Annotated in this window: 34 protein-coding genes and 2 pseudogenes; 19 read left to right on the top strand and 17 right to left on the bottom strand. The window is 45.5% G+C overall.

From position 1 onward, the window contains the following. The 4 genes and pseudogenes from CIK96_RS08530 to CIK96_RS08515 all read right to left on the bottom strand — a co-directional run. Positions 1–257: pseudogene (locus CIK96_RS08530) on the bottom strand (IS1380 family transposase); the annotation flags it as partial. 115 nt (positions 258–372) lie between these two features. Further along, positions 373–891 carry a hypothetical protein gene (locus CIK96_RS08525; protein WP_094440337.1) on the bottom strand — a complete coding sequence of 173 codons (519 nt, stop codon included), beginning with the start codon at positions 889–891 and terminating at the stop codon, positions 373–375. A 2-nt stretch (positions 892–893) separates the two neighbouring features. Continuing rightward, positions 894–1832 carry a DUF6175 family protein gene (locus CIK96_RS08520; RefSeq protein ID WP_216820944.1) on the bottom strand — a complete coding sequence of 313 codons (939 nt, stop codon included), beginning with the start codon at positions 1830–1832 and terminating at the stop codon, positions 894–896. A gap of 21 nt (positions 1833–1853) precedes the next feature. Continuing rightward, positions 1854–2411, bottom strand: a complete 558-nt coding sequence (locus CIK96_RS08515; RefSeq protein ID WP_094440336.1) for a hypothetical protein — start codon at positions 2409–2411, stop codon at positions 1854–1856. A gap of 706 nt (positions 2412–3117) precedes the next feature. On the opposite strand from CIK96_RS08515, the pseudogene CIK96_RS13510 reads away from it, so the two are divergent. The 8 genes and pseudogenes from CIK96_RS13510 to CIK96_RS08480 all read left to right on the top strand — a co-directional run. Next, positions 3118–3340, top strand: a pseudogene (locus CIK96_RS13510) (hypothetical protein); the annotation flags it as partial. 222 nt (positions 3341–3562) lie between these two features. Further along, complete coding sequence (locus CIK96_RS08510) at positions 3563–3916, top strand: septum formation initiator family protein (protein ID WP_254046345.1); 354 nt, start codon at positions 3563–3565, stop codon at positions 3914–3916. Then, positions 3900–4301, top strand: a complete 402-nt coding sequence (locus CIK96_RS08505) for a hypothetical protein (protein WP_094436385.1) — start codon at positions 3900–3902, stop codon at positions 4299–4301. Before CIK96_RS08510 ends, CIK96_RS08505 begins: the two co-directional genes overlap by 17 nt. Before the next feature lie 88 nt (positions 4302–4389). Continuing rightward, positions 4390–5160: a DUF4369 domain-containing protein gene (locus tag CIK96_RS08500; RefSeq protein ID WP_094440335.1), complete on the top strand. Its 771-nt coding sequence runs from the start codon at positions 4390–4392 to the stop codon at positions 5158–5160. Positions 5161–5164: 4 nt separating this feature from the next. After that, positions 5165–6487: a dihydroorotase gene (locus CIK96_RS08495; RefSeq protein WP_094440334.1), complete on the top strand. Its 1323-nt coding sequence runs from the start codon at positions 5165–5167 to the stop codon at positions 6485–6487. Next, positions 6484–7266 (top strand): vitamin B12 dependent-methionine synthase activation domain-containing protein, encoded by a 783-nt coding sequence (locus CIK96_RS08490; protein WP_094440333.1) that lies wholly within the window; start codon positions 6484–6486, stop codon positions 7264–7266. The genes CIK96_RS08495 and CIK96_RS08490 overlap by 4 nt, the downstream gene beginning before the upstream one ends. Further along, positions 7263–8225, top strand: coding sequence for a metallophosphoesterase (locus tag CIK96_RS08485; RefSeq protein WP_094440332.1), 963 nt, complete (start codon positions 7263–7265; stop codon positions 8223–8225). Before CIK96_RS08490 ends, CIK96_RS08485 begins: the two co-directional genes overlap by 4 nt. A 3-nt stretch (positions 8226–8228) precedes the next feature. Beyond that, the gene (locus CIK96_RS08480; RefSeq protein WP_094440338.1) at positions 8229–8990 is read left to right on the top strand and encodes a 1-acyl-sn-glycerol-3-phosphate acyltransferase; all 762 of its coding nucleotides are present in this window, start codon (positions 8229–8231) and stop codon (positions 8988–8990) included. Positions 8991–9611: 621 nt separating this feature from the next. Here the strand turns inward: CIK96_RS08480 and CIK96_RS08475 are convergent. The 4 genes from CIK96_RS08475 to hemW form a co-directional block, all read right to left on the bottom strand. Then, positions 9612–11651 carry an amylo-alpha-1,6-glucosidase gene (locus tag CIK96_RS08475; protein ID WP_094440331.1) on the bottom strand — a complete coding sequence of 680 codons (2040 nt, stop codon included), beginning with the start codon at positions 11649–11651 and terminating at the stop codon, positions 9612–9614. Further along, positions 11635–12996, bottom strand: a complete 1362-nt coding sequence (locus CIK96_RS08470) for an MFS transporter (RefSeq protein WP_094389635.1) — start codon at positions 12994–12996, stop codon at positions 11635–11637. The genes CIK96_RS08475 and CIK96_RS08470 overlap by 17 nt, the downstream gene beginning before the upstream one ends. Positions 12997–13036: 40 nt before the next feature. Beyond that, positions 13037–16786: a beta-L-arabinofuranosidase domain-containing protein gene (locus CIK96_RS13715; protein ID WP_371592558.1), complete on the bottom strand. Its 3750-nt coding sequence runs from the start codon at positions 16784–16786 to the stop codon at positions 13037–13039. A 67-nt stretch (positions 16787–16853) separates the two neighbouring features. Next, positions 16854–17957, bottom strand: a complete 1104-nt coding sequence (gene hemW, locus CIK96_RS08460; RefSeq protein ID WP_094440330.1) for a radical SAM family heme chaperone HemW — start codon at positions 17955–17957, stop codon at positions 16854–16856. Positions 17958–18080: 123 nt separating this feature from the next. Between hemW and CIK96_RS08455 the strand changes: the two genes are divergently transcribed. Further along, on the top strand, positions 18081–20240 hold the full coding sequence (locus tag CIK96_RS08455; protein ID WP_094440329.1) for a translation factor GTPase family protein: 2160 nt from the start codon (positions 18081–18083) through the stop codon (positions 20238–20240). Positions 20241–20470: 230 nt separating this feature from the next. Here the strand turns inward: CIK96_RS08455 and pgk are convergent, their stop codons facing one another. Both pgk and CIK96_RS08445 read right to left on the bottom strand, forming a co-directional pair. Beyond that, positions 20471–21742 carry a phosphoglycerate kinase gene (gene pgk, locus CIK96_RS08450; RefSeq protein ID WP_094389632.1) on the bottom strand — a complete coding sequence of 424 codons (1272 nt, stop codon included), beginning with the start codon at positions 21740–21742 and terminating at the stop codon, positions 20471–20473. A 201-nt stretch (positions 21743–21943) separates the two neighbouring features. Then, complete coding sequence (locus CIK96_RS08445) at positions 21944–24016, bottom strand: TonB-dependent siderophore receptor (RefSeq protein ID WP_094440328.1); 2073 nt, start codon at positions 24014–24016, stop codon at positions 21944–21946. A gap of 82 nt (positions 24017–24098) precedes the next feature. Between CIK96_RS08445 and queC the strand changes: the two genes are divergently transcribed. Next, positions 24099–24752, top strand: a complete 654-nt coding sequence (gene queC, locus CIK96_RS08440; RefSeq protein ID WP_094440327.1) for a 7-cyano-7-deazaguanine synthase QueC — start codon at positions 24099–24101, stop codon at positions 24750–24752. A 205-nt stretch (positions 24753–24957) separates the two neighbouring features. Here the strand turns inward: queC and radA are convergent, their stop codons facing one another. Further along, complete coding sequence (radA, locus tag CIK96_RS08435; protein WP_094389629.1) at positions 24958–26337, bottom strand: DNA repair protein RadA; 1380 nt, start codon at positions 26335–26337, stop codon at positions 24958–24960. Between the two features lie 73 nt (positions 26338–26410). Between radA and CIK96_RS08430 the strand changes: the two genes are divergently transcribed. Together CIK96_RS08430 and CIK96_RS08425 are read left to right on the top strand one after the other, a co-directional pair. Further along, positions 26411–27331 (top strand): ABC transporter substrate-binding protein, encoded by a 921-nt coding sequence (locus CIK96_RS08430; protein WP_254047107.1) that lies wholly within the window; start codon positions 26411–26413, stop codon positions 27329–27331. 14 nt (positions 27332–27345) lie between these two features. Beyond that, positions 27346–29493 carry a M48 family metallopeptidase gene (locus CIK96_RS08425; RefSeq protein ID WP_094440325.1) on the top strand — a complete coding sequence of 716 codons (2148 nt, stop codon included), beginning with the start codon at positions 27346–27348 and terminating at the stop codon, positions 29491–29493. A 113-nt stretch (positions 29494–29606) separates the two neighbouring features. Here the strand turns inward: CIK96_RS08425 and CIK96_RS08420 are convergent, their stop codons facing one another. The 5 genes from CIK96_RS08420 to kdsA are packed head-to-tail and all read right to left on the bottom strand — an operon-like array spanning position 29607 to position 37601. Continuing rightward, positions 29607–30797, bottom strand: a complete 1191-nt coding sequence (locus CIK96_RS08420; RefSeq protein ID WP_094389626.1) for an acyltransferase family protein — start codon at positions 30795–30797, stop codon at positions 29607–29609. A 10-nt stretch (positions 30798–30807) separates the two neighbouring features. Beyond that, on the bottom strand, positions 30808–32067 hold the full coding sequence (locus tag CIK96_RS08415) for a phosphatidylserine/phosphatidylglycerophosphate/cardiolipin synthase family protein (RefSeq protein ID WP_094440324.1): 1260 nt from the start codon (positions 32065–32067) through the stop codon (positions 30808–30810). Positions 32068–32106: 39 nt separating this feature from the next. Then, positions 32107–35859, bottom strand: coding sequence for a two-component regulator propeller domain-containing protein (locus CIK96_RS08410; protein WP_094440323.1), 3753 nt, complete (start codon positions 35857–35859; stop codon positions 32107–32109). A gap of 15 nt (positions 35860–35874) precedes the next feature. Beyond that, a complete protein-coding gene (locus CIK96_RS08405; RefSeq protein WP_094436358.1) occupies positions 35875–36822 on the bottom strand; it encodes an SIS domain-containing protein in 948 nt (315 codons plus the stop codon). Between the two features lie 17 nt (positions 36823–36839). Beyond that, positions 36840–37601: a 3-deoxy-8-phosphooctulonate synthase gene (gene kdsA / locus CIK96_RS08400; RefSeq protein WP_094389622.1), complete on the bottom strand. Its 762-nt coding sequence runs from the start codon at positions 37599–37601 to the stop codon at positions 36840–36842. A gap of 239 nt (positions 37602–37840) precedes the next feature. Here kdsA and CIK96_RS08395 point away from each other — a divergent pair, with 239 nt between their 5' ends. Continuing rightward, the gene (locus CIK96_RS08395; RefSeq protein ID WP_094389621.1) at positions 37841–38407 is read left to right on the top strand and encodes an outer membrane beta-barrel protein; all 567 of its coding nucleotides are present in this window, start codon (positions 37841–37843) and stop codon (positions 38405–38407) included. A gap of 86 nt (positions 38408–38493) precedes the next feature. Here CIK96_RS08395 and CIK96_RS08390 read toward each other — a convergent pair whose 3' ends face one another. After that, on the bottom strand, positions 38494–40821 hold the full coding sequence (locus tag CIK96_RS08390; RefSeq protein ID WP_094440322.1) for a mechanosensitive ion channel family protein: 2328 nt from the start codon (positions 40819–40821) through the stop codon (positions 38494–38496). 230 nt (positions 40822–41051) lie between these two features. Between CIK96_RS08390 and CIK96_RS08385 the strand changes: the two genes are divergently transcribed. The 6 genes from CIK96_RS08385 to CIK96_RS08360 all read left to right on the top strand — a co-directional run bounded on the left by CIK96_RS08385 (position 41052) and on the right by CIK96_RS08360 (position 49160). Further along, positions 41052–41924, top strand: a complete 873-nt coding sequence (locus CIK96_RS08385; RefSeq protein ID WP_254047106.1) for an ATPase — start codon at positions 41052–41054, stop codon at positions 41922–41924. 996 nt (positions 41925–42920) lie between these two features. Continuing rightward, positions 42921–44402 carry a cellulase family glycosylhydrolase gene (locus CIK96_RS08380; protein WP_094440320.1) on the top strand — a complete coding sequence of 494 codons (1482 nt, stop codon included), beginning with the start codon at positions 42921–42923 and terminating at the stop codon, positions 44400–44402. 294 nt (positions 44403–44696) lie between these two features. Next, the gene (locus CIK96_RS08375; RefSeq protein WP_254047108.1) at positions 44697–45968 is read left to right on the top strand and encodes a cellulase family glycosylhydrolase; all 1272 of its coding nucleotides are present in this window, start codon (positions 44697–44699) and stop codon (positions 45966–45968) included. Positions 45969–46109: 141 nt separating this feature from the next. After that, positions 46110–47672 carry a cellulase family glycosylhydrolase gene (locus CIK96_RS08370; protein ID WP_254047105.1) on the top strand — a complete coding sequence of 521 codons (1563 nt, stop codon included), beginning with the start codon at positions 46110–46112 and terminating at the stop codon, positions 47670–47672. 27 nt (positions 47673–47699) lie between these two features. Then, positions 47700–48947 carry a glycoside hydrolase family 5 protein gene (locus CIK96_RS08365; RefSeq protein ID WP_094440317.1) on the top strand — a complete coding sequence of 416 codons (1248 nt, stop codon included), beginning with the start codon at positions 47700–47702 and terminating at the stop codon, positions 48945–48947. A gap of 27 nt (positions 48948–48974) precedes the next feature. Then, on the top strand, positions 48975–49160 hold the full coding sequence (locus CIK96_RS08360) for a hypothetical protein (RefSeq protein ID WP_094436347.1): 186 nt from the start codon (positions 48975–48977) through the stop codon (positions 49158–49160). Positions 49161–49363: the final 203 nt, after the last annotated feature.

Genomic DNA, 49363 nt, shown 5'->3' with positions numbered 1-49363 from the left:
CATGTACGAAGGGTAGGATGATACGAGAGATGGCGCATCAGTTGTGACGTTACATCTTCCACGCATGAGCCGCCACAGAAATAAACGCTCATCAGCGAACGGACTATCTCGCTGAACTGATATCCGAAGATACTGCTGCATCTCTGACCCAGTGTTGAGTCGATAACGGGTGAAAGCATGGAGTCAAATTTCTCCATGATTGAAAAAATTCCTCCAAAAGGTGTGAGTTTCTCAGATTTAATTTGTATTTTTGCCATGTCATATTAGAGTTTTGCTTGTTTTCTTTTTGCAACACTAAGATAAGTGAAAATTCTGACATGGCAAAATCCTGGGCAACTTTTTGTTGCTCAGGAACTTATAAATAAAGTTAAATTATAGTGTTGCGGAATTAAGGATAATCTGTTCACATCGAGTAGCATAGTACTGGATAATCTTTTCTTTGGCTTTTTCAACGAAAGATGTAAATTGAGGACTATTAGTCTTCATCTTAGTAATCGCATTGATATACGATTTGTTTTCGTTGATACCAATACCTATTGCAGAGAAAGTATAACTCTCGAAGACTTTGTTCTCAATGATATCACCAATCATAAATGTAAAATCAATCTTTTGTGATACGCGTTGAGGTGCTCCTCCAATAATGTCTTTAGTGACAATAAAACTTTTTGCCGTGATTACAAATCTACCATTGGGGTCAGTATCTGCAATTCCATTAGCCGTTATCAACTGGTGCATTCTATTCTCCAATTGGCTGGCTGCTTCTTGAGGAATATCATTACGTTCTGGCTGTACAACAGAAATATAGATATCCCCAACCGAGGACTCTGCCATCGCTTCCATAGAAAAGCAACAGCCAAATAACATCATCAATATCAGGTGTCTTATTCTCATAATTATTTCTCTCCTAATACTAATATTGCTTCTCCTAAACCTCTTTGCATCACCTTTGCGGTAATATTATAAGGTGACTTTGCTAAGTACTTACGCAACAAGGTGGCGAAAGCACGAGCATCCATAGCATTACCACGCTCGTCTGTCAAAGGAATGCGGACCTGCTCAAACTGTGCAAAAGACTCTGTGCCGTCACTGAGATTGAATACGCCACCCACACAATTCTGCTTGAGCCAGTTTTGAATACAATCAGTCAGTTCTTCTCCGTCATATTCCGTTTCAAGGTCATTTTCCCAACTGTCCCAACAACGAACAGTAAGATTGATTTCACGGCCATTCTTCTTTTGGTCATCAAACCATTTGTCCATCTGTTTATCGAATGGTTTGACATTTTGCTGAACAGCCGCTGCCAATAAATCTGGTACTGAGCCTTGCCCTTGTGTCGATCCTGTTGATGTAGCAATACGTTTATTAGTATATGAATCAAAAGCTTCCAGCGTGAATGTTGTGGCATGGCCACCGCCAGAGCGAGACAAATCCCAAGATATCTGAATTAGGACATCACACTTGATACGCCTTTTCAACATATCTAAAGGACTTTCAACCAATGACGCACCACTTGACTTACTCAACGTAACATTATCTTCGGCAGTCATCGTGTTAATGCTCTTGATTTCTTGTTCAGCATCCTTAAGACTATATCCCATACCCGTCAGTATTTGGCCAATTTTACTTATTACAGGCCCTATTTCTGTATCTTCCATAAAAGCCTGCTGATAATTGGGGGTCTTTACTTTTGTTCCCTGATTATCGTAGGTTGTCATGAAATACCGCATCTCACACCAATGATCACTGGGGAGAATCATAATAGTTGGTTTCTTTTGTGCCATAGCTATAGATGACATGACAAAAAACAATAGTGTAATAGCAATTCTTCTCATACCTTCTTTATTTTTAGTTGTTTAGATCTCCTTTTTTAATACCCTATAAAACAATTGGTTTTGGCCACTATTATCATTGTCGCCAATTTGATTTTTATACATTAATCTGATTATTTCTTCTTTCTTGGAATAATCCTCGCCATTTCGAGTGTCAATCAACACAATAACATATAAAGAAGATTCGCTTTTCAAATCGTCCCATTTGCAGAAGTCGCATTTAACTTTTGAAACACTATCGGTTTCGTGTAAATATTTCAATTCAAAAGCAATGGATTCGCCAGAATACTTAAATCTCTTATGATTAATATACGGTGCCAGTTCGCTTTCTTTTAACAATAGGATATCAACTCGTCTGTCAACATCGGTTTTACCTTCCTCGTCAAAATAATGTGAGACTTGAGTGTGTACAGAGAAATCATGAGGATTACGACTGTCATCATTTATGGCCTTGGCTATGCAAGTTGAAAGCAGCCTTTCAAAATCAGATTCTGATAAAACAGCATTTCTGTTTGCTGAAATGATGGATTGACAGTCATCTAATGCATCATTAATTAGTTCTTTTAGTTCAAGTAGTTCCATAATCAACCATCATATAGTTATCGATAGCCACAACAAAAGAAGTGTGAGTCTGTCAGCTAATCTGAGTGATAGGCTCTCGACTGCCAGAAAGAACAGATTAAAAAAACAGCTCACACCCTTGTATGACGTAATTGGATAAATCAACTACTATCATAACCAAGGGAAGAACGTTTTTACCTTTCCATCTTTTTCTGAGAGTTGTCGAAGTTCCCAATATGGAAAAAGCTAAACGCTTCCTAAGTCACGACTGCAGCGGTCCTTCCGCCACGATGCAAAGATAAGAATTATTTAGCAAATAACGTTCATGTGAGCAGCATTTTTATTAAATTACACATTTTTATCCTGAATTCTTGCATTTTAACCATACTTTTTGGTAGATTTAACGAAATAGTGCACATAATGATTCCTCATACGAATACAGCAGAAGGGTGTAGCCTAATACGCACTTTGTGGCGGAGTGCCACACAAAGATGCTTATCTGCTTTCTGATGAGCAAGCTCAGCAGACATTGGGTTTTTGTTTCCCTGAATTGTTATTTCACAATAAGAAATTTTTAGAATGGGCCTCTCTGGAGATCAAGATGTACCTTTGCCCGCAAATTTCAAAACTAAACAGACATGGAAGTAATTTCAATTGGGCACAAGGCATTGACGTGTCACGGGGACTGGTCCATGGCATCACCCCCAACATGTCAAGAGGTCATTGACGTAACTTCTACAAGACCATTATCCAAAGACTTTGACGTAAAGAGGTTCGGACTCAATACAACAAGTCGCATAAAAGCGTTTGTCTTCAGGTTTGTCTCTATACCAGCCAAGCGGATCAGGACATCCAATGCCAACGCAATAATACATAGTAGTTTCTTCATATATTCAATCACTTTTGGGCAAAGACAGCGAAAATATATGAACCAGCCAAATATAGCTTAGTAAATTCAAATAAGTTTCAAGTTGCAAGTGGCAAATGGTGTAAGCCATGCCTATGCCTTTCCATTCCCCTCTACTCCTTCTCCATAATCTCCACAGGGGGGACGCCAACACTTATATCGAGCAGCGCAGCGGAATAGTTTTGTGGTATATTTCAGGAGGAAATACGTTAATCTTCTAAAATCTGTAATCAGTTACAACTTTTTTTCGTAACTTTGCCTCCCGATGAAGCATCTGAAAGAGATAATGATCAGTTTGTACCACCGTAAGTGGTTGAAATACGGCATCGTAACGATAGTCGCAATACTATTGCTGGGCGTCGTCGGCGAGAATAGTTTGTGGAATGTTCACCGCAATAAACGCCGTATCGTTGAACTGAAAGACGAAATCAAAGAATATACTGACCGATATAATAATGACCAGATGCAGATACGCCTGTTGGACAGTGACCCTAATGCAATGAGAAAGATAGCCCGTGAACGCTATTTTATGAAGGCTGACGATGAGGATATCTTTGTGTTGAGTGACGATCCGCGGACGCAATCACCATTTAATAGTAATAATGAGACAACTGAATAAGATAGAGAGCTACCTCCTTTTAGCAGGTGGTATGCTGATGGTGGTTGGCGCTGGCGCCAGCCTTTTTTTGCAGCCGTGGGCGGCTTATGCCTTTGCCCCCGGTGCACTTTTGTATGCTGCGATGCAGATGCAGCAGCGTTATGACGGAACCAATATCACTGTGCGCCGCCTTCGCCGCATCATGCTCATCAGCGATGTGCTGTTTTTGTTGGCAGGCTTGATGATGTTGGCCAATAATTCCAATTTCCTCGGTCTCGATTTCCTGGTCTATTTGCAATATGTGCACAACAACTGGATTGTTTTGGTGCTTTTGGGTGCCATACTGCAACTCTATACAACCCATAGAATAGCTCACGAACTGGAAAAAGAGGCAAAAAAACTCTAAATATTTGCACAAATATATTAAATTGCGCAAAAATATTCCGTGTTTTCATACCATCGTAGTACTTTTGTAGCAACAAACGAAATTGTCTATGAAGAAAATTCTATATACTCTTGCTCTTGCGGCCGCACTTACTTCGTGTGTCGGATCGTATAATGTGGAAGGTTCATCGTCGATTACCGCCCTTGATGGCAGTAAACTTTATCTGAAAGCTATCAAGAACAATCAACTGAAAAATCTCGACTCGTGTGAGGTGGTACATGGTGAATTTCACTTCTCGGGTACACTCGACAGTGTTCGCATGGCCAGTCTGTATATGGACGATGAGAGTGTGATGCCCATCGTACTGGAGAAGGGCGACATCGTAGTGAAGATTGAGGCTGGTCGCCAGATCGTAAGCGGCACTCCGCTCAACGATTCACTTTATGTGTTTATAGAAGAACACAACCGCTTGTCAAACCAGATGAACGAGCTCTCGCACAAGCAGAGTCAGATGTTGCTTGACGGTATAGACGAGGCAGCGATCAATGAGCAACTATCGTTAGAAGCCGCCAAGATAGCCAGCGACGAAGACCGTCTTGTCACCAAATTCATAGAGGCTAACTTTGATAATGTGCTGGGTCCTGGTGTGTTTATGATGATTACCAGCCAGTATCGTTATCCTATCCTTACCCCGCAGATTGAAGACTTGATGTCGAAAGCCACAAAGGTTTTCAAGGAAGATCCTTATGTCAAGAACTACTATAAGACCGCACAGGAAAACGAGCAACGCATGAATGGACTGGAAGAAGCGCCAACTCCTCCAGCCCCTCCTGCATCGCAGCAACCGTCAGCACGGCTGACTACTGTGCCACAAAAGTAACAGTATGAAAACAATCATATCAGGAGGAACCATTGTTAATGAAGGACGCGTATTTGATGCTGATATCATCATCAGCGACGGGCGCATCCTTGAAGTGACAGACCATCATCCCGAAGCATCGTATGACGAGTGTATCGATGCTTCGGGATGCTACGTATTACCAGGTGTCATTGACGACCATGTGCATTTTCGTGAACCCGGACTGACCGACAAGGCAGATATCGACAGCGAGAGCCGTGCCGCTGCAGCCGGAGGTGTTACTTCGTTTTTCGACATGCCTAACACCGTTCCGCAGACCACCACACCAGAGGCTCTTGCCGATAAGTTTGCACGCGCCAGTAAAGAAAGCCATGTCAATTACAGCTTCTTCTATGGTGCTACCAACGACAATGTAGATACTTTCAGTTCGCTCGATATCCACCGCATACCGGGTATCAAACTCTTCATGGGTTCTTCTACCGGTAATATGTTGGTAGATAAGCGAGCGGCCTTGGAGCGCATTTTTGCAGAGTCACCGTTGCCATTGATGGCACATTGTGAAGATACGCAAATCATTGACCGTAACATGGCGGAGGCTCAGCGCCTTTATGGGCCTGACCCCAAAGTGACACACCATCCAGAGATACGCAGTGAAGAAGCGTGCTACGAGAGTACCCGTCTCGCTGTAGAACTGGCTCGCAAGTATGATACTCATTTCCATGTGGCACACCTTACCACAGCCAAGGAACTGACTCTTATCGATCCTGTGGCTTATCCACATATCACCGCAGAGGCTACTGTGGCACATCTTTACTTCTGTGACCGCGACTACAATGCCCTTGGTACCCGTATTAAGTGCAACCCAGCCATCAAAACCGTTGGCGATCGCCATGCCTTACAACAGGCATTGACCGATGGTCGCATCAGTGTTATAGGTACAGACCATGCGCCCCATCTGTTGAGTCAGAAAGAAGGCGGATGCAAACGGGCTGCCAGTGGAATGCCGATGATACAGTTCTCATTGGTCACCATGCTCGAACTTGTCAATCAAGGCATACTCACCATCGACAGACTGGTGGAGTTGATGTGTCATCAGCCTGCGCGCCTTTTCAGCGTTCGTCAACGTGGATTCCTGCGTCCGGGCTATCATGCCGATATGGTATTGGTACGTCCCGATCATGCCTGGACGGTGACTCGCAACTGCATACAGAGCAAGTGTGGATGGAGTCCCATGGAAGGACACACCTATCTCTGGCAGGTGGAACGCACCCTGTGCAATGGTCATACGGTGTATGCCAACGGTAAGGTTGATACAGATTATATAGGAGAAGAGATTGCATTCCGATGAAGCTGACCTACGAGATAAGTGAGTTGGTGCCATACATCAATTGGATTTATTTCTATTATGCATGGCAGTTGCGCGATGCTGAGGCTCAACAGCGGCAACGCAAGGATGCCGAAGCCGTGTTGGCAGAACTCAACGGAAAGTATCAGGTCTATGCGCTCTTTGAACTGTTGGAAGCCAATGCCGATGGCGATGACATCATGGCAGGAGGTCATCGTATCCCATTATTGCGACAGCAGTCGGGCGATTGCCTGTGTCTTTCCGATTTTATCCGTCCGTCTTCGTCTGGGGTGAAAGACCGTATTGGTGTCTTTGCCACCAGTGTTGACCATGGTTTAGAGCGTGATTTCGATACCGATCCTTATATGAAAATGATGGTGCAGTTGTTGGCAGACCGATTGGCTGAGGCTGCTGCCGAGAAGATGCACGAGACGGTAAGACGCACCTATTGGGGCTATGCTCCCGACGAACAATTGTCGATAGACGAACTTCATGCCGAGCGTTTTGTAGGTATTCGTCCGGCTATCGGCTATCCGTCATTGCCCGACACGAGTGTCAATTTCGTGTTGGACGAAATGATAGACCTCAAGCAGATAGGCATCCGACTGACCGAGAGTGGGGCGATGAAGCCCCATGCCAGTGTAAGCGGACTGATGATTTCCCTGCCCCAAGCACATTATTTCTCTATAGGCCGTATAGGCCATGACCAGTTGGCTGACTATGCCAAAAGACGTGGACTTCCTGTCGAGGTAGTAAGAAAATTCTTGAGTTCTAATCTATGATGGCTCAATACGTTAATGGGATATTCCTGCTGATAGGTTTCGTCATTGCACCTTTGCTGTGTTATGGCGTCTGCCGCTGGCTGTTGCCACGACGCTGGCGATGCAAGATAGGCGTCGCTGGTGCGGCAGTGATCATCCTCTTGACTGCTTATGGCTGGACATTTGGTTCGCAACAATTGACAGTACGTCCTGTGACGATAGTCTGTTCCGACCTTCCCCAGGCCTTTGACGGCTATCGCATCGTGCAGTTTTCCGATGCCCATGTCGGAACGATGACGGGTTGGCGCAAAGCCATGCTTCAACGGGCGGTGGACAGTATCATGAATCAACGAGCCGACATGATAGTGTTTACGGGTGATTTGCAAAATATCGAATCACACGAACTCCCCGAACATCTTGCCCAGCTCTCGCGACTGAAGGCTCCCGATGGTGTCTATTCGGTTTTGGGCAATCACGACTATGCTGTTTATCAAAAGGCAGATTCGGCAACAAAAGCCGCCAACTGCCGGTTGACCTGCGAATACGAGCGCCGTGCCGGATGGCAACTGTTGCTGAACGAACACCGCACGATACGTCGTGGCAGCGATTCGCTTATCGTTGCAGGAATGGAAAATTGGGGTGTATCCAAGCGTATGCCCCATCGTGGCGATGTAGGCAAGACACTCGCCGGACTGCAGCGCAGTGCATTTGTTGTTATGCTCGAGCACGACCCGTCGGCTTGGCGCGCGCGCATACTGCCCGAATCATGGGCACAACTGACCCTTAGCGGACACACCCATGGCGGTCAACTTCGATTGTTCGGGTGGTCACCTGTATCCTTCACATACGATGAGTGGGGAGGTCTTTACCATGAAGGCCGTCGCCACTTGTTTGTATCCACAGGACTTGGCGGACTCATTCCTTTCCGCCTTGGCATATCAGGCGAAATAGTAGTAATCACATTAAAGAAAACACTATAAATGATGAAATACCTTTATCGTATATACCAAATCCTGGTAGCACTTCCCGTTACTGTGCTGATGACTATATGGACAGCATTTCTTGTTGGCGCAGGTTGCACATTAGGCAATGGTCACTATTGGGGCTATTACCCCGGTCGCTGGTGGGCAAAAGTCATTGCCCGCATATTCCTGTTGCCCGTCACTATAGAGGGACGTGAGCACTTGGAACCCAACCAGTCGTATGTTTTTGTTGCCAACCATCAGGGTGCTTTCGACATTTTCCTCATCTATGGCTTCCTTGGCCGTAATTTCAAATGGATGATGAAATATCAGTTGGGCCGCATTCCTTTTGTGGGCTATGCCTGCAGAAAGTCTCACCAAATCTTTGTAGATAAGCGCGGTCCGAGTCATGTGAAAGCCACCTACGACAAAGCACGCGAAACCTTGCAGCATGGCAATTGTAGTGTTGTGGTATTCCCTGAAGGTGCGCGTAGCTTCACCGGACACATGGGTAAGTTTAAGAAAGGTGCATTTGCATTGGCTGATGAACTCCAGTTGCCAGTAGTTCCGCTGACTATCAATGGTTCTTTCAATGTCATGCCTCGCATGAAAGATTGTCATTTTGCTACATGGCATCCGCTCAAACTCACTATCCATCAGCCCATTTATCCTATTGGACAGGGTTGTCAGAATATTCAAGCCACGATGCACCAGGCCTATGATTCGGTGATGTCGTCATTGACTCCAGAATATCAGGGCTATGTGGAAAATCCCGACCAATAGTCTTGAAGCGACTGTTTGACATCAAATCAGTAACGCGCAGGCGGAGACCCATAAAATTTGATTTTTAAAAAGATATTCGATCACTCGACTACCAAATGGTAAGCGTATCCGCGATGCTCATATATAGCCATCAAGAATTAAGAATATTGCTCAGAAATAAACTGAGCAATTTTCTTTTGATAACGTTTGACAAGGGTATTGCCCAACATTTGACAAAAGTATGATCCAACGTCTGACACAAGTATAAGTGATATTTGCCAATAGGTTGCAGAACGTGTGTAACAAGCAGAGACAAAGGCTGTTGGTGCGCTTTAGATGGTGTGTGGGTGAGCAAATCAAATTGATTTGCTGAGGAAAACAAATTGATTTGCTGAGGAAAACAAATTGATTTGCTCAGCAAAATAAATTGATTTGCTGCCCCAAACAATATTGATAGGGTAGTTATGGGGTATGTATAGATTTGCTTTCGCTATCGTTTTTTGCTAATTTTGCAGTCATAATTAACTCATATCATTTAAACACACGAAGATTATGTGAAAACTTAATTTTTGGTAGTCTATAAGTATAAGTCAATCCCACCTTTCGGTATGATGACCGATGGGTGGGATTGCTTTGCTGTTATCAAACAGATGTGATGGGAATGTGGTAATCCGTATTGGGTTCGATGTCGAAGCATCGGTTGCCAAGGTATAGTCGCCCGCGTCCTTTATCACTTCTGATGCAGACATAATGGAGTTCCATCCGGATATGAATAATGCCATTTGGCGTGGGCACGCGACCCTCCATCCATTCCAAATCAGCCAAGTTGGGGCGTGCTTCCCATGTTGCATAACCCGGTTGGGTGGGCTGTATGCCGAGAAAATAACGCCCTAACAGATAGACTGGCGACGCTCCCCAAGCATGACACAGACTCTTACCGTAAGGGCGACCATACATCGCCAGATGTTCTGTGCCTTGTTCAGAAGGAATGTATTTTTCCCAAAACGAAGTGGCACCTTCTCGAAGCATACCACCCCAGTAGTTGCGTATCTCTTGTAAAACCTGTGTTTGCCTGCCCATCATGCACAGTGCCTCCAGTTCGTAAAAGCGCATATAGGGTGTGGTGATAGGATCTATTTTATTGTTTTCCATCACGCTGTCCACGATATTGCGCTTCGTAGCATCATCTACAATATCGTAGAGAACGGCAAACATATTGGGAAACTTCGTAATCTGATGGTTTATCTCGCCTTCTTCAATGGCATGTTCCCAAGCCTGCCGATCATCGTTCCATAAGAGTTTTCGGGTCTTGCAGATCACATTTTCAGCCAGTTGCTGATAGGGGTCTGTCTGATGGAGTAGGGTAGCACAGGTGTGCATGGTCATCAGAGCCTTGTAGAACAATATCTGTTCGAAAGCCAACACCCCTCGTTTGTGCATGGGGAAATCCACCCAATCTACAAAAATCCAGTCGTCTGCCTTGCCTTCCACCAGTCCATCGCTATTGGTACGCTCTAAAACATAGTCCATGAGTGTGCACATCTTCGGATACATCTCGCTGATGAAAGTGAGGTCGCCCGTATATTGGTAATAGTCAAGAATGGACTTAAACCAATAGAAGGTGTAGTCCATAATGGTATTGATGTGTGCAGTGACAGGGTCTTTGCCCCGTAACTGACGGATGGTGCGCTTCACACATTCGGTGTCGAAACGCAGATAATAGTTCATCAGATAAGACTGTATGGCATCGCCCGACCATGTCCATCGGTCGCGTTTGATACCATCCAAGAAAAATTCGCGTGTGGTGAGATCCATCGTGTAAGCGCCCACTTCCCATATCTTGTTGAGCAGTTTGTCGGAACAAGCGAATGTACCGCTGTGGCTTTCGTCATACGGTGCATATTCATAGTCCATCGATAAACTGTCGTAATGGCTATTGTCTGCAGTTTCCACATAGACATAGCGGAAAGCCTTGCTACCCAGTTCTTGATGGGTCGATACGACGTCGAGCGTTTCGCAGTGGTCTTTGTCGAGTGCTTCCTCACGACTCTCACCATAGTATAGATGTGCCACACCGACCAGTCCAGACAGACGGACGTAGCCGAAAGTTTCCCGTCCGAAGTCGTAGAGCATGCCTTCGCCAATACTTTCTTGTGCTACAGGTTCTTGTCGTAGTGTAGGCAGACGGTAGGCAGACGGTGGAGTGTCCATGCGGTCAAAGTTCCATTGCGCAGCCGGAACATAGATTCCAGAACCGTGAGCTACTCCGTTTTCATCAATCCATATCTTATCTTCATAGGTAGCCAACCATGATGAATTGCTGTGTATGGTCATACCTTTGATGAAGAGTGCGGGTGGGGTAGATTGATTCCACACCTTGAAATTCAGTCGGTGGGCTCCTGCCGGAATCAGAAATTCATCAGGCATGCCAAACTGCAATTTGCCATCGAGCATGAAGTTGAACAGTCCTTCAGCCTTGATGTGGATGGTTTCTGACTCTGCCAACTCTACGTTAGTTGAAAACTCTACCGTGGGCCAATGGGAATCCTGCTTCCAGAACGGAGGAAACATAGCACCCCGTTCTGTTCGCCGGTTATTGAATTGATTGCCGAGCCACACTTCAAAATCACCAGGATACCATATCCATGTGGCGTGCGGCATAGGGTTAGATGTCATCGCCATAGCGTTCGTGTGTGATTTGTTCAAGTGATTTTCCTCTTGTCTCAGGTGCACCGATAGTACCTATGAGCAGTGAGATGACAAGTAGGGCAACCATGCAGTAGGCAGCTACGGTAAAGCCTTCGCCATGTTCACCATAGATATATACGAAGCACAGGCCCCATACTGCCGACAGGCTACGAACGATGAAGAACATCACTCCTTGTGCTGCGGCACGGTATTTGGCAGGGAACAATTCTGATGCCCACAACGCATAGAAAGCCTGTGCAGAGAAACCAGCCTGTATGCCCCACAATACGGTATAGATAATCAATCCCCAGATGCTTGTCACCCCTACGGTAATAACCATTCCCCATGCAGCAATAGCAAATATGCCGCCCATGAAGAACAGCCAGCGCTGATTGACACGATCTACAAGCATGGAGAAGATGAAAGTGGTGATGATAATCAACGTCCATTGGCCTACGGTCAATAGGTTGGCATCGGCATTAGACAAGCCACCGGCTGTCTCGAAAATATGGGGTTGGAAGAATCCCATCACCGATGCCACAAGATTCCAAGTGAGATACATGCCAGCAAGGAATGCGATGGTCACTATGTTGACACGGTTGGTCAACAAACTGGCAAATGAGAATGCCGAACCCACTGAAGGTTTCTCTTGTTCGCGTTCCTGTGCGGCTTTCCATTCTGCCGACTCGTCGAGCTGGCGCTGCAAAAGCCATGCTACCAGTGCAACGAGAAACAATGAGGCGAATACGATACGTGAGCTATACACGTTGAGCTCGGCTCCGCTACCCGTTACACCAAACATGGCAGCCAGTTCTTCTACCATATAAAAGCAGATTCCTTCTGTTCCTGCACCTGCTGTGGGTGGCGCCAAAAGGGTTCCAAACAGCAGGATAAAAGTAGGACCTACACCCCATGCCATCTGTGAAATGCCGATGTTGCGACCTCTGTTGCCTATCTCGCTACTCTCTGAGATATAGGTCCATGAGGCAGGCACTCCCACACCTACGCTGACACCGGTGATGAGAAATCCTGTCAGCAGCATGGGAAAATTGGTGGACAGGAGAATGAGCAACACACCGGTCATATATACCAGCATATTGTAGGTGTATATCACTTTTCTGCCATATTTATCGGCAAGTACACCGCCGATAATGGCACCAATGGCTGCTCCCAGACAGTTGGCACTGATGGCATTGAGCCATCCGAGATGACCTTCGGTCAGTTGCAAATAGTCTTTCCAGAGTGTCAGTCCTGCGGCTCCAGCCACAATGGCTCCCGCATCGAGATAGTTGGTCAGTGATACAGCGATAGTACTCTTTAAACTGTTTTTCTTGTTCATTGTTTCGAAGTGTTATAAGTGTTTGTTATTGGATTTACTATTAGTTTTTGGCACATCCAGCAGACAGTTTGATGGATTCGCTTACTGATGGACCGTTGTTCTCCCATGTGTTGCCCGGTCCACAGGCATTCTTCAGATATTTCTCTTCTGGTGTCCAGTTGTTGCGCAGGGTGATATGGCTTGATCCTTCATCGGTATAGAGATAGAACCAGTGGGCAGGGTCGTGTACGTAGGAAGGGCGTGCAATGTCGCGCACTACATTCTCTTCAATGATAGTGCCTGGTTGGTTGCCCAGGGTATAGATGCCTGCACAGTCGTACATGTGTTGGGCATAATTATAAATGAGATTGCCTTTCACTCGGTTGTTGCCCATGCAGGTGCGGTTGCGATTCCATCCCCATCCCAGCGAGATACCGGTGTATGAGATGTCGTGGATGGTGTTGTGTTCGATATTCATTCCGTTGACATATCCGGCGGCAATAGCCACACAGCCCCAGTCTTCATTGGTCACATCATAGAATTCGGACTGCGCTACCGTTTGCATGCTACATACTTCTCGTTGGTCCATTGGCTTGTAGGGCCGGTGGGTCTCCAGTCCTTCAGGTGAGAACGAACCGCAGACCAAACCGTTCATGGCAATATCGGTAAATACACATTGACTGACACGACCGCCCTGACAGCCGATTTGATAGTCGAGACCAGAACCTCCCAGATGCTCAAAGCGGCAGTCGCTAAAACTAATATCATCGCCGTGATAGATTTCTACAGCAGCGGCTGCACGTCCCAACCATCCTTGGTTGTCGAGCTTGTGGTTGTTGGGACGGTCAATCTGTGGTCGCAGTTTGTAGGCTTCAGTCAGATACATTCCTGCCTGCAAGGGCACATGACCTTGTGTTGACGGACGCAACCATGTGGTATGTGAGAAGTTGATACCCTGGATTGTGATGTTTTCCACTGGATGTTCGGCAGTGCCAACCACGCGAAACAATGTTTCCAAAAGGGGAATGGTGGCTTTCAATGACGAGGCAGTCTCGCCCTGTCGGGGCATGTAGTAGAGTTTGTGGGTCTGTATGTCGTGATACCATTCACCGGGCTGGTCAATGAGTTCTTTGGCATTGGTCAGATAGAAAGGTGATGGATGTTTGGTGTCGGGTGTCATGGGCGAAGGCCAGGGGTGCTCAAACTGCAAGCGTGCTTCGGGTTGGTGAAAGGTGACAGCTGCAGAATCGCCCTCATAGCGTATGGATTTGATGCGGAGATTTGAGGTGCACCACATTTCATGAAGCACCATTTCTGCATGTGACGCCTTGGCTATGCGTTGTGCTGCCTGTCGCGGAATCCACAACTCTTGACGTTTCTTGTCGTAGGTCATGATGCGGTTCATCTGCTCAAAGTCTGCCACATCGCGTGCACGAACAGCTTTCTTGCCGTTGGTCCACAACTGTCGGAAATCGATGGGGCGACCGTTCACTTCGGGAACATCTGCCACAAGTAGTTTCCCTTCCCGTTTCCATACGGACAGGTTGAGACCTCCACTGATGGTAGTTCCTTTTCCAGTGATGGTCAGATGGCTGTCTTCTGGTCGCAGGGTGATGGGTTGGTCAATATAGTAGGTGGTACTATCAGCCAACTGCAGTGTGACATTGAAGGCTTGTCCCAACCGATGCATCTCTCTGGCTTGTCTGATGGCATCTGTCAACGACTCGTTTTTGCCTACTGCGATATGGGCTGTTTGTTGGCGGTTGACAGGTGCTGTACGGTCCAGCGGCAACCAGATACTCATATCTGTTTTGCCTCTGTTGTCCCATGCATAATATGGAATCAGACGGATCTTGGCAGTCTTTGTGGCTGGTTGTGTGATTTCTCGGTAAAGGGTATTGTTGTTCCATGCTTCGCCTTGGCGCAACAAAGCCTCTCCTTCCAAGGCTGTCACTTCATGACCGTCGATGGTCATCTTGACGGGAGTCAGTAGGATGTCAGCGGGAATGATGATGTCGTTGATGTGATGTCCACCCTCAATATCGTTGCTTTCCAAACAATATACCAATGGACCATACATGATGGCTACTTGGTTTTTATTTTCTTCAACCAACGGATTGCTTTCCATCAAGCGTGGGCGCAATGGAATATTGATGCTGACAGTCTGTGATTTCTTTTGGTCTATAGCTACTGCCGTGTAGCTGTTGGCTGTAGCCTGTTGACCGTTTATCGTGGCAGACTTTGCCCATGACGGCATGCGTACCATCAACGTGTGGATGCCTTTAGCCTGATGGATATGGAGGTCTATCTGTCCGTCGTAGGGATAAGCTGTATGCTGTTCGATGTCGATACGGTCGGTTTTCAGACGATTTTCACCAAAGAGATTGACATAAAGTGTATCGCCTTTTACAGCATAAGCATATTCCTGAGCTTCGCATAGTGTGCGCAGGGTGTTGGGCGGACAACAGAAACACGATATGTATTCCTGTCGCTCTTTGGGCCAGCGCATGGTGTAGGGGAATGAGGCGGTGCGACGCAGTGCCTCGGTATAGAAGAAACGCTTGCCGTCGAGCGATATGCCACTGAGAATACCATTGTAGAGTTCGTTCTCCACATTATCTATATATTTGGCATCGGCAGTGTTTTCAAACATACGCCAAGAGAAAAGCAGTTGTCCAATCTGGGCACATATTTCGTTGTGGGCAGCCTCATTGGGCAGCTGAAACTGACGACCATAAGCCTGGTGTATCTGTTGGATGCTGGGCTGATCGTAGGTTGTGCCATCGGGCGATACTCCATCGTAGAGCGCTCCGCATCCTCCCATGATATAGATTTTATGCTGGATAATGTCATCCCAGATCGCTGTCAGGTTCTTCATCAACTGTGCCTCTCCGGTCTCGGCATAGAGGTCTGCCACACCTGCATAGAGATAATTGGCACGTACGGCATGTCCCATGGCTTCATATTGTTGACGGAAAGGTATTCGATCTTGGTTGTGGTCTTCTCCGTTTTTTACCGAATCGCGTATGGCAATAAGCCCTTTGGCGAGTTGCAGATACTTTGGATTGCCAGTGGCACGATACATTTCTGCGGCACCCATATAGTGTGACGGACAGATGGCGTTGCGCGATAGTTCGGCGGCATCGTTGGTAAGAAAGTCGTAAAGGAAGTCGGCTGCTTTCTGTGCGCAGTTGAAAAGTGTCTTCTTTCCCGTTGCTCTCCAGTGTATGATACCTGCTGTCATCAGATGTCCCAGGTTGTAGGTTTCGAAATTCAGCCTTGAGGCAAAGGCCTTTTTATGGTCGTTGCCTATTTCAATGCCGATATTGGTATGGTCGCCAGCATGTGAGTCGATGCCGGCATTACGTTCTGAGATAACTACTGGTGTGTGGATGTAGCCATCGTTGCGCTGTGCCAAAGCTACCTGTTGGATAAACTGATCCATCAGTTCGTCGAGCTTTTTATCCTTGGTCACAGCATAGACAGCAGCGCAAGCTTCCAGCCATTTATACATGTCGCCATCGTGGAATGGCGGTCCATGGTGTACTCCTTTGACGGTTCCTGCTGCCACTTCAAAATTTCGAAAGCCGTGAGAAAGATCGGGGTTGTTCCAAGTGTTCCACATGTTCCAAATACCGGTTGATGCAAAAACATTGAAACGGTCTCCCCAAAAACCTCCTGTCCATCGGGTAGCACCAATAGGCAAATTATGGGCATGGGTTTGCTGGCTGTTGCGTGTGTCGGTCAGTCCTTGTGCCTGTATGGCCATGGTGCATCCTGTCAAGAGGAATGCACAAAGCGTTTTCTTCATATACTTGTTTTTTTGTCAGTCTTAATATCTATTTTATATTTAAGACGGACAAAGGCTTGTTTTGTCGTCAGACAAACATCAAAGAACTCATCACTAAGTCGCTTACGAACAGTCCGCGACGGGTAAGATGCAGGTGATGGTCGGTAAGCTCCAGCAGGCCATCGCTTAAAAACGGTTGTGCTTCTTGGAGACAATATTGACGATGTTGCGGTGTGAGGATGTTAAGATCGAGTCCTTCGCAGGTGCGAAGGGCCACGGTGATGCGGTCGTTGTAACGGGTATCTCCGTCGATGGACTCACTCTCAACAGGCAAATACCCATTCTCTATACTATCGATGTATTGTCGGATATCTGCCACATTCCATAGACGTTCATAAAGATTGAAGGAGTGGGCGGCGGCTCCTAATCCAATATATGGCTTTTCTTGCCAGTAACTGCTGTTGTGGCGCGACCGACGTGTGGGTTTTGCGAAATTGCTAATCTCGTAGTGCTCAAAACCTGTTGCGGTCAGACGGTCTATAAGACGCTCGTACATCTGTCTCGACAGTTCCTCATCAATTTCTTCCACTTCACCGCGTTGCATCATGCGATAGAGTGGGGTACCTTCCTCATAGGTCAGGGCATAGGCCGATAAGTGTTCCACATTGAGTGCAATGGCTTGGTTGATGTCATCGTCCCATTCTGGTAAAGTCTGCTTGGGGAAACCGTATATCAAGTCGATACTGATATTGTCAATACCCGCTTGCCGTAGTAGTTTGACCGCTGTACTTACTTGACTGGCTTTATGGTGACGGTGAAGAAACTGCAATCTATGGTCGTCGAAGGTCTGTACACCCATACTCACCCGATTGACAGGAAGTGACTTCAGTGCTTCTGCCAATTGTGCTGTCACATCATCAGGATTACATTCGATGGTCACTTCCTCTAACTGGAGGCGATACACCTTTTTTATATATGAGAACAACTGACGTAGTTGTTGGATGCTGAGTTGGCTCGGTGTGCCTCCACCCAAATAGATGGTAGTGATGGTTTCTTCGGTAGGACGAAGTGACATCTCTTTGCATAGCGCATCAACATAGCGCTGCTGCAGGTCAAGACCAACAGTAGAATAGAAACCGCAATAGATACAACGGCTCGCACAAAACGGAATATGCAGATATAAACCAGCCATAATGGGTGCAAAAGTACTAATAAAGTTTAATATTTAAAAGCAAACGCTTGTTTTTCGCAGATAATTTCATAACTTTAGCCTCCGATAACTTAAAACGTAAAAACCTAATAAAACTATAGTCCTATGAAAGTTTATCAGACTAACGAAATTAAGAACATTGCACTGCTCGGCAGTGCGGGTAGCGGCAAGACCACCCTTGCCGAGAGTATGCTTTTCGAAGCCGGTATTATCAAACGCCGCGGAACGGTAGAACAAAAGAATACCGTTAGCGACTATTTCCCTGTTGAACAGGAGTATGGTTACTCGGTGTTTCCAACCGTCTTCCATGTGGAGTGGAATAACAAAAAGCTGAACATTATCGATTGTCCAGGTTCTGACGACTTCGTCGGAGGTGCTATTACCGCCCTCAACGTTACCGATCAGGCTGTGATTCTCATCAACGGACAGTATGGTCCAGAGGTTGGCACACAGAATGCCTTCCGTTATACAGACAAATTAAACAAGCCTGTTATCTTCCTCATTAACCAGTTGGACCGCGAACATTGCGACTTCGATTCGCTGTTGGCCAATATGAAGGAGATTTATGGCGACAAGTGTGTGCCTGTGCAATATCCTATTGCCACTGGTCCTGGCTTCAATGCAGTAATTGACGTGCTGCTGATGAAGAAATACTCATGGAATCCCGAAGGTGGTGCACCAACCATTGAAGACATCCCCGCAGAGGAGATGGATAAAGCAAAGGAAATGCATGCTGCCTTGGTAGAGGCTGCCGCTGCCAACGATGATACACTGATGGAGAAATTCTTCGAGAGTGAATCACTGACAGAAGATGAAATGCGTGAAGGTATCCGCAAGGGACTTGTTACTCGCAGCATCTTCCCTGTGTTCTGCGTTTGTGCAGGCAAGGATATGGGTGTACGCCGCTTGATGGAATTCTTGGGCAATGTAGTACCTTTTGTTAGCGAAATGCCTAAACTGCACAATACACGTGGTGAGGAAATTTCTCCAGATACCGCAGGTCCTACTTCTATCTATTTCTTCAAGACTGGTATGGAACCGCATATTGGTGAGGTGTCTTATTTCAAGGTAATGAGCGGAACACTTAAGGCTGGTGCAGATTTGCAGAATGCTGATCGTGGCTCGAAGGAGCGCATTGCTCAGATATATGCTTGTGCAGGAGCAAACCGTATTGCTGTTGATGAAATGCACGCTGGTGATATTGGTTGTACCGTCAAACTGAAGGACGTGAAGACTGGTAACACACTCAACGACAAGGATACCGACAATCGTTTTGATTTTATCAAATATCCAAATCCTAAATATTCACGTGCAGTTAAAGCCATTAACGAGGCAGAAACCGAAAAGATGATGGCAGCCCTGACTAAGATGCGTCAAGAAGATCCTACATGGGTGGTTGAGCAGTCAAAGGAATTGCGTCAGATTATCGTTCGTGGACAGGGTGAATTCCACCTACGTACACTGAAATGGCGTATGGAAAACAACGAGAAGATCAAGATTGAGTATATTGAACCGAAGATTCCGTATCGTGAAACTATTACTAAGGCTGCACGTGCCGACTATCGTCATAAGAAACAGTCGGGTGGTGCCGGACAGTTTGGTGAGGTTCACATGATCGTAGAGCCTTATGCCGACGGTATGCCTGCTCCTACAGTATTCAAATTTGGCGGTCAGGAATATCGTATCAACGTCAAAAACCAGGAAGTTGTTGACTTGGAGTGGGGCGGTAAGCTCGTATTCATCAACTCTGTAGTAGGTGGTGCTATCGATGCTCGTTTCATGCCTGCAATTCTCAAAGGAGTAATGGAGCGTATGGAGCGTGGACCGCTGACAGGATCTTATGCTCGTGATGTACGTGTTATTGTCTATGACGGAAAGATGCACCCAGTAGATTCTAACGAACTCTCATTTATGCTTGCAGCTCGCAATGCTTTCTCGGCTGCGTTCCGTGAGGCAGGACCAAAAGTTCTTGAGCCTATCTATGACCTTGAGGTATATGTACCAGCTGACTATATGGGTGATGTCATGAGTGACCTGCAAGGCCGTCGTGCACTTATTATGGGTATGGACAGCGAAGCTGGTTATCAGAAGCTTTCTGCTAAGATTCCTTTGAAGGAGCTGAGTAACTACTCTATAGCTCTCAGTTCTATCACTGGCGGTCGTGCTTCGTTCACCACTAAGTTTGCGTCATATGAGCTTGTTCCGAATGAAATTCAGCAGCAGCTTATCCAACAGCATGAGGCTGAAACTAAGGAAGAAGAATAATATTCTAACGGATATAATAAGTTTTTATAAGAACAATTAATCAGCGGATACTGCTCTTGAATGGGAGTAAGTCCGCTGTTTTTCTTTGTTAGATAACGTAAACAAGTATTTACTTCGTTATTATCCGATAATGGTAAAAATACTTATTGTATAGATTGAATCTGATGAATACACAAAAGAAAATGGCTGAACCAAAGTCCAGCCATTTTGATATGATGTTGTTCGACGGATTACTCGCCCTGAATAGCTGCAACACCAGGAAGAACCTTACCCTCGATGGCTTCGAGCAATGCACCACCACCAGTAGAAATGTAAGATACCTTGTCGGTGAGACCGAACTTGGTGCAGCATGCAACAGAGTCACCTCCACCAATGAGAGAGAATGCACCTTCTGCTGTAGCGGCAGCAATGGCATCACCAATAGCTTTTGAACCAGCGGTGAACTCATCGCACTCGAATACACCAGCAGGACCATTCCACAGGATGGTCTTAGCACCCTTTATAGCCTCTGCAAACTTCTTCTGTGCCTCTGGACCTGCATCGAGACCTTCCATACCAGCAGGGATAGCATTTGAAGGATATACCTCAATTTTAGAATTGGGCTTAATGGTCATGGTAGCAAAGTCGAGGTTGTCGCAGCAAACAGCATCTGGAGCCATTACCAACTCTACACCCTTCTCAGCAGCAAGCTTCTCTACGTTGAGCGCTACATCGAGCTTATCCATCTCAACGATAGACTGACCGATCTCGCCACCATGTGCCTTAGCGAAGGTATAGGTCATACCACCACAGAGGATGAGCTTATCGGCTTTGCCGAGCAGATTCTCGATGATACCGATTTTTGAAGATACTTTTGAACCACCCATGATGGCTACGAATGGGCGCTTGATGTTGCCGAGAACGGCATCTACAGCAGCTACTTCCTTCTCCATGAGCAGACCGAGCATCTTGTTGTCGGCATCGAAATAGTCAGCGATAACAGCGGTAGAGGCATGCTTGCGGTGTGCAGTACCGAAAGCGTCCATAACATAGCAGTCAGCGTATGATGCCAAAGTCTTGGCAAATTCTTTCTGGCTGGCCTTCATAGCTTTCTTAGCCTCTTCGTATGCGGGATCCTCCTTGTCGATGCCTACGGGTTTGCCTTCCTCTTCAGGATAGTAGCGCAGGTTTTCGAGCAGGAGCACTTCGCCGGGCTTCAGTGCGGCAGCAGCCTCCTGAGCCTTTGCACAGTCGGGAGCAAACTTTACTTCGGGTACACCGAGTGCTGCAGCAACGGCGTCTTTAATCTGACCCAGTGAAAGTTCGGGCTTTACTTTTCCTTTGGGTTTGCCCATGTGTGACATGATGATGAGTGCACCACCTTCGTCGAGGATGAGCTTCAGTGTAGGAACAGCACCGCGAATACGAGTGTCGTCTGTGATCTTACCCTCTTTGAGGGGTACATTGAAATCTACACGGACAATAGCCTTTTTACCGGCAAAGTTGTAATCTTTGATTTTCATAATGCTTTATAATATTGTTAGTTGAATTTAATGTTTCCATTTAATCGCACGCAAAGTTACGAAAAAGATTAAACATTGCGGTTGTTTCGATAGATAATTTTAAGTTTTTTAGACGATTTACTGATATAATGTAAGGCGGAGTTGACAAAATGTAGTCAACTCCGCCTTTTTGCTATATTTTATAAGGAAGTTTGTTGTTTCTTATAGATTGATGTGCAGACGTGCTCCTACCACAATCCATGCACTGGGTTGCTCTACATTGCCGTAATCGACATAGTTGCGCGAAAAGATGTTGTTGGCTTGGGCATAGATGCTGTAAGTGGGTTGACTCCAAGTCAGTCTTGCATCAACGAGGTCGTAGGTATGGTAGGGCTTGGTGACGCCATCTACCGTGAGATATGTGCCTGTACGTTTCTGCATTCTGTAGTTGACAAGGAAACTCCAATGGTCGATAGGAGTCAGTTGAAGTGTTCCTACCAGTTTGTGGCGCAGATATTCCAGTTTTGACTGGCTCTCCAACTGATGTTCGTCGGCCTTGTCTTGGTCGTTGTAGCTATAGGCTACCGACAGATAGGACTGTGGCAGACGGAATAGATGTTCCAAATCGAGTCGAGCAGAAATTTCCGTTCCGATGTTGTTGACCTTGGTGAAGTTGACACTCTGCCATATTGGTTCTTCGGCTGTGGGGTCAAGCACCCAGTCGATGAGGTTACGGCTGTGGTGGTGATATATGCTGGCTTGAACCAAAAGTGCTGCAGAATAGAACTTGACGCCGCCTTCTAAGGCACGCAGTTCTTCGGGTTTGAGATACTTGTCTGCCTTGTGACCACCTACACTATAATAGAGTTCGGTGAACGAAGGCATACGTAGCGATGAGTTGTAGCTGGCATAGATTTTCCAGTGATCACCCAAGCGCACGCTGGCATCGACACCGGGATACAGTGTGAACGGCATTTCGTTCCAAGTGTTTTTGAATGCAATGAATCCTGCTGACAACGTGAATTGTCGCAGCAAGATATTATGCTCTAAGTGGAAACTGAGGTTTGAACGATTGAGTCCATATTTGTAGTCACGCTCTGTACCGTGGATGTGTACGGGTGTATTGAGTGGTTCGCCAAGATTACCACTGATGATGTCTTCATTACGGAATTCTGCACCGAAAGCAGTACGACCAAGTGGTGAATCAAACCAGCTGTTGAGACTTAGTCCGAACACATCGGTTCTGTGATAGTTGTAGGGCACAGCTTCTTCCGAACCGCGAATCAGTTCGAAGCGGTCTTGGCTACGGTTCCAATATACCGAAGGACGGAAATTGAGAGCGCCACAACGTGTTTCTCCTTGCAGTGCAGTGAAGAATTTGGTGGTACGCTCATACTGGTTATCGAACTTGGCGCTGTAGAATGTGTTGCTGCCAAAACCTTTGGAACTCAACCCTGCGTGCCAGTTGAGGTTCAATAGATTGCTGTCGTACCGTCCTTGATAGAACACTTTTCCTCCTTGATAGTCGCTATTCAGACTTCCAGCTTTAGAGCGACTATAGCCATCTGAACGTGTCATGCTGGCCGACAGACTCGAAGTGAGTGGCGAATTATCGGGGCGTAACACCAAACGACCACCGGCGGTGAGATAACCAAACGAACCACCTTCGGCATGTACATCGGCACACGATTGTTTCTCGCGCTTTGTCACGATGTTGATGGCACCTGCCAGAGATGACGTGCCATAGACACGGCCGGCAGGACCCTCAAGCACTTCAATGCGCTCAATCTCGCTGATATCTACAGGAAAATCGAATGCGTTGTGGCCAGTCTGTGGGTCACAGATGTTAATACCATTGAGCAGGATAGCAATTTGCTCCTGCGTTCCGCCACGAATACCAATGTCGGTCTGCGCACCAATAGGTCCGCGTTGACGCACATCGACACCGACGGCATACTTCAACAAGTCGTTAATACTTTGTACTGGCGCCGCTTGAATTTCGTCGCGACTCAGTACAGTAACCATTCTCGCAGCTTGCCCGTTGGCAAGTGGAGCGCGTGAGCCAGTCACCTCAACATCGTCGAGCTGAGCCTCTTTGGTGGTTGGGATAGAGTCGGTGGTTGCAGTATCGGATTCTTTTGCTGAAACTTCAGCAGCACTTGCAGATTGCAAGGTCGCTACGCTCAGCATTCCGATGGTAACCACACGTCCAACACAGGCAAAGAGAGCGTATCCCTTCCGTGAAAAATGACGGAAGCGGATGGCCTTGCGCTGATTGTAATTTGGTTTGTACATTGTGTGAAAAAAAATAAAACGGCGCAAAGGTACTATTTTTTTTTGTATTTTTGCACCCAAATTGTGTAAAACAGATAAAGGAATGAAAGATTCAGTATTGATTTTGAGTGGCGGTATGGATAGCGTCACCTTATTATATGATGAGCACGAACGCATAGCGCTTGCCATCTCGTTTGACTATGGTAGTAACCACAACGCCAAGGAAATTCCGTTTGCCCAACTGCATTGTAAACGCTTGGGCATACCCCATGTAATCATTCCCCTCGACTTTATGGGGAAGTATTTCAAGAGTTCTTTGTTGGAAGGTGCCGATGCTATTCCTGAAGGTCATTATGATGATGACAATATGAAATCGACAGTAGTGCCGTTTCGCAACGGTATCATGCTTTCCATTGCCGTTGGTGTGGCAGAAAGTCACTCGTTGGCTTATGTCATGATGGCTAATCATGGCGGTGACCATACTATCTATCCCGATTGTCGTCCAGAATTTGTTGAGGCTTTCGATGCAGCTGCTAAAGCAGGAACATTTGTTGGCGTAAGGCTGCGTTCGCCTTATACCAACATGACCAAAGCGGATATTGCCCGACGTGGAAAAGAACTCGGCATAGATTATTCAGAAACGTGGAGTTGCTATAAGGGTACTGAGCACCATTGTGGAAAATGTGGTACTTGTGTGGAGCGTCGCGAAGCATTAGCAGAGGCTGGTATTGAGGATACTACCGTTTATGATGACTGATATGATGTGGAAATGTCCATGCGATAGTGATATAGAGATATTCAACTGTTGAATCTATTGTGATTCTATTAGGCGAAGATACAAATAATTCGATTTTTTAAAATATTCGACCACTCGATCACAAATGTAAGTGTTTGCTATATAGGTGAATATGCTTTTTGTATGGCCGTGTGGTCGAAATTTTTCTAAAACTCAAATTTCTGTATTATCCAAACAAGGCTCTTAATGCCTCTTCTACTTTGCGCACCGGGACAAGGTCTATGTGGAATTTCTTTTGATTCAGTCCACTGAGGTTGTAGCGGGGGATGATGATATGTTGGAATCCCAACTTTTCAGCCTCGGAAATGCGTTGTTCGATGCGAGCCACTGGGCGCACTTCGCCACTAAGACCTACCTCGCCTGCCATACACCAACCTTCTTCTATTGGTGTATCGACATTGCTACTCAGTACAGCGGCAATGACTGATAGGTCCATAGCCATGTCGGTGACGCGAAGACCACCGGCGATATTCAGGAAAACGTCTTTTTGCATTAGTTTAAAGCCTACGCGTTTCTCTAAAACAGCCAATAGCATGTTCAGACGACGCTGGTCGAAACCAGTGGCAGAGCGCTGTGGCGTGCCGTATGCAGCCGATGAAACCAGAGCCTGTGTTTCAACCAAAAATGGGCGAACACCCTCGATGGCGGATGAAATGGCAACACCCGAAAGACCGTCGTGGTCTTCGGTGAGCAACAGTTCGGAAGGGTTTGCCACCTGGCGCAAACCAGATTGTTGCATCTCGTAGATACCCAGTTCGCTGGTGCTGCCAAAGCGATTTTTTATGCTGCGAAGAATGCGATACATATAATGTTGGTCACCCTCAAACTGCACCACTGTATCTACAATGTGTTCGAGAATCTTCGGTCCAGCCAGTGTGCCCTCTTTAGTGATATGGCCAATAAGAATGACAGGCACACCGCTGGTCTTTGCAAAACGAAGTAGCGATGAGGCACATTCACGAACTTGCGATATGCTACCAGCAGAACTCTCCACATCTTCGGTGGAAATAGTCTGTATGGAGTCTATAATGACCACTTCGGGTTGTACATCACGAATATGTTCAAAGATAGCCTCCAATGAGTTCTCGCATAGTATCAGGAAATTGTCGCTTTCTTCATGTGGAATACGTTCAGCGCGCATTTTCAACTGGTGAGCACTTTCTTCACCACTGACATAGAGCACACGGCGATCGGTCAGGTGGAGCATGGTCTGCAAGGATAAGGTAGATTTGCCAATACCCGGTTCGCCACCCAGTAATACAATGCTACCTGGTACAAGACCGCCACCCAGTACACGGTTCAGTTCGTTATCGTGCAGATCGATGCGAGGATCGTCCTTTGCACTGATGTCGCGCAGGGTCAGTGTTTTGCTTTTACGCAACTGATGTCCTACAGACGCAGCAGCCGACGCTGCCTGTTGGCGCGTGTCAGTCACACGGATTTCCTTGAATGTGTTCCACTGTCCACATGATGGGCATTTGCCAATCCACTTTGCCGATTCTTGTCCGCAGTTAGAGCAGACGTATGCTATCTTATCCTTTGCCATAATAGGCACAAAGTTAGTGATTTTTTTTCGGTGTTACAAAATTTATTCGTACTTTTGCATGCAAATGATTAACATGAGAACAATTATACCCGCTTTGGTTCTTGTGCTGCTTGTAGCAGCATGTGGACAATCGTATGAGGAAACGAAGAAACTGACACGCAAACAGCGTGTTGAAGCAATGCGCAAAGATTCGGCAGCGCTGAAGATTGCAGTTATGCCCACCATGGACTGTCTGCCTATCTTTGTAGCCCAACACCACCAATTATATGATACGCTGAACGGCGGTGTCAGATTGAAATACTTTATGGCGCAGATGGATTGTGATACAGCCATTGAGCGTGGAAGAGTGGAAGGTGTAATGACCGATTTGATAAGAGCAACCCGTATGACTCGTCAAGGTACGGCATTGAGATATATGGCGGCTACTAATGCCTATTGGCAACTTGTAGCCAATCGTCATGCACGTCTCAAACATCTCAAACAGCTGGATGATAAAATGGTGGCAATGACGCGCTATTCTGTTACTGACTGGCTTTGCGACTATGTGGTTGATTCAACTAAAATCAAGTCGGAAAAGCTCTTCCGAGTGCAAATCAACGATGTGGATGTGCGTTTGCAAATGCTTCGCAACAATGAACTCGATGCTTTTTTCATGACCGAACCGCAGGCTACGGCAGCAAGGATTGGCAAAAACAATGTATTGCTTGATACGCGGAAGATAGATGCATGGATGGGTGTACTTGCTTTCAGAGAAGTGGAGATGCGTCGTCCAGAGCGCCATCGTCAGCTTGAACTCTTTATGAAAGCCTATAATGCAGCATGTGACTCTATCAATAAATATGGTGTGAAGCACTATAAACCGCTGATAGTAAAATACTGCAGGACAACCGAGCAGGTAGTTGACTCTCTACCAGAAATGAAATATCGCCATGCTGCTGGTGTCAGAGACAAGGATGTGGCACGTGCGGAGAATTGGTGGAAGAAAAAACATTAACGATAAAAATGCCGATGACCGACAAAACTTCTTTGCTGGGCAGCCATTTGGCAAGGGTAGCCATACCACTTAGATACGGAAGTGTAGGTATGGCCATTGCAGAAATGGAGAATTTGCTGGCAGCGTGGCCACAGGTGCATACTGCCCAAAAACTTGATGCCATTAAGGACGAATATAGTCAACTGTGCACTGATTGGCAGGACAATATGGATGTGCCCGTCTATAAGGAAATCTATCAGAAATTGTTGCAACGTGTCTTTGTGCTTTATGCCAATCTCGCATTGTATGATAAAATTAGCAATACACAAAATCTCGCAGCCATACACGCAGAGGTAAGAAGCCAAAAAGCAAAACTCTCTATTGGGCAAATGCGACAAGAATTGGAATCCTTTGTGGCAGATACCGCCATGCTGTCGCTCGAACAGCCACATGTCAGAGAACAGAAGAGCCGACAACTCTATGCGGAGCACCAAAATCGTATAAATAATCTTTTCAACTTCTTGTTGACTACCAATTCATGGCCAGCTTCGGTGGGGCAAGATATAGAGGAACTGTTGCTCTCACCTGCAGTTGATACAAACGATCAGCAGATATTGGTATCGGCAATTACGCTATCGTTGCTCATCCAGTTTGATATTGTAAAATTCAAAACCATGATTCGTGTCTATCGCCATGGCACCGACGAGGCTGTGCGGCAAAGAGCACTTGTGGGATGGGTGCTGGGAATGGACGAACAGTGGAATAAGGTATATCCGGAACAGCGCCAAATGATAGAAGAACTCTTGCAGTCAGACACCATATGTCGTGAACTTACCGAACTGCAGATGCAGATGGTCTATTGTATGGGTACGGAGCGCGATGCAACAAAAATACAACAGGAAATAATTCCAGATATACTGAAAAATAAACCGCTACACATCAAACCTGAGGCGCTTGAAGAGGAAGATATCGAAGAGATGATCCATCCGGAAGAGTTTGATGATAAAATGCAGAAGATGGAAGAATCGTTTGGACGCATGGTGGATATGCAGAAACAAGGCTCGGATGTATTCTTCGGTGGTTTCTCACAGATGAAACGTTTCGATTTCTTCCGAGATATGAGCAATTGGTTTGTACCTTTTTTTATAGACCATCCGCAGTTGCAATCCTTCAAAGCGGCATGCGATAAGCATCCATTCCTCCGACAGATAGTGGCAAATGGCGAGTTTTGCAATAGTGACAAATACTCGATGGCATTAGGCTTTGAGAAGTTTGTCCATGCAATGCCTGCCGAAGTGTTGAAAACTATGGACCAGGGAGATGTTCCGCTGGATATGCTCAACCAGGGTATTAAGCCCACTGCTGAACGATTGCGCCGATCATATCTTATGGACCTTTATCGTTTTTTCCGCCTTTATTCCTATCGTAGCGAATATCGCAACCCATTTCATGTAACCGATGACCACGAAATGGGTGAATGTCTCTTTATGGATCGAGATGTATTTAGAGACTCAAAGATAGAGCCGCTTAAGGATGATGTAGTGCAACTGTTGCGCCGACGCAAGATGGCGGAAAGTAGCAGAAGATTGCTCGACAGTTATGCAGAAAGTCATCGCGGATTGCAGTATTATCTGTGGATAGGTGACTACGAGAAGGCTTATGAGTGTGATTCCAATAATGAACGCGCTGAAGCAGGCTATGCCCGACAGTTGTTTGGCAATGCCGACTATGAGAAGGCAGAACAACTCTACGATCGACTGATAGCACAATGCCCAGAGAAAATGGGCTATATGCTCAATAAGTCTGTGTGTCTGTTATATCAGAAACGATATGAAGAAAGTCTTCAACTACTCTATCGCCTCAATTATGAACACCCCGATGATGCTGCCGTGATGCGCATATTGGCATGGACTCTGGTTTGTGACCATCGGGAGCAACAGGCTGATACTTTCTACCAACGGCTGATAAAGATGGAGATGATGCAAGCAGACGATTATCTGAACCATGGTTATTGTCTTTGGTTGCAACGAAAGGTAAAGGATGCTGTCGATAGTTTTAGAAAGCATCTTTCATTGATAGATAAGAAAATCTATGATGTTGATTATTTCGACCGACAGATGTTAGGTGAAAGAGGTATTGACCCTACGGAGATACAGTTTATGCTCGACCTTGTATTCTCCTAACAACAGATATTCATAAGCTAAGTATATTCGTCCCAAATGTTGTCAGCGTTTCTCCTGACAGCATTTTGGATTATTTTGATTGTGTTATATTATAGGGATTATGGATATACCCGTTATCGGTTGATGTAACCGTCTAATACGGGTTTCAACTTATGGTAACACCAGGTCCATCCTAATGGGATGCCAACTCCTGCTATGGCATAAAGTATCCAGAAATAATCTTCCTTGGCATTGTAGTGGATTACCATGTGACAACCGATTTGTGCGAAATCCAAATCATAGTAGGCAATCTTCAATAGACTTACAACCTTGTAGCTGATGATATGGAATACGAAGATGGGCAGGGTGTGGTCACCGCAATATACAAGAAAACGATGGATACGTCCAGGATGACGGTCAAGCCATCGTGCGATATTATAGGTCATAAGAAAACCACAAAAGGCTGGAATCGGAAGTGATAAAAACTGTGTGTAGGTGGAACGCCAGTTCATGTTGGCAGTGAGATAATGGGAAAACAACCATACTACAACACCAAACACAAGTGTTGACCACCATGTGGCTTTATAATGTCCTTCCCATTGGCGAAACAGAAATCCGCATCCGAAGAAGAACATACCCATCAATTCTCTGTAACCTCCTTGTACCAAAGTGATAATGCGAAGGCCTTCATAGGCTTTCCATCCTGCAAGCAGTAATGCAATCAAGCATACCAAGAGCGTGGTAATGACTGTTCGGTGGTTACAGATTACCAGCCTTATTCTTGAACTCCATGTAGTATTGTCAGTTGTATTGCCCGCTGTATGCTGTTGCAGCGTGCTGTCTGTCCAACCTATAATTCTATTTGAAATCTTATAGCAAACCAAGAAACCGATACTTGCTACAAGCAGACCACGGAAAAACCAGAATGCTCCACACAGAAACTCATCATATCCCCCCATAGCAGTAAAGATAGTCCAAAGGTTTTGTTGTATGCGATGAGGACTATAGGGATGGGTCACTCCACCGGTCCAGTTGCCGTATTGCTCATTGAGAATACCGATGTCAAACATCGTGTTGTGGAGGATAAGGAAGAATACCGACCATGTGACAAAAGGAAGATATAGTCCTTTGAAGCGTTTTTTGACAAAGGTCGCCTCGTCGTTGATGTATCGCACAGAGAAGAAATAGCCAGCTGTTATAAAAAACAGTGGCATGTGGAATTCATAAAGAAACGCTCCTAAAGCATCGGGACAGTCGGCATGTCCGATGACCATCAGTATGATGGCCAATGCTTTGCAAATGGATATGACAGTATTATGTGGCATAGAAATGGAGTTAGAGTAGTGGAGCTAAGAGATGGGCAAACTTACCAACGAATCTCTGCCATGGGGTACGGAATTGTTTCCATGTTGTTGGAGTTAGTAAGAAACTCTTTTTTGTATCGCGTATAAACATCTCATCAAGTTCGCGTGTGGTACAACGATCTACGATGACTGCATTCTCTTCAAAGTCACATTTCAAACTTCTGGCATCGAGATTGGTACTACCTACCGTGCAGTAACGTCCGTCAACCATCATGATTTTAGAATGGTGGAAACCGGGTTTATACATCCATACAGTGGCACCACGCTTCATCAGTTTATGTGCCTGATAGTAGGCACAGTCTGGTGTAAGGGGAATGTCACTTTTCGCTGACTGTATGATTTCAACCTTTACACCTCTGCGGATAGCACGTGTCAATGCTTTTGTCACTTTGGGAATGAGTGTGAAGTAGGGATTGATAATCTTGATAGAATCTTGTGCCTGATTGATGGCATTAATATAAAAGGTACGCATAATTGCTGGCGTACGATAGGGCTCACGGTTGATAATAGCTACTGTCTTTCGGCCTGCTGTTGCTGTCGTATCGGGCTTGAGTCCTACAAATTTTGTGTCTGTACCGCCACGATAGTATTTTGCGCCATGTACATTTTCGCCAGTAGTACGGTTCCATATTCTGATAAATATGGCTTGCAGTTCGTTGACGGCATCGCCTTCTATTCTACAGTGCATATCGCGCCATTCCCCTACTTGTTTCGTACCTTTTATATAATAGTCTGCCACATTCATTCCACCTGTATAAGCCACTTTACCATCGATAACTACAATTTTTCGATGGTCGCGACCGAAGATATGGTTAATCCAAGGGAAGCGGATAGGGGAGTATTCTACGATATTGATACTGTCGGCACGCAATTTCTTAAGGTGACGTTTGCGTAGCGGCTGGTTATTGGAGTCGTTGCCGAATCCATCGAACATGGCTCTTACTTCAACACCTTCGCGACGTTTCTCTCTGAGAATATCAAAGAGTAACGATGCGATACTGTCGTTGCGGAAGTTGAAATACTCCAGGTGGATGCTGCTTTTTGCTTGTCGGATAGCTTTGAACATATCGTCGAATTTCTCCTGTCCCGACATGAGTAGTGTTACACTATTGTCGTGGGAGAAGCGTATTCCGTTTGCTTTGAGTGTACGAACAATCAGCGAGTCGCTCGTTTGAGCACTCGCTGATAGTGATAGTAGGAAAAACAGGGTTAGAACCTTATGTCGTAACATGTTTGTTTTCTTGCTGCTTGCTGGATTGTTTTGTTACTATTACTTGCTGTGTTTCATTCGGTACTCCAGTGGAGTCATGCCATACTTGGATTGGAAGATATTGATAAAGTTTTCGGCAGTCATGAATCCGATGTTGATAGCCAGCTCATTGAGGTTGAGGTTGGTATTGACCAGCAGTGTGCAGGCATGTTTCAGTCGAATTTCGCGAACCAGTTCGGCAGGTGTCTTGGTTGTGATATTGCGTATCTTATGGAAGAAAGGTACACGTCCCATACCCATCGCCGAAGCCATCTCTTCTACGCTGATTTGTCCGCGGCTCATATTTTGCAGTACATATTGTTCCACATTTCTCATGAGTTGTTGGTCCATGATGCTACTCATAGAGTAGTCGCCGATAGTACCGTCCCCATAGTATTGACGTGCAATTTCCTTGCCGCTCTGTACGGGGTTGTCTTCTTGCTTCTGCTCTTGCTCGTCAGTTGTTGACGGCTCAGGAGTTGTAGCTTCTTCATCAATCGGCTTTCTACTGGGTTTGCTGGTCAACGTAGCTGTCGTCATGCTGGAGTTCTGACTCTCCAGTCGGCGTGTTTCATAGCCTTCGATAGTGTCGTGAGCTACCAGAGCGGCACCCAGTCCGAGTAGTACGTTGAAACGTGAAACAGCCTCTTGTACGTTAAACGGTTTAGCAATATAATCGTCAGCCGAGAGCGTGATATTATTGTTGTTCATATCTTCCTGAGACATCACTTGATCTGTCAATAGTACGAATTTGATGCGCTCGGTACGTGGATTACTCTTCAACTGGTTGCAGAGCATACTACCTGTCATATAGTTCATGTCATCTTTGCAGACAATGAGGTCAGGGTGCAATGCTTCCACTTCAGCCCGTGCTTTCTTAATATCATCATAGAGATGTAGATGGTAAATTTCGCGCAGATGGGCTTTGAGGAACAACAAAAACTCGTGGTTATCATCGATTATCATCACGTGAATATCCTGTTGAGTGGTAGTTTCGATGCGTATAGGCTTGATATCTGCCGTCAGTGCAGGAGCTTCTACTTGCGACAAATCGAGACTACCTCTTGCACCCAACTCCAGTCTGTCATGGGTTTTGTTCTCGGCTTTTTCTTCCGGATGCTCCAGTGTAGTTTGCATTTCTGAGATACGGGTGATGACCTGTAGCATTTGGAAGTGGAGAGAGTTGAGTTGTTCTTTTCCTTCAAGAGAGTGTTCCTGTTCAGAAAGATTTCCGATGATTGTTGTCATTCTGGCCATAGGTTGACGTAGGTCATCACTTGCCAGTTTTATTTCTTCACGCTGTCGTTTCAGTTCGTCTATAACGGTGCGTTTGTGGAGCATCAGTGTTCTCATCTTCTTGAATCCATATCGCCAAGTGCATAGTATGATGATGGCGATGACAACGTAGATGGTGAGCATCCACCATGACAACCACCATGGGCGGTCGATAACAATTTCGAGGGTACGTTCTTTATTGCTGACAGCACCATTGGCGCTTACTGCTTTAACGTGAAGGGTGTATGTTCCACTGCTGAGATTGCGGAATTTCACACCGTGAAGCAGTGCATCGCCGTTGCGCCAGTAGTTGTCGCGTCCTTCCATCCAGTACATGAACTGCAGGCGCTCGCCTTGGTTGTAGTTACCTGCAGCGAATTTGATGGTGAAGTTGTTTTGACCATTCTTCAGTTCAATGCGCCCGCTCTCGTTGAGAGCTTGTACGAGAATCACATGTCCATCGTATTCATGACCTATCTGTATTTCCTCTTCTCCTACAAAGAGCTGTGTGAGCATCACTTTTGGTAAACGTTCCTGGTCGTTCTTGCCCGATTGTCTTGCCCAGTTCACTCCATAGAGACCTCCGAAGAGCACATTTCCGTCTGCTTTAGTGAGTATGGCACCCATATTAAACTCATTGCTTTGCAGTCCGTCGCTGGTATTGTAGTTGTAGAGACCATAGTTGAATGTACCATTTTCATGGTTACGCTGCACTACGATACGGCTAATACCATTGCTTGTGGTCACCCATAGGTTGTGGTTTTTATCTTCTGTAATACCGCATATAGAGTTGTTGCAGAGTCCGTTCTTCTCTGTGAGATAGTTGAGCGTGTCGTTTTCCAAGTTCAGAATATTCAAACCTTCGCGTGTTCCAACCCAGATCAATCCTCTTGAGTCTTCGTATACCTGTGTGATATAGTTGTTGGTAAACGTTTTTAGATTTGATTTGTTTCCTGTCAGCACGGTTTTGTCACGTGTAGAGAGGTTCAATACGATAAGACCTTCTGCCGTTCCTGCCAGCATTGTGTTGTTTTTCCCGTAGAACAGACAGGTCACATTGTTGGTGTTGAGCATACCATTTTCACGTGTATATGAGGAGAAGGTATTCATCTGTGGGTTGAATACCTGCAGTCCACCGTTGGTTGCAATCCATACGTTGCCGAACTTATCGCTGGTTAGTGCATTGACATGGTCATCGATCAGCGTCTTTGCACTATCACGGGCAACAGAGAAGATCTTAGCATATCCATCTTTGATGCGAGTCAGTCCGTTCTGTCGTGAACCCACCCAAAGGCTTCCGTCAGAGGTTGTTGTCATGCACGAAACCTTCTGGCTGGCAAGAGTTCCCTCGTAGCCTATTACACCATGGTCACTTGTACCAAACCATATGCGACCGCTGTTGTCCTGTGCGATGGCAGTGATATCGCCATTGAAATTGCTTTGGAATTTATAGATGTTGTCGCCGTAGAATGCTACACCCGATTTCTCTGTTCCCACCCAAAGCAGGTCAGTATCATCTACGTATAGGCTTTGTATGCCGATAGTTTCCTGTTGTGTGCGTGCATCGATACCGTTGGTGGGACGTACAGGTTCCATGATTTGTGCCTCAGTATTTGTTCTGATGAGTCCCATACGGTCTGTACCTATCCATATATTTCCAGCTTTGTCGCCCACTATGCCATTGACGCTGTGATCCACCGATACACCAGTGAGTCCCAGTTGATTGCCTATGGTAGTATCCCAAGTGTTAGAGGTTTTATTGTAGCGCATCAGTGTGCCTTGTCCGTAGAGCCATATCACATCGTTTTTGTCAGCAAAGACTTTGAGTGAAGAGGTATGGCGCAGATGTTGTTGAGCAATAAAGTCAGTCTGCCATACGGTATGCTGTTGGTGCATTACGTCGCAGCAAACCAGTCGACCATCGTTGTACACGATGACTGCGCCATCTCGACATTCACCGATTGAACATATAGTTCCCTGTGGCACGCCGTGTGCGTCGTTGGTATAACCAAATTCATAGAGCAATTGTTGTTGCATGTTATAGGCTACCACACCTTTGTTTGGAATGGCAGCCCACAGGTTTTTGTGTCTATCGAAATATACCACGGTGGGTTGTCCTTCAATGCCCATAGCGGTATAAACCTGTTTCATATCTCGTTCGAATGTTTCTGTTTGTGGGTGATAGACGCAGAATCCAGTGAGGGTTTGCACCCAGATGTTACCGTCCAATGCTTCCTGCAGACTGATGATATAGCTGTCGGGTAGTGATGAACCATCCTGTGAGTTGCTCTGAAAACTCTTAAAGGTATAGCCATCGTAGCGGTATAGCCCCGCAGGTGTTCCCATCCATACATATCCTCTTGAGTCTTTAAGTATGCAGTTAATCTGACTACTGGTCAGTCCGTTGCGCACATCAAGCGTTTTAAACAAATAGATGCCGGCTGCTGCGATTGGCATGGCCAGCATGAGGATGATTAATAGTTTTTTCAGCACTTTCATTGTCAGTATCTGTTATTACAATACGCAAGCATAACGGTCAACGACTCCCAAAAGTTGGTTTTGTTCATTGACCACGAGCACGTTATGTATTTTGTTTTGATTCATTATTTTCTGTACTTCAGAGATTTTGGCTTGTGGCGAAACCTTCTTTGGCGTACGTGTCATGATGTCTGCCACAGTGCGGTCGAAGAATTCGGCCTGCCATCTTTCCATGGCGCGTCGAATGTCACCATCGGTGATAAGTCCGGCAATTTGTCCGTCTACGATAGCTATTCCCAGTCCGAGTTTACCTTTGCTTACCAGTATAATGGCATCGCCCAAATGCATATCGGGTGATAGGATAGGGAGTTTTTCGGTAATCATCACATCTTGTGCAGTGGTCAGTAATCGCTTGCCGAGTTCGCCACCGGGATGGAATTGTGCAAAGTCTTGTGGTCGGAAATGGCGTTTTTCCATCAGTGCCACAGCCAGTGCATCGCCCATAACAAGTGTTGCCGTTGTGCTGCTGGTTGGTGCGAGATTGAGTGGACAAGCCTCTTTTTTTACTGCGACATTGAGGTGACAGGTGGAGTATTTTGCAAGTAATGACGTTGGGTTACCACTCATTCCTATGATAGGAATCTCCATGTGGAGTACCATTGGTATGAAGCGTAGCAGTTCGTCGGTCTGTCCTGAATTGGAAATGGCGAGTACCACATCGCCTTTCGACATGACGCCAAGGTCGCCATGATATACATCGAGTGGATTGATGAAAAACGACGGTGTGCCTGTAGATGCCAGTGTGGCAGCAATCTTTGCACCGATGTGTCCGCTTTTGCCAACACCGGTGACAATCACTTTTCCATGGCAGTCGTAGATGAGTTCTACGGCTTTGTCGAAGTTGTCATCCAGTTGTGGTATCATGTCGAGCACAGCCTGTGCCTCGTCTTTAATACATTGTATGGCGTATTCTCTTGTTGTCATTGATCGTTTGGTTGTTGTTAGTCGTTTTTCAGAAGTTTTGTTATCAGTTCTTCCAGACGGTCTAGTTCCAGCATATTGGCGGCATCGCTCAGTCCGTTGTCTGGGTCTGGATGTACTTCAAAGAACCATCCTGTGGCTCCGAAGGCTTTTGCCGCCATAGCCATCTGTGGTACGAAACGTCTGTCACCGCCGGTTTTTCCGTTTGCACCGCCTGGGCGTTGTACGCTATGTGTGCAGTCCATGATGACGTTGGGAACGATCTCCAGCATGTCGGGTATGTTTCTGAAATCCACTACCAGATTATTGTATCCCATCATGTTGCCACGCTCTGTGAGCCATACGTCTGTAGCTCCGGCCTCGCGTGCTTTCTCTACGGGATAGCGCATGTCCTGTCCGCTTAGGAACTGCGCTTTTTTGATATTGACGATACGCCCGGTCTGTGCAGCTGCTACGAGAAGGTCTGTTTGCCTACAGAGGAATGCCGGTATCTGTATTATATCTACCACTTCGCCTGTCGGTTTGGCTTGCCATGCTTCGTGTATATCGGTAAGTAGGCGTAGGCCATATTTGGTTTTTACATCTGCCAGCATCTGCAGTCCACGGTCAATACCCGGTCCACGGAAAGAGTGGATCGATGTGCGGTTCGCTTTGTCGAACGAAGCTTTGAAAATAATGTCGGTGCCCAATCGGTTGTTGATGTCCACCAGTTTTTTAGCCACAGTATCGAGTAGTTCGGCTGACTCGATAACGCAAGGCCCTGCAATGAATGTTGCTTTCATGTTGTCCTGTATGTTTTAAGACGCAAAGTTAAGCAAATTATTTTATATTTATATTACGTGGCAAAGTTAAGCAAAAAAACGCGGATAATCTTATTTTGTGTCAACAAAATGATTGCCACACTCGAAAAAAAGCAAAATATGCTATTTTTATAGTGAGAATCCCTATATTTGCAACAGATTTTATTCTCGGAGGTTAGTTTTCCCATCCTTCAATTCTTAAACTTCAAAACAACAAAACAATGAAAAAATGTTTCATGACTCTCGTAGCTCTTGTAGTGGCTACAGTGGCAAGTGCCCAGGTTTATGTGGGTGGTAGTGTTGGATTTATTGGTAGTTCACACGATGGAACAACCAAGAACAACTTCCAAATTCTGCCGGAACTTGGTTTCAAACTTGAGGATAACATTGCCGTAGGTATCGTTCTTGGCTATGCTCAGGATGAAGTGTCTGTTGAAAAGACAGTAGCAGGATCTACAGTTACTGTTTCTCAGAAGGACAAGCAGTTTCGTATCAGCCCTTATTTGCGCTATACCGCTCTGAAATTTAAGTGTGTTGACGTTTTTGTTGATGCTGGTCTCGACTATATCCACTCTGATAATGGTAGCGTGAAGAACAATACTTTCGGTCTTGGTGTACGTCCCGGAGTAGCAGTTAATCTGAACGATAAACTGAGCTTTGTTACCCATTTCGGTTGGTTGGGTTATCAGAATTCAAAGGATGATTACGATGGTGCCAAAGCTACTAACACTTATGGTGTAGCTCTTGACGGCAACAATCTGACTTTCGGTCTCTACTACAATTTTTAAAGTATAGCGACAGTTATTACGTTACAATAATCATTCGCCCGGCAATTCCATCGGAACTGCCGGGCGAACTGTATTCTGTATGAGTATTAGTTGTTGTGCAGATGTATATCTTGTTGTGGAAATGGAATCTCGATGCCGTTGGCATTGAGCGTGTCGTAGATGGTTTTGAGCACATCGCTTGTCACATGTGAACGCTTGGTAGCTTCCGACCATACGAATATTTTGAGATTGATACTTGAGTCAGCCAGTTCGCCCACAACCGATTTGGCTGTCTTGGTAGGGTCAGTCCATTGGTGGTGCATATTGTTGACAGCCGTGTCAACCAGTTCCATCACTTGTTGCAAGTTACTTCCGTATGCCACCCCGTAGTGTATAGTTGTCAGTATATACCCATGGTTGCGAGTCAGATTCTTGTAGTTTTTAGAGAACAACTGTGAGTTTTGGAAGGTAATCACCTCACCATATACTGACTCTACAATGGTCGATGTATAGTTGATGGTAGTCACTTTTCCCATGGTTCCATCCACTTCAATCCAATCGCCTACTTTGATGCGTCCTGTCATGAGAGAAATACCGTAGTAGATATTTTCGATGATGTCTTTCGATGCAAATCCGATACCCGTTGACAGTCCGCCTGTCACTACCATCAGCCATTCGAGCGACACACCGAGTACGCTCATCGTGATGAGGAACCATGCGCCCCATACCAAAACCTGTGTTACATTCTTTCCCATTACTTCTCGGCTTGCTGCTGTCGATGGGTCAGAACTGCGGTAATGCATGCGTAGAAACTGCAGTACAGTAGTACAAATGTACGAGAATAGGAACCACAGACTGATGACAAATGCCAGCGATACGATGCTGAGTTTCAGATTGCTGAGGTCAACAAACTTGGCATAGAATATCTTCCAGCATAGGTCTGTCAGGTTGAATACATCTGCAGCCCAATAGAAACTGATCATGACCGATATTACCCCCAGCACAGGCAGTAATACCTGATAGAGTAGGTCGTAAGCCCATGTTTTGGAGATGGGCATCTCTTCGTAGTGGTGCTTGATACCATAAATTTTAAGGTATTGCAACGCACAGGTGATGGTGAGGATACATGTGAGCTGCATTGTCCACCAGATGAGCAATTGCACGGCAAATAGGGTGTAGCCTATCCATGAGCATACCACAGATGTGATAAATACCGCTTGTGTGATATAGGTGTAGAACATGTCCGATTTCGGAATGTTCTTGTTGTGGCGTCTGATCACGCTCCATTGCCACAGGGCGCAGAGCACGAGGATGGGTGGGAATATCAGATTGACGAGTTCGTTAGGTATCAGAATGATACGGAATACGATGACCAGGAAACTTACAGCTAAAAGTGGTGTATAGATGCGGAAGGCGCTCTTAATCTGACTGCCATTGACACGTAGCAAGAGTGAGATAAGGATGGCACCCATCAACCATGCAAAATTGACCAACAGTCCGCATGCCATGATGAAGAAATGCTGCTGTGATACAGTTAGCATGATGGCGAGAATGAGGCCGAAAGTCACCGTGGTGGTGGCCATGGTGATACAGGCTTGTTTTTTTAGAAACTCCTTGGTGCGGAATCGCTTTGGCACTACATAGTGGATAACCACATAGTTGAGTAGTGTAGCGATGATGGCATAGATGAGGATAGAAACAAGCAGTCCCACAATCCATCGGCTATCCCATTGCGATTTGGCATTGGGTTGGTATTTCTTTGTGACCGTCTGCATGGTGGTAGTCCACTGTTGCGGCCAATTGGTAAGAATGGAAATATAGCTGTCTCCACCATTGCGGAAGATACTTGTTTGTATGTCGTTGTATCGTTTCTGTGCATAGTCGTTGAGATAGGCGAGCCGCTTCTCCGTCATGTCGTAGAAGGTGATGTATTCTTTCATTGTTCCACGACTTTCTTCCAAATTGTTGCGAATGTTGGTGGCGAGGGTGAGACATACGCTTCGGTCGGTTTTTGCATGGTCGTCGAGCATCATTACAGGCATAGATCGAAGTGACACGATGAGTGAATCGTAGCGTGCTATGTTGCTATTAAGCTTGTTTATCCACGTGTTAAAAGGCAACTGTTGCTGCCTAAACTCATGATACTGTTCGGTGGCTTCATGGCAAGCATAGGTCAAGTCAAATACATAATCCTGTTTTTGCGAGTAGAGCATCAGTGCATTTTGGTTTGACCGCTCCATGGTTGCAAATAGTTGGTCGCGCACTTTCTTGTTTTGCGTTTTGCTCAACTCCAACCGTTCTGTCAGCTCACGATGAAAGTCAGTGAGCTCTGATCGCAGGATATGTAGGGTCTGTGGAAGGTCTTTCTCTTTCAGCACAGCATGGCTGGCGAGCGTGATGGTCAGTGCGATGAGCACCGTCAGTATTCTTTTCATATTCAATCGGATGGTTCTGTATTGGGTAATTATTGGCGCAAAGTTACAAAGAAAAGTTGAGACGATAAAGCGAATGAAGAAGTTTAACGCTATTCTGCCTACAAAAATTCGTAAACATCCTATGAGATTCTTCCGGATAGTGGTTTATTTTTCCTTTTTAACTTCATTATTTCTTTGTTTCGTATGATTATCACAAAAGTTTTGTACCTTTGCAAGGAAATATAAGAACTATGCCGATGACCACCTCATATTCACATTGCCAACTCATTGCCGACAGTGGCAGTACCAAAACCGACTGGGCGCTGCAGGCTGGCGAAACCCTTGTCTGCCAATGTCAGACGCAAGGTATCAATCCTTTTCATCAGTCTGCTGAAGTCATAGATCGTGTGTTGCGTGAGGAGCTTCTTCCGTCGCTTCCGGCAGAGGCTACGGTTGGTCATGTGGCTTTCTATGGTAGCGGTTTGCGTCCCGAATTGCAACCGATGATGCGTCAACTGCTTATGTCGGTATTTTTACATGCCGATGTGCAGGCAGAAGGCGATTTGCTGGGGGCAGCACGTGCGGTATGTGGTCGTGCAGAAGGTATTGCCTGTATCCTTGGTACAGGAGCCAATTCTGGTCTGTACGATGGACAAAATATTGTGATGAACACTCCGCCGTTGGGCTATATTCTTGGCGATGAGGGTAGTGGGGCAGTGCTCGGTCGGCAGTTTCTCAACCTTATATTTAAGGAGTCTGCTCAATCCGCCTTGCGCGAAGCGTTTCTTTCTGAGTTTCATTTGACGATGGCTGATGTTATCGATCGTGTCTATCGCCAACCTTTAGCTAATCGATGGTTGGCATCATTGTCACCATTTATTCATCGAAACCTTGACAGAGATGGCGTACGCAGCATGGTGATTGATAATTTCAGGCAGTTCTTTCGTCGTAATCTGACAGTGTATCAAAGACTAGATTTGCCTGTCGGATTTGTTGGAAGTATGGCTTTCTACTATTGTAGCGAGTTGGAAGTGGCTGCTGAGGCTGAAGGTTACTGTATTGGCACAGTTTTGAAAAGTCCGTTGGAGGGATTGATAGCTTATCATCAGGCAGAAAACTTCTGATGTCTGCCGTTGTCGCATACATAATTTTCAGTTTTCAGATTTTTATCGAACATCGAACATCTTGTTTGCGTAACATCCAATCAAACAGTTGGTTATGTCTGTGTTTGAAGGCTGAAATGCCGAATTGTCGAACACCCATCGAACATCGTTGTCTAAAGATATAATCATCCGCTTATGTGCATTGGTTTATGTGTAGATGGGCGGTAGTCCCAGCCTGCATAGTATTTTCAGCTCTTTTCTAATGTCTGATAAAAATATTATCCAACGTTTGATAAAAGTGTTATCCAACGTTTGGTAAAAGTGTTATCCAACGTTTGATAAAGGTATTATCCAACGTTTGGTAAAAGTGTTATCCAACGTTTGATAAAAGTATTTTCCAACGTTGACACAAGTGTTATTCAACGTTTGACACAAGTGTTTTTCAACGTTTGGCAAAGGTATGAACTAACGTTTGACAAAGGTATTGCCAATGTAGGAAAAAATCTGGCAAAATAGTCAGAATGCTATAAACGTATTCATTTTGTGTGAAATCAGTTTACAGATTACTACCGAAAAGAGAAATGCTCAACATTTCGTTTTTCTACCATCTTGAAGGCACATAATGGTCGAATCTTCCAAAAATGGGCAGATTGGTGGTCGATTGGTGGTCGATTGGTGGTCATAAATTTTTATCAAGAATTATATAAGTAGATGAGTCACAGTGCTTAAGAAACATGTTGTGGTCGGTGGTTGCAAAAATCAAAATATCGCGTGCGCGTGTACGCGAGAAGAAACGTTTGTTACTCTGCGAAAAAATACATTACATTGAAAACTATATGCGTGTAGGTGGATGCTCTGCTGTGCCGATACTATTATTAGCATCAGAGTTATTTCGCCTTAATATATTTTAAATAGGAAAAGCTTGGCAGTTGACGCAAAAATGAGTATATTTGCAGGCGCTAAATGAAATAGCGAAAGACTTACACCCGATTATTCACAAACAAAAAACATATTATTATGAAAAAAGTATTGTGCCTCTTGGCATTTTTTGGAATCATACTCTCTGTCGCAGCTTGTGGTGGTGACGATTCCAAAGACCCTGCACCTGCGGGAACAGCTCCTAAAGCAATCTCAGTAACTCCCGCAAATGGAACGAAAGATGTTGCTCTTGGCAATGTTCACGTGAAGGTGGTTTATAGCACACCGTCAAAGCGCGTAATAGGAGCCGATGACATCAAAATCACCGGAACTACATCAACTCCAGCAAATTTGAAATTCTCAGTGGCAACACTCGAATTCGATTTGGATTGTCAGGAAGAAGGCGCGACCATTGGTGTGAACATTCCTCAAGGTTATGTAGTATCTAATAATGGTGCGAAACCATCTGAACCAGTATCTTTCAGCTTTACCATGTTTAAAAAGCCAGACCTTGGCAACGACGAATATGAGTCGGCTTCGGTTGCTGTGAAGAATATGATAGCCGGATGGAATCTGGGTAATACACTCGATGCATGGGCTGAAGGTTCAACAGGTTTGAATCAAGAAACCTGTTGGGGACAACCCAAGACCGAGGCTTTCCTGATGAAGAAGATGAAGGAAAAAGGCTTTACCGCAATCCGCGTTCCTGTGACATGGAAAGACCATATGGATAGTGCAGGCAATGTGGATGAGGCATGGATGAACCGTGTGGCAGAAGTGGTCAACTATGTGTTGGATAACGATATGTATTGTATTCTCAACGTGCACCACGATACTGGAGCAGACAAAACCGCATGGTTGAAAGCCGATGGCACTACCTATGCAGCGTCTAATGCTAAGTTTAAGTATCTCTGGAAACAGATTGCCGACCATTTCAAAAACTATAGTGAAAAACTCGTTTTTGAAGGATACAACGAGTTGTTGACAGGAAGTGATGGCTCTGCCCAATGGAACACACCAAACAATGAGGCCAACCTCGACTATATCAACAAGTATGCGCAAGACTTTGTAGATGCGGTACGCTCTACTGGTGGCAAAAATAAATATCGCAACCTCATTGTGACTACTTATGCCGCATCACCTATAGAGAAGAATCTGCAGAAACTCGTAATACCCACCGATCCCTGCGGTAATCAGAGCCACCTCGCCGTTGAGGTTCATACCTATGCTCCTTGGAATTGGGTGAATACCTATAATAAACACTGGACTGCCGAGTGTACGAGAGAAATCACCAATATGTTTGCGATGCTCAAAAAGTATATCATGGACCAAGGTTATCCTGTAGTAATAGGTGAATATGGTTCAAATGGTGAGAATGAAGACACCATCAACAAGAACTCTACCCATGAGGAAAAACTCGAAGCCGGCAAGCAAGCTTCGGATATGACTACCCTTTGCAAACAGTATAATGCAGCAGCCTTCTACTGGATGGGCATTGTGGATGGAAACGATCGTAAGGAATCAAGCTTCAAATGGAGCATGGAAGAAGTGGCTGACGCTATAGTCAATGCAGCCAAATAATCATACGCATAGCGTTTCTCTGAAATAAAAGAGGTGGGGCTGGGGCCATGACGGGCTCTATGCCCCACCTTTGTTGAATACCAATCTATATCATAGACGATTTTAAGGTGCATTTATAACGCTAGATAACAAAATGTTATAGCACGCAAAGAAATAATGGTGATTTGTTGTGTGAGATGTTAAAAATATGATAAATATCACAAAATATATTTGTGGGTTTCAAAAATAATTCCTATCTTTGCATTCGCTGAAACCAATAACTTCGTAATGAGAAAACTATTATCCCTTTTTGTAATGGCTATTGCATTATGTGCCTGCAAACAGCAAGCGCAAGAATCACAGTATATTAGCGTTGAAAACGGACACTTCATGCGTAATGGTAAACCATACTATTACGTAGGAACCAACTTCTGGTATGGTGCTATCCTCGGTAGCGAAGGACAAGGAGGTGACCGCGACCGTCTCGTCAAGGAACTCGACGAGATGAAACGCATGGGTATCGACAATCTTCGCATCCTCGTAGGTAGCGATGGTGAGCGTGGTGTGACGACCAAGGTGGAACCAACACTGCAGGAAGCACCTGGCGTTTATAACGATACAATTCTTGCAGGCCTCGACTATCTGTTGATGGAGATGGGCAAGCGCAATATGGTAGCTGTGCTCTATCTGAACAATTCATGGGAATGGAGTGGGGGATATAGCTTCTATCTGCAACATGCCGGTGCAGGAAAAGCTCCACGTCCTAACGAAGAAGGATATCCAGCTTATATGAATTTTGTGGCACAGTATGCCAGCAATGCCAAAGCCCACGAACTCTTCTACGATTACGTGCGCTTTATCCTCGGACGCACCAACCGTTATACGGGTAAAAAATATACAGAAGATCCTGCTATCATGTCGTGGCAGATAGGCAATGAACCTCGCGCCTTTGCTAAAGAACAACTGCCTGCCTTTGAGAAGTGGCTTGCTGAGGCTTCTGCACTGATCCGTTCTATAGATAAAAACCACCTGATCAGTATAGGTAGCGAAGGCTCATGGGGATGCGAAAACGACTATGACTGCTATGAGCGCATTTGTGCTGATAAGAATATAGACTATTGCAATGTGCACCTTTGGCCTTACAATTGGGGATGGGCAAAGCCCGACTCACTCATCGAAAACCTCGACCGAGCATGTCAGAATACCAAAGAGTATATAGACAAGCATCTCGCCATCTGCGATAAGTTGGGCAAACCGCTTGTTATGGAAGAGTTTGGCTATCCCCGCGATGGTATGAAATATGACCTCGGCACCCCAACTAAGGGACGCGATGGCTATTATAAATATGTGTTCTCGCTTGTGGCAGATAATGCCGAGAGCGGCGGAAAATTTGCAGGATGCAACTTCTGGGGATGGGGAGGATTTGCCAAACCGCTACACGAACAATGGGTGGTGGGCGATCCCTACACCAACGATCCTGCACAAGAGGCACAAGGCCTCAACTCAGTCTTTGCCGGCGATACCACTACCTTGCAAGTGGTCAAGGAACAAGTGGATCGTATGGCTAAGGTAAAAAACAAACCTTAAGGATGGGACTTCTCCACCTCTAAACCTTGATAATCATGCCCCAATAGCCTTAAAAAAAAGACAAGGTGATGCTTGGTTGTCTCGCGGAAAATAAGTAATTAGTGCAACACTAAAAATACCTAACGATTGGGAAATAAAACTATGAAAAAACTTACAAATTATCTGATGAAGGTCGGAATGTGCCTGTTGGGTTCCGTGGCTTTTGTTGCTTGTGGCGATGATGATCCGGATGATGGCCCTGCCGTAGAGGGATTAACCGTAACCCCAACCTCACTGTCGTTTACTAAAGATGGCGGTCAGAAGTCTATTAGTGCACGTGCCGGTCAGAATGTTACAGCTTCAAGTGATGCTGCATGGTGTGTGGTGACTATTGGTGAGAAAACTCCTACGCTGAAGGTCACTCCTATCAATGTAACTGTTGAAGCCAATACCACTACCGAACAGCGTACTGCTACAATTACCGTAAAAGCCGGTGCAGAGAGCAAAACCGTAAGTGTTACACAGGAGAAGGGTGAGACTAAGCCTGATTCTAATCCCGATCCTTCTGGCAATATCAAATATGATGCCAAGCAAGTGGCAAAGTTGATGTATCCCGGATGGAATCTCGGCAATACCATGGAGGCTGGCAGCAATACTAACTCATGGAAGAGCGTTGGAGTTTCTACAGAGACAGCATGGCAGAAAACTAAAACTACCAAGGAACTCATCAATTTCATAAAGGCGCAAGGTTTCAAGAGTGTCCGCATCCCCTGTGCATGGGTGATGGGACATATTACCGATACCAACAACTGCACCATCGATCCACAATGGATGGCACGCGTTAAGGAAATTGTTAGCTATTGTGTTGATGCTGATCTCTACGTAGTACTCAACCAGCACTGGGATGGCGGTTGGCTGGAGCACGACGGATTCACAGCGAATGCTGACGTAGCACTCAAGAAACAACAGCTTACCAAAATCTGGACACAGATTGCAGAGGCTTTCAAAGACTATGACGACCATGTTATCTTTGCTGGTCTCAACGAGCCAGGTGTTGGCGGAGCCTATCAGGACAACGGCAAGAATATTGCTGACGATAAGTTGGCAAGCCGTTTGGCTGAATATGAGCAGGCCTTTATCGATGCTGTGCGTGCCACAGGCGGTAATAACGAATATCGCGTATTGGTGGTTCAAGGTCCAGAAACCAATATCGACAAGACAGTAAAGAACAACTATTATTCTAAGTTGAACGACAAACATACCGGTCGTTTGATGATGGAAGTTCACTTCTATGATCCCTATCAGTTCACAGCGATGGCTAAAGATGAGAGTTGGGGAAAAATGTGGTACTATTGGGGTAAAGGCAATACCGGTTCGGATGCCAATCGCAATGCCAACAGCAATTATACTGAGAACTATGTCAAAAACCAGATGGCGAAGCTGAAGACTGCGTTTGTTGACAACGGCATTCCAGTAATCATCGGAGAGTTTGGAGCCAACCAGCGTTTCGCCATCGGACAAGATCCTATCCATGATGCATCTATCAAGGCTTGGTATGCTGCTGTGACAAGTTATGCAATCAACAACGGTTGTATTCCTTATGCATGGGATACAAATAGTGGCAATGGCATGAGTATTATCGATCGTTCAAACATCAAAGTATTTAATACCAATATGATGACAGGTGTCACCGAAGGTGTCGCTGCTGCAAAGTGGCCGTATTGATAGCATTTGTAATAATCGATAAATGATATGAGCAAACGAATTCTCTTTATCCTCGTAGTACTTGCACTTGCATGGAGTACTACGGCCGACGTGCAGGCTAAGAGCAAGAAAAAAGGGCGTTTTGTCGGACAAACTGCCATGCAGGTGGCAAAGTTGATGTATCCCGGATGGAATCTCGGCAATACCATGGAGGCTGGTAGCAATACTAACTCATGGAAGAGCGTTGGAGTTTCTACAGAGACAGCATGGCAGAAAACTACAACTACCAAGGAGCTCATCAATTTCATTAAGGTGCAAGGTTTCAAGAGTGTGCGCATCCCCTGTGCATGGGTGATGGGACATATTACCGATACCAACAACTGCACCATCGATCCACAATGGATGGCACGCGTTAAGGAAATTGTTAACTATTGTGTTGATGCTGATCTCTACGTAGTACTCAGCCAGCACTGGGATGGCGGTTGGCTGGAGCACGACGGATTCACAGCGAATGCTGACGTAGCACTCAAGAAACAACAGCTTACCAAGATCTGGACACAGATTGCAGAGGCTTTCAAAGACTATGACGACCATGTTATCTTTGCTGGTCTCAACGAGCCAGGTGTTGGCGGAGCCTATCAGGACAACGGCAAGAATATTGCTGACGATAAGTTGGCAAGCCGTTTGGCTGAATATGAGCAGGCCTTTATCGATGCTGTGCGTGCCACTGGCGGTAATAACGAATATCGCGTATTGGTGGTTCAAGGTCCAGAAACCAATATCGACAAGACAGTAAAGAACAACTATTATTCTAAGTTGAACGACAAACATACCGGTCGTTTGATGATGGAAGTTCACTTCTATGATCCCTATCAGTTCACAATGATGAACAAAGATGAGAGTTGGGGAAAAATGTGGTACTATTGGGGTAAAGGCAATACCGGTTCGGATGCCAATCGCAATGCCAACAGCAATTATACAGAGAACTATGTCAAAAACCAGATGGCGAAGCTGAAGACTGCGTTTGTTGACAACGGCATTCCAGTAATCATCGGAGAGTTTGGAGCCGACCAGCGTTTCTCCATCGGACAAGATCCTATCCATGATGCATCTATCAAGGCTTGGTATGCTGCTGTGACAAGTTATGCAATCAACAACGGTTGTATTCCTTATGCATGGGATGTAAATACTGGCAATGGCATGAGTATTATCGATCGTTCAAACATCAAAGTATTTAATACCAATATGATGACAGGTGTCACCGAAGGTGTCGCTGCTGCAAAGTGGCCGTATTGATAGCATTTGTAATAATCGATAAATGATATGAGCAAACGAATTCTCTTTATCCTCGTAGTACTTGCACTTGCATGGAGTACTATGGCCGACGTGCAGGCTAAGAGCAAGAAGGAAGGGCGTTTTAGCGGACAAACTGCCAAGCAGGTGGCTTCGCAGATGTGGCTACCAAGCAGAAACAGTATAGCCACCGCGCTTACTGAGCAGACACACTGACTATACTCAGCCATTGTGCTGATCATACAAGCAAATACACTGAATTTATAGCAAATTCAGTGTATTTGTTTTAGGTCAATACTCTGTTAATTCTAACGTAATCGTTTGAAAATGAAGGAGTTAATTAACGTAATATAACTAATAAAATTTGGTTAAGTGGCTGATTATCAGTAACTTTATAGTGATCAAAGCTTAAAGTAACA

It is taken from the genome of Prevotella sp. P4-98 (assembly GCF_002251405.1).
GTDB lineage: Bacteria > Bacteroidota > Bacteroidia > Bacteroidales > Bacteroidaceae > Prevotella.
Note: the sequence above shows the minus strand (reverse complement) of the source record. Positions and strands in the feature narration are given on the sequence as shown.

Bases quoted from the DNA above. Each gene is read 5' to 3' on its own strand.
- CIK96_RS08525 (WP_094440337.1), bottom strand. From the start codon at position 891: ATGAGAATAAGACACCTGATATTGATGATGTTATTTGGCTGTTGCTTT.
- CIK96_RS08520 (WP_216820944.1), bottom strand. From the start codon at position 1,832: ATGAGAAGAATTGCTATTACACTATTGTTTTTTGTCATGTCATCTATA.
- CIK96_RS08515 (WP_094440336.1), bottom strand. From the start codon at position 2,411: ATGGAACTACTTGAACTAAAAGAACTAATTAATGATGCATTAGATGAC.
- CIK96_RS08510 (WP_254046345.1), top strand. From the start codon at position 3,563: ATGAAGCATCTGAAAGAGATAATGATCAGTTTGTACCACCGTAAGTGG.
- CIK96_RS08505 (WP_094436385.1), top strand. From the start codon at position 3,900: ATGAGACAACTGAATAAGATAGAGAGCTACCTCCTTTTAGCAGGTGGT.
- CIK96_RS08500 (WP_094440335.1), top strand. From the start codon at position 4,390: ATGAAGAAAATTCTATATACTCTTGCTCTTGCGGCCGCACTTACTTCG.
- CIK96_RS08495 (WP_094440334.1), top strand. From the start codon at position 5,165: ATGAAAACAATCATATCAGGAGGAACCATTGTTAATGAAGGACGCGTA.
- CIK96_RS08490 (WP_094440333.1), top strand. From the start codon at position 6,484: ATGAAGCTGACCTACGAGATAAGTGAGTTGGTGCCATACATCAATTGG.
- CIK96_RS08485 (WP_094440332.1), top strand. From the start codon at position 7,263: ATGATGGCTCAATACGTTAATGGGATATTCCTGCTGATAGGTTTCGTC.
- CIK96_RS08480 (WP_094440338.1), top strand. From the start codon at position 8,229: ATGAAATACCTTTATCGTATATACCAAATCCTGGTAGCACTTCCCGTT.
- CIK96_RS08475 (WP_094440331.1), bottom strand. From the start codon at position 11,651: ATGGCGATGACATCTAACCCTATGCCGCACGCCACATGGATATGGTAT.
- CIK96_RS08470 (WP_094389635.1), bottom strand. From the start codon at position 12,996: ATGAACAAGAAAAACAGTTTAAAGAGTACTATCGCTGTATCACTGACC.
- CIK96_RS13715 (WP_371592558.1), bottom strand. From the start codon at position 16,786: ATGAAGAAAACGCTTTGTGCATTCCTCTTGACAGGATGCACCATGGCC.
- hemW (WP_094440330.1), bottom strand. From the start codon at position 17,957: ATGGCTGGTTTATATCTGCATATTCCGTTTTGTGCGAGCCGTTGTATC.
- CIK96_RS08455 (WP_094440329.1), top strand. From the start codon at position 18,081: ATGAAAGTTTATCAGACTAACGAAATTAAGAACATTGCACTGCTCGGC.
- pgk (WP_094389632.1), bottom strand. From the start codon at position 21,742: ATGAAAATCAAAGATTACAACTTTGCCGGTAAAAAGGCTATTGTCCGT.
- CIK96_RS08445 (WP_094440328.1), bottom strand. From the start codon at position 24,016: ATGTACAAACCAAATTACAATCAGCGCAAGGCCATCCGCTTCCGTCAT.
- queC (WP_094440327.1), top strand. From the start codon at position 24,099: ATGAAAGATTCAGTATTGATTTTGAGTGGCGGTATGGATAGCGTCACC.
- radA (WP_094389629.1), bottom strand. From the start codon at position 26,337: ATGGCAAAGGATAAGATAGCATACGTCTGCTCTAACTGCGGACAAGAA.
- CIK96_RS08430 (WP_254047107.1), top strand. From the start codon at position 26,411: ATGAGAACAATTATACCCGCTTTGGTTCTTGTGCTGCTTGTAGCAGCA.
- CIK96_RS08425 (WP_094440325.1), top strand. From the start codon at position 27,346: ATGACCGACAAAACTTCTTTGCTGGGCAGCCATTTGGCAAGGGTAGCC.
- CIK96_RS08420 (WP_094389626.1), bottom strand. From the start codon at position 30,797: ATGCCACATAATACTGTCATATCCATTTGCAAAGCATTGGCCATCATA.
- CIK96_RS08415 (WP_094440324.1), bottom strand. From the start codon at position 32,067: ATGTTACGACATAAGGTTCTAACCCTGTTTTTCCTACTATCACTATCA.
- CIK96_RS08410 (WP_094440323.1), bottom strand. From the start codon at position 35,859: ATGAAAGTGCTGAAAAAACTATTAATCATCCTCATGCTGGCCATGCCA.
- CIK96_RS08405 (WP_094436358.1), bottom strand. From the start codon at position 36,822: ATGACAACAAGAGAATACGCCATACAATGTATTAAAGACGAGGCACAG.
- kdsA (WP_094389622.1), bottom strand. From the start codon at position 37,601: ATGAAAGCAACATTCATTGCAGGGCCTTGCGTTATCGAGTCAGCCGAA.
- CIK96_RS08395 (WP_094389621.1), top strand. From the start codon at position 37,841: ATGAAAAAATGTTTCATGACTCTCGTAGCTCTTGTAGTGGCTACAGTG.
- CIK96_RS08390 (WP_094440322.1), bottom strand. From the start codon at position 40,821: ATGAAAAGAATACTGACGGTGCTCATCGCACTGACCATCACGCTCGCC.
- CIK96_RS08385 (WP_254047106.1), top strand. From the start codon at position 41,052: ATGCCGATGACCACCTCATATTCACATTGCCAACTCATTGCCGACAGT.
- CIK96_RS08380 (WP_094440320.1), top strand. From the start codon at position 42,921: ATGAAAAAAGTATTGTGCCTCTTGGCATTTTTTGGAATCATACTCTCT.
- CIK96_RS08375 (WP_254047108.1), top strand. From the start codon at position 44,697: ATGGCTATTGCATTATGTGCCTGCAAACAGCAAGCGCAAGAATCACAG.
- CIK96_RS08370 (WP_254047105.1), top strand. From the start codon at position 46,110: ATGAAAAAACTTACAAATTATCTGATGAAGGTCGGAATGTGCCTGTTG.
- CIK96_RS08365 (WP_094440317.1), top strand. From the start codon at position 47,700: ATGAGCAAACGAATTCTCTTTATCCTCGTAGTACTTGCACTTGCATGG.
- CIK96_RS08360 (WP_094436347.1), top strand. From the start codon at position 48,975: ATGAGCAAACGAATTCTCTTTATCCTCGTAGTACTTGCACTTGCATGG.